Below are 57671 nucleotides of genomic sequence, written 5' to 3'. Positions count from 1 at the left end.
TCGATCACGGCTTCAGTCAGGAAGTACTGGCGTGCCAGCGCTTCCAGCGCTTCACCGGCAATGCCGGGGGAGTCGCCGCCGGGTAGCAGCTCGGCGTTGTTCATCGCGGCGCGCAGCAGGAATTGCTTCATCTCCTGATCGTCTTTCAGGTAGGTCTCGCTCTTGCCGTGCTTTACCTTGTAGAGCGGTGGCTGAGCGATATACACATAGCCGCGCTCGACGAGCTCCGGCATCTGGCGATAGAAGAAGGTGAGCAGCAGGGTACGGATGTGCGCGCCGTCCACGTCGGCATCAGTCATGATGATGATGCGGTGGTAGCGCAGCTTGTCGACGTTGAATTCGTCCTTGCCGATGCCGCAGCCCAGCGCGGTGATCAGCGTGGCGATCTGCTCAGACCCGATCAGCTTGTCGAAGCGCGCGCGTTCCACGTTCAACACCTTGCCGCGCAGCGGCAGGATGGCCTGGAACTTGCGATCGCGTCCTTGCTTGGCGGTACCGCCGGCGGAGTCACCTTCCACCAGGTAGAGTTCGGACTGCGCCGGGTCTTTTTCCTGGCAGTCCGCCAGCTTGCCGGGCAGGCCCAGGCCATCGAGCACGCCCTTGCGGCGGGTGATTTCGCGCGCCTTGCGCGCGGCTTCGCGCGCGCGCGCGGCCTCGACGATCTTGCCGCAGATGATCTTGGCGTCGTTGGGGTTTTCCAGCAGGAAGTCGGACAGCGTCTTGCTGATCACCTCGTTCACCACGGGGCCGATCTCGCTGGAAACGAGCTTGTCCTTGGTCTGGCTGCTGAACTTGGGGTCCGGCAGCTTGACCGACAGCACGCAGGTCAGGCCTTCGCGCATGTCGTCGCCGCTGGTTTCCACCTTGGCTTTCTTGGCCACTTCGGCCTGTTCGATGTACTGGTTCAGCGTACGCGTCATCACCTGGCGCAGGGCGGTAAGGTGGCTGCCGCCGTCGCGCTGCGGGATGTTGTTGGTGAAGCACTGCACCGATTCCTGGTAGGAGTCGTTCCATTGCATCGCCACTTCCACCGTCATGCCGTCTTTTTCGCCGATGGCATGGAAGATCTTGTTGTGCAGCACGCTCTTGCTGCGGTTCATGTATTCGACAAAGCCGGATACACCGCCGGTGTAGTTGAAGTTCTCTTCCTTGCCGCTGCGGCGATCGGTCAGCGTGATGTTCACGCCGTTGTTCAGGAATGAGAGCTCGCGGATGCGCTTGGCGAGGATTTCGAAGTGGAATTCGACCAGGCCAAAGGTTTCCTCGCTGGCGAGAAAGTGCACCTCGGTGCCGCGCTTGTCGCTATTGCCAATGGCCTTGAGCGGTTCCACCGCCACGCCTTGGCGGAACTCCATGCTGTGGACCTTGCCGTCGCGGCGGATGGTGAGGCGCAGCCAGTCTGAGAGCGCATTCACCACAGAAACGCCCACGCCGTGCAGGCCGCCCGATACCTTGTAGCTGTTCTGGTCGAACTTGCCGCCGGCGTGCAGCTCGGTCATGACGATTTCGGCGGCGGAGCGCTTGAACTCGTCGTCTTCCTTGATCGCGGTTGGAATACCGCGGCCGTTGTCCTCGACGCTGACCGAGTTGTCGGCGTGGATGATCACCTTGATGGTGTCGCAATGGCCGGCTAGCGATTCGTCGATCGCGTTGTCCAGCACCTCGAACACCATATGGTGCAGGCCAGTGCCGTCTTGCGTATCGCCGATATACATGCCCGGGCGTTTGCGTACCGCTTCCAGGCCTTTCAGGATGCGGATGCTGTCGGCACCGTATTCCTGCGGGTTGGGAGTTTGCGGGAGATCGTTGTTTTCGCTCATGACTGCCGTGTGGTGTGAGGAATCGGGGAGGCGTATAAAAAACATCGGGGTGAGGCGGGGTTGCCCCTCGCGCCTCACCCCTTACACCTCGCGCCTTTAGATGCGCATCGGCATCACGATGTATTTGAAATGCTCGTTGTCCGGAATGGTCACCAGCACCGAGGAGTTCACATCGCCGAAGGCGAAGTTGAGGTTCTCCACCTGGCTGTTGGTCAGCACATCGAGCAGGTACTGGATGTTGAAGCCGATATCGAGCGGCGCGCCGGTGTAGGCCACTTCCACCTCTTCCTGCGCTTCTTCCTGTTCGTTGTTGTTGCACAGGATCTTGATCACGCCATCGGTCAGCACCACGCGCACGCCGCGGAATTTCTCGTTGGAGAGGATGGCGGCGCGTTGCAGCGCGGCCAGCAGCAAGGTGCGCTCGATCGACAGCAGCTTGTCGTTGTTCTGCGGAATCACGCGGTTGTAGTCGGGGAACTTGCCGTCGACCACCTTGGAATGGATCACCACGTTGCCGAAGCTGAACTTCACCTGGTTGCTGGCGATGTCGATCGTCACCTCGTCATCGACATCCTGCAACAGCTTGTAGAGCTCGAGGATGGTCTTGCGGGGCAGGATCACTTCGTTCTTGTCGAAGCTCGTCGGCAGCTCGGTGCTGGCGAAACCTAGGCGGTGGCCGTCGGTGGCGACGAGTTTGAGCAGATTGCCCTCAGTGACGAGGAACAGGCCGTTCAGGTAGTAGCGGATGTCCTGGTGCGCCATGGCGTACTGCACGCGGCCCAAGAGCGCCTTGAGCTGGCCCTGCGCCATGCGCACGGTGGCCTTGAGGCTGGTGTCGACCGACAGCGTGGGGAAGTCGCCGGCTGGCAGTGTCTGCAGCGCGAAGCGGCTCTTGCCGGCCTTCACCGTGAGGCGCGATTCGTTTTCTTCCAGCGTCACCACCGATTTATCGGGGATGGCGCGCAGGATGTCGGAGAACTTCTTGGCGGAAACGGTGATGGCGAAATCGCTGCCGGAAAAGCCTTCGCTCTGGGTCGCGGCGATCTGGATTTCCAGATCGGTGCCGGTGCAGGTGAGCATGTCGCCCGATTTCTGGATCAGCACGTTGGACAGGATGGGCAGCGTGTGCCGACGCTCGACAATACCGGTGACGGTGGCGAGCGGTTTCAGCAGCGCATCGCGTTCGGCTTGCAGCAATTGCATGTCGATGAATCCGCAGGAAGTTGAACAGGGGGATGTTACCCGAATCGGGGGCCGATTTCGACCCGCGCGCACCACCGCGCGCACGCGACATGGTACTCGCGCTGAGGTTTGTGGGGTGAGTGCGCCAAAGGGGCGCGCAAGGCCGGTGGCGCTTTGCGGCGATCAGCTGCGTAGCATCTGCAGCAGCACGCCGTACTGGTGCGCGAGCTCGGTATCGCCCTGGCGCATTTCCTCGATGGTGCGGCAGGCGTGCAGCACCGTGGTGTGATCGCGCCCGCCAAAGGCGTCGCCGATGGCGGGCAGGCTCATCTGGGTGATTTCCTTGGTCAGCGCCATGGCGATCTGGCGCGGCCGGGCGATATCGCGCGTGCGCTTCTTGCTGTGCATGTCGGCAATCTTGATCTTGTAGAAATCGGCCACCGTCTTCTGGATGTTTTCCACCGAGATCTGCCGGTTGCCGGCGGCCAGGATGTCGCGCAGCGCCTCGCGCGCCGCTTCCAGCGTCAGCGGCTGGTTGGTGAAGCGCGCGTACGCCAGCACGCGCTTCAACGCGCCTTCGAGCTCGCGCACGTTGGAGCGGATGTTCTTGGCGATGAAGAAGGCCACGGTGGAATCGAGCTTGAAATTCTCGCGTTCGGCCTTCTTCAACAGGATGGCGACGCGCATTTCCAGCTCCGGCGGCTCGATGGCCACCGTCAGTCCCCAGGAGAAGCGGCTGGTCAGCCGCTCCTGCAGGCCGTCGATCTCCTTGGGGTAACGATCGGAGGTGATGATGATCTGCTTGTGCGCTTCGACGAGGGCGTTGAAGGCGTAGAAGAATTCTTCCTGCGTCTTGTCCTTGCCGACGAAGAACTGGATGTCGTCGATCAGCAAGAGATCGAGCGAGTGGTAGTAGCGCTTGAACTCGTCGAACGCCTTGTGCTGGTAGGCGCGGACCACGTCGGCCACGTATTTCTCGGCGTGGATGTAGCGGATCTTGGCGGTGGGGTTGCGCTGGTGCACCAGGTTGCCGATCGCCTGGATCAGGTGGGTCTTGCCCAGGCCCACGCCGCCGTACACGAACATCGGGTTGTAGCTGACGCCGGGGTTCTCGGCCACCTGCTGCGCCGCGGCGCGCGCCAGTTGGTTGGCCTTGCCGGTGACGAGGGTATCGAAGCTGAAATGCGGATTGAGTCGCGTGGTTTCATGTTGCGCGCCGCCCACCAGCATGGGCTTGGGCGCGACCGTTTCCGCGACGGCCGGGGCGGTGGCCTCGCCGGCTGCCGGTTGCGTCGCCGTGCGGGTGGGCGCGGGCTTCCTGGCGGCGGAGCCGACCTTCAGCGCAATGGGCGGCGCTTCGCCCCCCATGAACATGCCGGCGGCCTCCTCGATCAGGCCCAGGTAACGATCACGGATGAACTGCAGGAAAATCTGGTTGGGGACGATCAGGCTCAAGCCGTCCGCGTTGACTTCGGCCGCGAGCGGCTTGATCCAGATGCGGAACTGGTCTGCACCCAGGCGCTCTTCCAGCGAAGAGAGGCAATGCGACCAGCAGTGTTCCAGTGCGGACATGGTGAGCTTCAGAAGTACGGGGTAGATCGGTCCGGCAAGCAAAACCCCACCATTCCGGGCAGGGCGTGCTGCCGGAGACGGGCTGGGTGTTCAGGCTAGGATGTCGGGGATGAGGTGCAGATTCTAGTCGCTTGCGGCCCAGTTATCCACAAGCGCTTTGTGCGGCTCTTGCCAGCCGGTGGTTGACATTGACGATATTTGGCAGTGTAATTAACGGTTTACTTAGTCCGGCCAGGAATTTCACCATGAAGCGTACCTTCCAACCCTCCGTTATCCGTCGCAAGCGCACCCACGGTTTTCGCGCACGCATGAAGACCCGTGGTGGCCGTGGCGTGATCGCCGCTCGCCGCTCCAAGGGTCGCGCACGCCTGTCGGCCTAAGCCTGCAGCGCGCCGTGCAAGGCGCTATCCGCTATCGCTACACGCGGGCCATGCGCCTCCTCAAAACGGATGAGTTTTCATCCGTTTTTAATTTGCGCCTGTCGGTCGGCAACGATTTTTTCCAGGTGCTCGGACGGCCGAACGGTCTGCCGGTAGCGAGACTCGGTGTGGTGGTCGGCCGCCGGACCGACAAACGGGCCGTGGTGCGCAACTACATCAAGCGCACCGTGCGCGAGGGTTTTCGCCTCGCCGCCGCCGAGCTTTCCGGCATCGATCTGGTGGTGCGGCCACGCCGTGCTTTCGGCCGCGCCGATGGTGCCGCCGCGCGCGAGGCGCTGACGCAGCTGTTTCGTCGCATCCGCAGTCGTGTACCGGAGGCCTGAGATGTGCGACTGCAGTGATCGCAGCGTTGCATCACAAGGGCTGGCGGCTCGCGTCGGCATCATGCTGGTGAAACTCTACCAGTACACGATCAGCCCCTTGCTTGGCCCCCGTTGTCGCTACACCCCAAGTTGCTCGCACTATGCCGTCGAGGCGCTGGCGAAATATGGCGCCGCGCGCGGCGGGTGGCTTACAATTCGCCGTCTTCTACGCTGTCACCCCTGGGGTGGCAGTGGCTACGACCCCGTTCCCTGATTCTTGAGCCCACGATGGATACCAAGAGACTGATCCTCTTTATCGCGCTGTCCTTCGGCATTCTGTTTGCCTGGCAGAAATGGATGGACTATCGCTACCCGCAGACCGCCAAGGCGCCTGCCGCAGCGAGCGGCACTGCCGTTGCACCGGCCGGCAGCGAGGTGCCGCAGGTCAGCGGCCAGACCGCCGCCGCCGCGCCCGCCGTGGAATCGGGCCGGCTGCAGTCGGGCCAGCGCGTCCATGTGAAGACCGACCTGCTGGATGTGCAGATCGACACCATCGGCGCCGATCTGCGCCGCTTGGCGCTGCTCAAGCACGGCATGCCGGGCAAGCCGAACCAGCCCTTCCTGTTGCTCGACGATGGCAAGAGCCATGTGTACGTGGCCCAGACCGGCCTCTTGGGCGCCGGCTTGCCGACGCATCGCTCGGTGTTCAAGGCCGATCGGAACCAGTATGTGATGCCTGATGGCGAGCAAATGCTGTCGGTGCGCCTGACCGCCAACGGCGCCGACGGCGTGCAGATCGCCAAGGTCTACACCTTCAAGCGCGGCTCCTATGTCGTCGATGTGAAGTACGAGATCGTCAATGGTGGCAGCAAGCCGCTGGCGGCCTCGGCCTACTATCGTCTGCTGCGCGATGGCCAGACGGAGAACCCCGGCTTCTTTGGCGCGCACACCTTCACCGGTCCGGCGATGTACACCGCCGCTGGCAAGTTCCAGAAGCTGGATTTCGCCGCGCTGGACAAGGGCAACGCCGAGCATGTGAAGAATGCCAAGGACGGCTGGGTGGCCATGATCCAGCAGTACTTCACCAGCGCCTGGATCGCCGCGCCGCTGGGCCAGCCTTCGGTCTGCGGTGCCAAGCCGTGTGACTACGAGATCAAGCGCCTGTCGGACGGCCTGTATTCTGCCGGCATGATCGTGCATCTGCCGCAGATCGCCGCCGGTGGCAAGTTCGAGACCAGCGTGCCGCTGTTCGTCGGCCCGCAGGAAACCCGTGTGCTGGATGCGATCGCGCCTGAGCTCGATCGCGTCAAGGACTACGGCATGTTCCAGGTCTTCTCCAAGCCGCTGTTCTGGGTGCTCGACCAGATCCACAAGGTGGTTGGGAACTGGGGTTGGTCCATCGTTCTGCTGACGCTGTTGATCAAGCTGGCGTTCTACCCGCTGGCATCGGCGAGCTATCGCTCCATGGCCAAGATGCGCAAGCTGGCGCCGCGCATGCAGCAGATGAAGGAGCGTTACGGCGACGACAAGATGAAGTTCCAGCAAGCCGTGATGGAGATGTACAAGACGGAGAAGGTCAATCCGCTCGGTGGCTGCCTGCCGATGCTGGTGCAGATCCCTGTGTTCATCGCGCTGTACTGGGCATTGCTGGCCGCGGTCGAGCTGCGCCAGGCGCCCTGGATCTTCTGGATCACTGATCTGTCGGTGAAGGATCCGTACTACGTGCTGCCGGTGCTGATGACGGTCTCGATGTATATCCAGACCCTGCTGTCGCCGCCGCCGCCCGATCCGATGCAGGCCAAGATGATGAAGATCATGCCGCTGGCGTTCAGCGTATTCTTCTTCTTCTTCCCGGCCGGTCTCGTGATCTACTGGGTGGTGAACAACTGCCTGTCCATCCTGCAGCAGTGGTGGATCACCCGGCAGATCGACAAGGCCGACGCCAAGGCGGCCTGATCACCGGGTAGCGATACAAAGAGCCGCCTTCCGGGCGGCTTTTTGTTGCCCCGCGCATGTGCGGTTGCAGCATGTGATAGGCTTGCGACCCAACATTGCCGTGGCACTACCGAACTGCACCATGCTGTATACCCCTGAGCCCATCGCCGCCATTGCCACCGCACCCGGTCGCGGCGGCGTCGGCGTGATCCGTGTCTCCGGCCGGCGGCTGGAATCCATCGTGGCGGGCCTGATCGGCCGGCCGCTCACCGCACGCCATGCGCACTTCGCGCGTTTTCGCGCCGCCGACACCAGCGCCATCGACGAAGGCCTCGCGCTATTCTTCCCCGGCCCCAATTCCTTCACCGGCGAGGATGTGCTGGAAATCCAGGGCCATGGCGGCCCGGTGGTGATGAATATGCTGCTGGCGCGTTGCGTCGAGCTTGGCGCGCGTCATGCCGAGCCCGGCGAGTTTTCCAAGCGCGCCTTTCTCAACGGCAAGCTCGATCTGGCGCAGGCCGAGGCGGTGGCCGACCTGATCGATGCGCAGTCCGAGGCTGCGGCGCGCTCCGCGCTCAAATCGCTCGACGGCGCGTTTTCGCTGGAAGTGCGGGCCCTCGTCGACGCGCTGATTCACCTGCGCATGCTGGTCGAGGCGACGCTGGACTTCCCCGAGGAGGATATCGACTTCCTGGCCGCCGCCGACGCGCGCGGCCAGCTCGTCTCCATCCAGGGCCAGCTTGCCCGCGTGCTGATGACGGCAACGCAGGGCAAGTTGCTGCGCGAAGGCATGCACGTGGTGCTGATCGGCCAGCCCAATGTGGGCAAGTCCAGCCTGATGAACGCGCTGGCCGGCGAGGATGTGGCCATTGTCACCGACATCGCCGGCACCACGCGCGATACGGTGCGCGAGCAGATCCTGATCGACAGCGTTCCCGTACACGTGATCGACACCGCCGGGTTGCGCGAGACTGACGATCCGGTCGAGCGCATCGGCATCGAGCGTACCTGGGCCGCGGTCGAGAAGGCGGACCTTGCACTGTTGTTGATCGACAGCCGCGAGGGCGTCACCCGGCACGATTTGGACATCCTTTCGCGCCTGCCCAAGGCGCTGCCGGTGCTGCGCGTATTCAACAAGATCGATCTCACCGGTGACGTGCCCGGCGATGTCGCGCGCAATGTGGTCCACGTCTCGGCCAAGGGCGGCGAGGGGCTCGACGCGCTGCGCCTGCGCCTGCTGCACCACGTGGGCTGGCAAGGCTGCGAGGAGGGCGTGTTCATCGCCCGCGAGCGCCACCTCGACGCGATCCGCCGCGCCAGCGCCCATCTCGACACCGCCGTCGAGGCCTACCAGCAGATCGAGATCTTCGCCGAAGAACTGCGCCTGGCGCAGAACGCACTCAACGAGATCACCGGCGAATTCACCTCGGACGATCTTTTGGGCGTGATCTTCAGCAAGTTCTGTATTGGTAAGTGAGTGCCGGCCCGGCTAAAACCGGGCGCGCGTTCACCGCCGCCGCCAGTTCAACGCCATATAACCCGCCCCGCCCGCCACCAGCCCCCAGAATGCAGAGCCGATGCCAAACAGCGTCAGCCCGGAGGCGGTGACAAGGAAGGTGATCAGCGCGGGTTCGCGCTGCGCCTCGTCCTTGACTGCGGCCAAGAGGCCGTTGCCTATGGTGTTGATCAGCGCGAGCCCCGCGAGCGCCAGCACCAGCTCCTTGGGAAAGGCGGCGAACAGCGCCGCGACGGTGGCGCCGAACAGGCCGACGATCACGTAGAACACGCCGGCTGCGACGGCAGCCACGTAGCGCTTGTCCTTGTCCTCGTGTGCCTCGCGGCCCATGCAGATGGCGGCGGTGATCGCAGCGAGGTTGATGGCGAAGGCGCCGAATGGCGCCAGCAGCACCGTGGTCAGCCCCGTGCTGGCAATCACCGGTGACAGCGGAGGGTGGTAGTCGGAGGCCTTGAGCACCGCCACGCCGGGGATGTTCTGCGACGCCATGGTGACGAGGAACAGCGGCAGCGCCACCGACAGCAGTGCCTGCCACGATAGCGCCGGCATGGTGAACACCGGCGACGCCAATTGCCAGCGCACCTCACCCAGGTGCAACTGGCCCTGCAGTGCAGCGATGACGGTACCGACCAGCAATACCAGCGGGATCGCATAGCGCGGCTTGAAGCGGCGCATGGCGAGGTAGGTGGCGAGCATGGCCAGCACCAGCACGAACTGGCTCTGCAGGCTGGTGAACGCCGCCATACCAAAGCGCAGCAGCACCCCGGCCAGCATGGCCGAGGCGATGGCGACCGGCACGCGCGCCATGGCGCGCTCGAACCAGCCGCTGGCACCGGCCACGGTGATCAGCACCCCACACACGATGAAGGCGCCGATCGCTTCGGGCATCGAGATGCCGGCCACGCTGGTCACCAAGAGGGCCGCACCTGGCGTCGACCAGGCGGTGACCACCGGCACGCGATAGCGCAGCGACAGAACAATGCAGGTCAGCCCCATCGCCAAGCCCAGCGCCCACATCCACGAGGCGATCTCAGCAGGACCCGCGCCCAGCGCCTGCGCCGCCTGGAACACGATCACGGCCGAGCTGGTGAAACCGACCAGTACGGTGACGAAGCCCGCGACGATGGCGGACAGCGAGAAATCTTCGATCAGGCGCATGGGGCGCTCCGTGGGTGGTTTGCCGACATTGTCAGGGGTGACTCCACCCGCAAACAGTGACAGCTGGCCCGGATTCGGGGCTGCACACTGTCGTGGAGGCTGTCTCGCCTCAGGCGAACTTCGTGGCTTTGCTGGCTTCAAGGCCTATGTGTAGCGCTCGATGGTGTCGATCTGGCCGTCGGCGTGATTCGCACAGCGTGCGGTCGCAACGACAGGCGCGGCACTACGCCCAAGCCTGCTTCACCGATACGGATCGCTGACAGCGCGTACAACATGCCGTCGTTGTCCGATCGGTCGCAATGGCGCGTGGGGCGCGGTTCACTTCCGTTCGGTTTGACGTCTGAGTCGCGCGGCTGATAGCGTAGTGCTCATGTCGCATCGCAACATCACCTCTTTCGCCAAGAAACTAACCGCCTGGTGGCTGCAAAGCCCCCTGCGGTAGCGCATCTTTTTCGCCACCGTGGGTTCGCCGCGGTGGTGTCTGTGTCCTCCCTTCGCGGCTTGCCTACTTCTTCAGGAGCCGTCGATGTCCCTCTCCAGCCCAACCGAATCGCAAGTCCACACCGGTACCGTGCTCGCACTGGCCGCCGCCACCGGGTTCGCCGCCAAGGCCGTGTTCGTCAAGCTGGCGTACCGTCATGGTGTCGACGCGGTCACGCTGCTGACGCTGCGGCTCATCGGCGTGCTGGCGATCCTGGCGCTGGCGCGGTTGTGGCGGCGCCCGGTTGCCGAACCGGTGGCGCGGCGCGATTGGGGCTGGCTGCTGATGCTGGGGCTCTTTGGCTATTACCTGGCCAGCATCTTCGATTTCATCGGCTTGCAGACGGTGAGCGCCAGCATAGAAAGACTGGTGCTCTACCTGTACCCCACGCTCACCGTGCTGTTGTCGGCCTGGCTTTTCAGTCATGTGATCACGCGGCGCATGGTCGGGGCGTTGCTGCTCACCTATATGGGCATCGCGCTGGTGATCGGCGCCGACCTGTTGCATGCCCGCGCCGACCCGGTGGGCCTGGCGTGGATCGTGGCCAGCACCGTGGCGTATGCGTGCTATCTGAGCTCCAGCCCGCCGGTGATCGCACGCGTCGGTGCGCTGCGGTTCACCGAGCTGGCGCTGACGATTTCCGCCGCGGCGATGCTCGTGCATTTCGCGATGACCCGCCCGCTCACCGCGCTGATCCAGCCGTGGCCGGTCTATTTGTGGGCAGGCGTGATGGCGCTGGTATCGACGGTACTGCCGGTCTATTTGATGAATGTCGCGGTGCAGCGCCTTGGCGCCGGGCGTTCGGCGGTGATCGGCAGCATCGGTCCGGTGTTGACCATCGTGATGAGCATGGGCGTGCTGGATGAACACCTGAGCGCGTTGCAATGGCTGGGTGCGGCGGTGGTGATGGCGGGCGTGGCCCTGGTCGGTCGTAGTAAGTGAAGGCATAAGCAGAAACCGCAGTAGCTGTCGGGCGATGAGTTGTTTATTCTTATTTCGACTGTTGAATTTAACCAATAAAACCAGGGGTTATGAAATGAGACATCTGCTGATTGCCCTGACACTGCTGGCCAGCGGCACCCACGTGCTGGCTGCCGACCTGCTCGATACCGTGAAATCACGCGGCACGCTGAAGGTGGCGCTGGAGGGTACCTATCCGCCATTCAACTTCAAGGACAAGCAAGGTGAGCTGGTGGGGTTCGAGGTGGAGCTGGCCAAGGCCATCGCCGGCAAGCTCGGCGTGAAGCCGACCTTCGTCACCGGCGAGTGGAGTGGGCTGCTCGCTGGGTTGCAAGCCGGCAAGTTCGACGTGGTGATCAACCAGGTGGGCGACACCGCCAAGCGGCGCGAGGTGTTCGATTTCTCGGTGCCCTACACCTATTCCAGCGCCCAGCTGATCGTGCGCAAGGCCGAGACGCGCCAGTTCAAATCGCTGGACGATCTCAAGGGCAAGAAGCTGGGCCTGGGTCTGGGGACCAACTATGCCGATATGGCCAAGGCGGTGCCCGGAATCGACGTGAAGACCTACCCGGGCGCACCGGAATACCTGCAGGATCTGGCGCAGGGTCGGCTCGATGCGGCATTGAACGACAGCCTGATGATTCCGTTCGCGATCAAGGAATCCAAATTGCCAGTGAAGGCGGGCGCGCCGGTCGGCGACGTGGCCACTTCGGCCATTCCGTTCGCCAAGGGCAACCCCAAGTTCAAGGCTGCCATCGACAAGGCGCTGCAGGATCTGATCCGTGAAGGGCGCTTCAAGCAGATCTCCACGCAATGGCTGGGGAGCGACGTTTCCAAACCACCCAAATCCAATTAGTTGCCTGCGGGCCGCCACGTAAAACGGCCGAACAGACCCTAGAATGACAAAGCCCCCGGCAGCTCGGGGGCTTTGCCTTGGATGAACGCATGCAAACCTGGTTGGACCTGATCCCACTCGCTTGGCCGTTTCTGCTCAAGGGCGCGCTCTATACGTTGGGTTTTGCGCTCGCCGCCATGGTGCTGGGGTTGGCGCTGGGCTTTGTGGTGGCATTGCTGCGCATTGCACGGGTACCGGTGCTGGCGCAGCTGGCCACTATCTATGTGAGCGCGATGCGCGGCACGCCGCTGCTGGTGCAGATCTTCGTCATCTACTACGGCCTGCCCAGCGTGGGTGTCGAGTTCGAGCCGGTGACTGCCGGCGTGCTGGCACTCACTTTGAACGTGGCGGCGTATCTATCCGAATCGATGCGCGGCGCCATCACCGGCGTGACGATCGGCCAATGGCAGGCCGGGTATTCGCTGGGCCTCTCCTGGTGGCAGACCATGCGCCATGTGGTGGCGCCGCAGGCTCTGCGGCTGGCGGTGCCCAGCCTCTCCAACAGCCTGATCAGCCTGATCAAGGATACGTCGCTGGTGTCGGTGATCACCGTCACCGAGCTGATGCTGGCGACCAAGGAAGTGATCGCGCAGACTTTCCAGCCCTTGCCGCTGTATCTGGCCGCCGCCGCGCTGTACTGGCTGATGAGTGCCGCGTTCGAGCGGGTGCAGCGCTGGGTCGAATCGCGGCTGGAACTGGCACACCAGAGGTAACGATGACTTACGACTTCACCACATCGGCCGTGCATGCGGTGGCCGACAACATCAAGTGGAACAAATACGCCGGTCGCGATGTGCTGCCGCTGTGGGTGGCGGACATGGATTTCGCCACCGCGCCCGAGATCACCGCCGCGTTGCAGCAGCGGGTGGCGCGCGGTAGTTTCGGCTATAGCGAGCCGACGGCGGAACTGATCGCCGCGATTGTCGGCGCCGCGCAGCGCGACTACGGCTGGGCGCTGCATCCGGACTGGCTGGTGCCGCTGCCGGGCCTGGTTTCCGGGCTCAATATCGCCTGCCGCGCGACGGGAGGCGACGCCGACGCGGTGCTCACCGCCACGCCGATCTACCCGCCCTTCATGTCGGCGCCGGCATTCTCCGGCCGGCCGCTGACCAAGCTGCCGCTGCTCGAACCGACCGAGGGCGAGTCGTGGCGCTGGGACTGGGTGGCGCTGGAGCGCGAGGCGGCGAGCGCCCGCACGCTGCTGCTGTGCCATCCGCACAACCCGGTAGGTCGCGTCTGGACGGCCGACGAGCTTGCGCGCCTGGCGGCCATTGCCGAGAGGCACGACCTCACCGTGGTCAGCGACGAAATCCACTGCGATCTGCTGCTGGAACCCGGCACACGGCACGCGCCGCTCGCAACACTGTCGCCCGAGCTTGCCGCGCGCACCATCACGCTGATGGCGCCGTCCAAGACCTACAACATCGCTGGCCTGGGCTGCGCGCTCGCCATCATTCCAGATGCCACATTGCGCCACGCCTTTCAGCGCACCATGCGCGGCATCGTGCCGCATGTGAATCTGCTGGGTTACACCGCGGCGGCCGCGGCGTATCGCGACGGCGCGGCCTGGCGGGCCGAGTTGCTGGCGGTGCTGCGGCAGAACCGCGACGCGGTGATCGCCGCGCTCGATGGGGCGGCCGGTTTGCGGGTGACGCGCCCACAGGCAACTTACCTAGCCTGGATCGATTGTCGTGGCGCGGGCATCGCGCAGCCGCAGCATTATTTCGAGGCGGCCGGTGTCGGCCTCTCCGATGGCGCGGACTTCGGTCTGCCCGGCTTCGTGCGACTCAATTTTGGCTGCCCACAGGCGACGCTCACCGAGGCACTGGCGCGCATGCGACGCGCATTGGGCTGCGCCTGAGCCTGCACCCGGGGCGGGTGTGCAAGGCGGCGTGGCGTGCTCTAATTTGATGGGGCCACATCTGCTGGAGCTCGCCATGCCCTTTATCCATATCCAGTCGCTGCCGCTCGATTCCGCCTTTGAAGTGGGCCCAGTCATCGAACAGATCAGCGCCGATTTTGCCGAGGCAACGGGCATCAGCCTCGAGCACGTCACTATCACCTGGCGCTGGCTGGAGCCGGGCCATTACGCCGTGGCGGGTAAGGCCGTGGCGCGGCAACCCGCCGATAGCCATCCGCTGCTGATCGAGTTGCTTACCCCGGATTTCCACGCGCCAGCCGCGGTCGAGCAGATGCTGACGGCGCTCGCCGACAGCCTGGGTCGGCGCACGCCGGTGCCCTCGCGCAATGTGTTCATCCAGCATCGCCGCGCCAGGGCGGGCAGGGTGTTCGATGCGGGCGGGATCGTGCGCTGGTAGGTAGATCAGCGCGTTTTGGCCGGACTTGCCGAGCCGCCAACGGGTGCGGCACGGAACAGGAAGTTGTCGTAAGCTGGGCTTTTGCTGACACAGCCCGCCAAGACATGAACGACGACCTGCTCCGTTTCGGCTTCGACGACATCGGTACCCCGGAAAATCGCGAACACTTCGCCCGCGAAGTCGTCTTGCTGCAGCGTTATAACGATCCCGCCCTGGGCTGGGACGGCCGTCATGCGATGCTGCCCCAGCTCGTGGCGAGCTGCGGCGAGGAAACCAACGTGGCAGCGCCGTTCATGTTGGCGCGCGGGCGCGACGTGCACCTGGGCCGGCGCGTGTTCATCAATGCGGGCGTGACCATCGCCGCTGCCGCGCCGGTGCGCATCGGTGACTACACGCTGATCGCGCCGCATGTGCAGATCCATGCCGTGACCCATCCGGTCGATCCGATGGAGCGCCAGCGCTGGGCGTTCTGGTCGCGCCCGATCACCATAGGCGAGAACGTGTGGATCGGCGCCGGCGCCATCATCTGCGCCGGCGTCACCATCGGCGACCATAGCGTGATCGGCGCGGGCAGCGTGGTCACGCGCGATATCCCGCCTTGCGTGCTGGCCGCAGGCAACCCGTGCCGCGTGGTGCGCGAGCTCGATCCGCCCGATCCGGCCACGCTGTACGCCTTGCGAGACCGCCTGTAGCAGGCCCGGTCTATTGCGCGCCGCAGCCGCTGTCCGGGCCGGCGGCGAACATGACCTCGGCCCGTCGCTGCATTTCCTCCGCGCTCACGTCCTCGATGTGGGTGGAGACCATCCACTTGTGACCGAACGGATCGGTGAGCGAGCCGCCGCGATCGCCCCAGAACTGGTCAGCCACCGGCATCGTCACCTTGGCGCCGGCGCGTTCGGCCTGCGCGACTACCGCATCGGCGTCGTCGACGTAGAACACCACGGTGCTGCCTGAATCGCCAATGGTGCTGGGGCTGAGTGCTCCCCATTCGGGCGACTCCTCGCTCAGCATCAGGTGCACACCGCCGATCTTCAGTTCGGCGTGCATGATCTTGCCATCCGGGGTGGGCAGGCGCATCACTTCCACGGCGCCGAACGCCTGCTTGTAGAACGCGATGGCGCGCTCGGCCCCCTTGATCGTGAGATAGGGAATGCCGGCCTCATAGCCTTCGGGGATTGCTCTGGTGGTCATGGCCTGTGCTCCTGGTGTTGCGTCCTCGCGCGGACAAACACAGGTTTAGACCATAGGCTCCGGATGGGTTGCAGCGATTCTTCGCCTATCGTGTCAGTGAGACGAACGGATGCGAGCGCATGTCAGCGCAGGCCCATCCCGTCGATGAGGGGCATGGCAGCCCACGCCATCGCGGCAAACCATCGGCATCGGCAAAAAAAAACGCCAACCACAAGATTGGCGTTTCAAACAGAGGATGGAAATGAAACCAGGCAGCTAAGCCGGTCAACATTCATGAACCATTCTGCTTACAGGCCAAACATTAGTCAACAGTAATATACTGACGTACGTCGCCGACGGATGAGATGTGCAATCCGGGCAAATCGCGGCGTTGTCCACCCCATCGATCAGCAGGGTGACGACGTTGCATCCGGATTCGGTACAATTGCCCCTTTTTCCCGAGGGAAGACGCATCGTGCAAGTCGGCATCGTCATGGGCAGCAACAGTGACTGGGAAGTCATGCGTCATGCTGCTGAGCAGCTCAAGGCCTTCGGCGTTGCTTTCGAATGCCGCGTCGTTTCGGCACACCGTACGCCGGATCTGCTGTTCGAATACGCCGAAACAGCCCAGGCGCGTGGCCTGACCGCGATCATCGCCGGTGCCGGCGGTGCGGCCCACCTGCCGGGCATGCTGGCGGCAAAGACCACGGTGCCGGTGCTGGGCGTGCCGGTGCCGTCCAAGTATTTGCGCGGCGAGGATTCGCTGCTGTCCATCGTGCAGATGCCCAAGGGCATCCCCGTGGCAACCTTTGCCATCGGCGAAGCCGGTGCGGCCAATGCCGGGCTCTTTGCCGTCGCCATGCTGGCGGCGCAGCAGCCGGCGCTGGGTGAGGCGCTCGCGGCGTTCCGCAAGCGCCAGGAAGAAACCGTGCTGGCGATGACGCTGCCCGAGGTATGAACATTGCCGAGTCCCGCTGGCAGCGCATCCGCCGCGAAGGCTGGGTGCGCTGCGTGGTGTGGCGCGGGGCGATCATCTGGGGAACGAGTTTTGCGCTGGCATTCGCCGTGGTGGAGGTGATGACCGGCCGTGCCGTCGATTTCTGGCGCGCGGTGCCGGACAATCTGCCGCTGGGCCTCGTGGCCGGCGCATTCTATGGCTGGGGCCAGTGGGGCTACAGCCAGCTAAAGTCATTGAAAGAGAAACAGGAAGAGTAAATCGTGAAGGCTATCCTGCCACCGGCCATGCTGGGCATCCTCGGCGGCGGCCAGCTCGGGCGCATGTTCGCCGCGGCCGCCAAGACCATGGGTTATCGCGTCGCCGTGCTTGATCCCGATCCGCAGGCGCCGGCCGCCGATTTCGCCGACGTGCACCTGTGCAAGCCCTATACCGACGAGGCCGCGCTCGCCGAGCTCGCCGCCTCCTGTGCGGCGATCACCACTGAATTCGAGAACGTGAACGCCGATTCGATGAAGTGGCTGGCCGCCAAGGGCGTGCCGGTGTCGCCGGCCGGCGAGTGCGTGGCAATCGCGCAGGACCGCATCGCCGAGAAGACCTTCATCCGCAACGCGGGCCTTGCTACTGCGCCCTTCCTCGCGGTGCGTACCGCCAAGGATCTGGAAGGCGATCTCTCGCCGTACCTGCCGGGCATCCTCAAGACCGCGCGCCTGGGCTACGACGGCAAGGGCCAGATCCGGGTGAAGACGGCGGAGGAGGCGCGCTATGCGTTGTCCGAATTCAAGCATCAGGCGTGTGTGCTGGAGAAGATGTTGCCGCTGGCCGCCGAGGTATCGGTCATTGTGGCGCGCACCAGCCGCAACGAGGTGGTGAGCTTTCCGGTGGCGGAAAACGTCCACGAAGGCGGCATCCTCGATGTATCGATCGTGCCGGCGCGCATCGCGCCGGCGGTGACCGATCGCGCGCGGCGGATGGCGATGCAACTGGCGGAAGCGCTCGACTATGTTGGCGTACTGGCGGTCGAGTTCTTCGTGCTCGATGGTGACGAGCTCGTCATCAACGAGATGGCGCCGCGCCCGCACAACAGCGGCCACTACACGCTCGATGCCACGCTGACCAGCCAGTTCGAGCAGCAGGTGCGCACCATGTGCGGGCTCTATCCGGGCCGCACCGATCTGCTGTCGCCGGCGGTGATGGTCAACCTTTTGGGCGATGTGTGGGGCGAGAACGGCGCCGAGCCGAACTGGGAAGTGCTGCTGACCGCGCCCAACGCCAAGCTGCACCTTTACGGCAAGAGCGAGGCGCGGATCGGCCGCAAGATGGGCCACTACAATGTGCTCGCCGCCAGTGGCGATACCGCGCTGGAACAGGCCGAGGCCATTCGCGCCACGCTGGCCGGCGAGCGGACTCCGACCGGCGCCTGAGCAATGCTGACACCCGAGCGCTTCGTCGACACCATCGTCGAGGGCTTGCGGGTGGTCGGCAATGCCGGTGATGCGGCGGCGATGCGGCGCTATATGCGCGACCAGTTCGACTTTGCCGGCGTCAAGACGCCGCAGCGCCGGGCCTTGTCCCGGCCGCTGATCGCGGCGGCCCGGCGTGCTCTGTCTGAGGCCGAGCGGCTCGACACCGCCGCCCGCCTGTGGCGACAACCGTGGCGCGAATGCCAGATGGTCGCGTGCGACCTGCTGGCCGACCGGGCGCACACTTTGAGCGCCGCGGCGCTACCGCTGCTCGACACGCTGATCGGCAGCAAATCGTGGTGGGACAGCGTCGATGGCCTTGCCGCGCAGGTGCTTGGACCACTGCTGGCGCAGCATCCGGCGCTGTTGCCGAGCATGGATGCCTGGGCTGCCGGCGAGCGGTTGTGGCACAAGCGTGCCGCCATCCTGTTCCAGTTGAGCTATCGCGGCGAGACCGATGCGGAGCGTCTGTTCCGCTACTGTCATGACAACGCGGGCCATCCCGATTTCTTCATCCGCAAGGCCATAGGCTGGGCGTTGCGCCAGCATGCGCGCGTCGCGCCCGATGCCGTGAGCGCTTTCCTGATCGCCGAGGGCGCCCGGCTGTCGCCGCTGTCGCGACGCGAAGCGAGCAAGCATTTGAACTGAACGCTCGACACACGGCGCCGGGGCCTGGGCTGCGCTAAGCTGCAGGAAAACAGCCCGTTTGTACTGCCATGACCCAAAAACACGATGGCATTCTCGCAGCGCACGCCGCCGAACTCGACGTCATCCGCCAGCGCATCAACAACCACAAGGAAGATGCGATGGAGCGCTGCGAGCGGCTGATCCGCAGTGCCCGCGCCGCGCATGACACCGCCACGCAGCTCGCGGCGACCGAGCTCTACGGCCTCGTCAAGAACTACGAAGGTCGCAACCTGTTGTTCGAGGCTATGCAGCTGGCCGAATCCACGCACGCCTTCGCCGCGGAGGCGAGGCTGGTCGAACAGATTGCCCGCAGCTATTACACCACCGGCGAATATCGCCTGGCGACGCAGTTCTGGACGCGTTGCATCGAGCTGTCCGAGCAGCCCGGCGGCGAGGTCAAGAGCTGGATCTACGGCAAGGTGGGCCTCGGTCAGGTCTACGATGCGCTGGGCAATCATGAACAGGCGGTGGTTCACCATCGTGCAGCGTTGTCGCGCATGGGCGAGCAGAACGACCCCTATCTCGCGGCCAAGATACGCATCAATCTCGCGGCGAATCTGGTGCAACTGGGCGACCGTATCGAAGCGCGGGTGCTGCTGTCCGAAGCGCTGGTGGTCTGTCTCGAACACCGCTTGCTCGACTATGTGGCCGAGGCGCGCTTCCGCCTCGGTGAAATCAGTCTGTCCGACGGCGACCTGGCGCAGGCCTCGTCTGAACTGGCCGAGGCCCGGCAGCTGGCGCAGGCTATCCCGTATCACTGGGTCGAGGTGAGTGCGATCGCCTTGCAGGCGGAGGTGAATGCGCGCCTGGACAATCCGCAGCGCGCGCTGGCCATTGTCTGCGAGGGCATAGCTCTGGCCGAGGAAAGCGACTATCAGCACCTGCTGCAGCGGCTGCATGCGGCGGCGGCGCGCTATGCCGACGCCAGTGGCGATGTGGCGCTCGCCTACGCCCACCTGCAGCAGCATGTGCGTTACCAGGGCCAGCTGGGACGGGCGGCGCAGCCAGCCGGCCAGAGCGATGCGCTGCGGCCCAGTGCGTCGCGTCGCATGGCCGAGCTCGCCGCCAACCCGTTGCTCGATGCGGCCGAGCTCGATGTGGCGCGTACCCTGGTGCTGAACGAAGCGGTGCCCATACTGGGGGCATCGTGTACCAGCGCCTGGGTGCTGGAAGAGGACGGCGCCGCGCTGCGTTGCAAAGCCGCGTGTGGCCCGGCCGCACCGGAGGTGTTGCCGGTCTGGACCCGTGCCGCGTTCCCGGCCTTTTTTGACTGGCTGCAGCAGGCCAAGCCGCTGATCGCGCACGACGCGCTGCATCATCGCCACACTTGGGAGGTGGCCAATGCCCAGCTCAAGATGCGTGGCATCGCATCGTTGATGGCCTGGCCCATCCGCATCGCCGGGAGCAACCGCGGCATGCTCTTGATCGAGCACCGTGGCAACCAGCGCAACTGGACGCCGGATGACGTGATGCTGGGTGGCATGCTGGCCGATCTGATCGCCCGGATGCGCTCGCAACATGAGCGTCGTAGCCTGTCGCAGGCGTTCGGCGAACTGACGCAGGCATTGGCCGATGCCAGCAATGCGCTGCTGGCCGCGGGCTCGCCGGATGCCCCCGCCGTGGCGCTGCGACTGGCGGGGGGGCGCGAGCTGCTGGAAATCCGCCAGTACCTGATCGGCCTTGCCGGAAGTCTGGATGAGCCGCTGGCGTCGGCGCAGGGGCAAGCGCGCAGCCTCGATGTCGGGCTGCAGTCGCTCGGGGCGGCGTCAGATTTCACCAGCATCGTCGCCGGCTGCCAGGCCGACAGCCAGCGCGTGCTGGTGCGGCTGGACCAGATTGCCCGGGCGCTGGCCGAGTTCCGCGACCTTTTCCCGCAATCGCAGTCCTGATGCTCGCCGCTGTATGGCAAGCGGCAACACGGCCGCATCGCTGGCATAATTGCATTCTTTTGTTCGGGATAGCCTTGCCATGTCCGGCCTGACCACCACCAACCTCACCAGCCTGAAGAAAATCTACTCGGGCAAGGTGCGTGACCTCTACCAGATCGACGACACGCGCATGCTGATGATCGCGACCGATCGCCTGTCGGCCTTCGACGTGATCCTGGCCGAACCGATTCCGGACAAGGGCAAGATACTGACCGCGATCTCGAATTTCTGGTTCGACAAGTTCAAGGATCTGGTGCCCAGCCACTTTACCGGTGACCAACCGGAAGACGTCGTCAGCGCGGCCGATCGCCCACAGGTTGAAGGTCGTGCGGTGGTGTGCAAACGCCTCAAGCCCGTGCCAGTCGAGGCCGTGGTGCGCGGTTATCTTGCTGGTGGCGGCTGGAAGGACTACAAGGCCAGTGGCAAGGTCAGCGGCGTGGTGCTGCCGGCCGGGCTGCGCGAAGCAGACAAGCTGCCCGAGCCCATCTTCACGCCGTCGACCAAGGCCGCGGTGGGGGATCACGACGAGCCGATCTCGTTCGATGAGACCTGCGAGCTGATCGGCGCCGAGCTCGCCGCCAAGGTGCGCGATACCGCGATCATGCTGTACCAGGCCGCCGCCGAATTTGCCGCCACGCGCGGCATCATCATCGCCGACACCAAGTTCGAGTTCGGTCTGGACGAAGCAGGCACGCTGTGCCTGATGGATGAGGCGCTGACGCCCGATTCCAGCCGCTTCTGGCCGGCCGATCAGTACGCGCCGGGCAGCAATCCGCCGTCGTACGACAAGCAGTTCGTCCGTGACTGGCTGGAAACCACCGGCTGGGACAAGACGCCGCCGGCGCCCGCGCTGCCGCAGGAAGTGGCCGACAAGACCGCCGCCAAGTACCGCGAGGCGCTGGAAAAGCTGACGGGCTGAGTCGTCGTGCCATGAAAAAAGCCGGGATGCGTCCCGGCTTTTTTGCGCCTGGCCGCTTCAGCTGGCGAGCTTGTTGGCGATGCCCGCCACGTGTGCGCCCTGGAAGCGGGCAATGGCAAGCTCGTTCTCCGAGGGCTGGCGGCTGCCGTCGCCAGCGGCGATGGTCGTCGCGCCGTAGGGGCTGCCGCCGCTGATCTCGGAGAGCGTCATCTGCCTTGCCTCGGAATACGGCACGCCGACGATGACCATGCCTTGGTGCAGCAGCGTGGTGTGGAATGAGGTCAGCGTGGTTTCCTGGCCGCCGTGCTGAGTGGCCGTGCTGGTGAACACGCTGCCCACCTTGCCGATCAGGGCACCCTTGGCCCACAAACCGCCGGTCTGATCGAGGAAATTGCGCATCTGCGCACACATGTTGCCAAAGCGGGTCGGCGTGCCGAAGATGATAGCGTCGTAATCGGCCAGTTCGGCCGGCTGGGCGATCGGCGCGGCCTGATCGAGCTTGGCCCCGGCTTTCTTCGCCGCCTCCTCGGACATGATCTCGGCTACCCGTTTGAGCGTGACGTCGGTGCCGGCAACCGAGCGCGCGCCCTTGGCCACCGCGTGCGCCATCGTTTCGATATGGCCGTACATCGAGTAGTAAACCACCAGCACCTTGCTCATCGATCGCTCCTGGGTTGCACGCCGGATCGGCAATACGCTCACCATAGTCGCTGCCAGCGCAATCCGTGGACGGGCTCCGACGGGGCTTATTCACCAGACAGACCGGTTGTGAGACGCTAAGGTAGCGTCGTCGCCCGCCATGCCGCCGCCATGGCTGGGCTAGTTCTGGATAGCAATGGGTGGGGGAGTGCGATGTATCACGGCGAACGTTTCAATGGCTACAGCCATCTCGCAGGCGCGGTGCTGGCGCTGGCGGGGACCAGCTTCGCCATCGTAGAGGCTAGTCTGTACGACGACGCGTGGAAGATCGTCGGTGTCTCGATTTACGGCGCCACGCTGATCCTGCTCTACACCATCTCGACGCTGTACCACTCGCTCCAGGGCCGCGCCAAGCAGGTGTTCCAGCGGCTCGATCATTGCGCGATCTATCTGTTGATCGCCGGCAGCTATACACCGTTCACGCTGGTAACGCTGCGTGGCGGCTGGGGCTGGAGCATCTTCGGCATCAACTGGGGTCTCGCCATCCTCGGTATCGTGCAGGAACTGTGGATAGGCCGGCGCACCCGGGTGTTCTCGCTGCTGATCTACGTGCTGATGGGCTGGCTGATCTTGTTTGCGATGGGGCCGCTGCTCGCAGCGTTGTCGCCGGCGGGCCTGGCGTGGCTGGCGGCTGGCGGGCTGTTCTACACGGTAGGCATCGTGTTCTTCGTATTCGACGAGCGCATCCCGCACGGTCATGGCATCTGGCACCTGTTCGTGCTGGCCGGCAGTATCTGCCAGTACGTCAGTATCCTGGCCTACGTGCACTGAATACCCGCGCCCCTGGCCTTGTGCCGATCCTGGGCGGTGCTATAGCTTGCAGTACACCTAGCACCTTGAAGCGCTTATGTTCGACAAGCTCATCCAGCACTTTCGCAGGGCAAATCCGTTGGCGGCCGAGCCCAGCCCGGAGATCGGGCCGGTCATCGAGAGCGAGCCCGACTGGGAGGGCGGCATCCTGCGGCGGCGGCCCATCGTCGACGCCCAGCTCAAGCTGGTGGGGCACGAATACCACTTGCACCAGCCGCTGGCGCGCAGCGTGCGGCTGTTCGACGAGATCGTGTTGCGTGAGCTGGCCGAGCGGCTGGTGGGTGGCGGCGCGCGCAGGGCGCTGACGATGGTGACCTTGTCGCCGCTGAGTGCGGATCTACCGCTTTGGCATCCATTGGCCGATCCGGAGCAGGTCGTGCTGTTGTTCACGTCGGATGACGCCCTTGAGCTCGAGCAGCTGCACGCCTTGCGCGCGGCGGGTTATCGCCTCGGGTTCGAGGGGCTGCCGCGGCAAGCTGCGGCGATCGAGCTTGCCGACTACCTGCGCATTCCGATCCACGAACTCGACGTCGCCGAGCTCAGTCAGCGGGTGACCCGGCTGATGCAGCTCGCGCCGCATTGCAAGCGCATCGCGAGCCAAGTCGATCTGTTCGAGGAATACCAGGCCGTGAGCGAGATGCAGTTCGAGCTGATCCAGGGGGGCTTTTATGCGGCGCGTGGCGTCGACGGCCATGCCGAGCTTGATGCCGGCTACCTGCGCCTGATCGACGCGCTCAACCTGACCCGCTCCGGCGCCGGGTTTGAGCAGATCGCCGCGGCGATCCGGGTCGATCCACTGCTCAGCTTCAAGCTGCTGCGCTACGTGAATTCCGCCGCCAGCGGACTGGGGCGCAAGGTGGACAGCCTGCAGCAGGCGATCACTGTGCTCGGCCACCGTCCGCTCTATCGCTGGCTGTCGCTGCTGATGTTCAGCCTCAACGACGGCGATCCGCTGCAGGACACCTTGCTGGAGGCTGCGCTGACCCGGGCCCGCACGCTGGAGCTGCTTGGCGGCGAGCGGCTGGGCAAGCTCGAGGGCGAACAGCTGTTTTTGATCGGCATGTTCTCCTACCTGGAAGCGCTGCTGCGCCTGCCGATGGGGTCCATCGTTGCGCACATCGAGCTGCCGGACGACCTGCGCACCGCGCTGTTGACGCGCGAAGGCCGCTTCGGCTCATGGCTGCGCCTCGCCATCCTGGCCGAGGAAGGCGACGGCCCCGACGATGCGCTGCTCGCCGAATGCGGTGTCGGCTACGCCCAGCTCAATCGGGCCCGGCTGGAAGCACAGTTCTGGGCCGGCGAGGTGCTGGCGGCCTGAGCGCTCGCCTACTGCGCCTAGCGATCTAATCGCCTCAGCCCTGCAGTTTGAGCTGCGCCCGTGATGTCGTGCCTTCCTCGATGTCGTGCGCGCTGGCATCGACCTTGGGGCTGACCACGAACAGCCGCGCGTCGTCGACGCCGGCCGCCTTGAGCGCGTCCTTCGTCACCTGCGCGCGGGTCAGCGCCAGCTGACGCAACTCGTCCGGGCCGACCGCGGTATTGGCGAGAATCAGTTTTTCCATTTCATCGGCCGGCAAGGTCTTGGCCAGGCCTATGGCGTTACGCGGCTTGGGAAATCGCTCCTGCTTGTAGGCGCGCGCCAGCAAGGCCGGGTATTCCTCGGCGGTGATGGTGAGCGCCGCTTCGTCGACTGATGTGCCCTTGCTGGCGAGATCCTTCAGCTTGAGCTCGCGCAGCTTGTCCTCTAGCCGCGCGCGTTTCAGTCCTTCGGTGTCGCGCTCGGGGTCGGCCCAGCCGGCAATGTCGAGTTTGAGCGCGGGGCGGTCGGTGAGGATCTCGGCGAGTTTTTGCGTGGCGTCGCGTGCCGCCGGATCGAGCGTGGCGCGGCCGGGTTCGAACGCGATATGCGAGAGCGACGGGCCGCCACCGAAGGCGCTGGACAGCGCGTCGAACGGCGCAGTGACGATTTTTTCCATGAGGTTGCCGATGATCTGCCAGATCACCCGGCCAACGCGGAATTGCGGATCGTCGAGCGAGCCCTCGATCGGCAGGTTGAGCTTGATCTGGCCGCGCCGATCGGTGAGCAGCGCCAGCGCGAACTTCACCGGTAACTTGGTCGCCTCCGTGCTGCCGCTGGCCTCGCCCAAGGTGAGCTGGTCGAGGAACAGCTGGTTGCTCGCCTGGAGCTGGCCGTTCTCGACGTAGTAGGTCACCTCCATCGACAGCTTGCCCTTTTCGATGCCGTAGCCGGCGTATTTGGCGGCGTAGGTCGAGGCGGCGGTGAGATCGTAGCCCTTCACGTCGCCCTTGATGTCGATGAACAGCGGATCGGCCAGCGGGTTGAGGCTGCCGTTCACCGTGACCGGGGCGATGCGGTCCACGCTACCGCGCAGGTCCAGCGTCGCCCGGGTACCCCCCTGCGTCGATAGCCCGGCGATGCTGCCGGCCATGTCGGTGAGATTCGCGCCGTAGTTGGGCTGGATGAAGAGATCGGTGAAGTTGATGTTGCCGCCGGCCAAAGTGATCTTGCCGATCCGGATCGGTGGCAGTCCGTCGCTGTCCTCATCGGGCGGCTCGGCACTCGCCGGGGCCGATGCGGTCTGGGTGACCGAACGCGCCTGACCGTCGCGGACCACGATGTCCTGCAGATTGAGCCGACCCTGCGCTGACAGGATCAGCCGCGAATAGAAATTGCTGAGCGCAATGCCGGCAACGTCGAGCGAGAACGGCACGAAACGGGTACGCAAGCCGGAAAGTTCCAGCGCCTGCCACTTGAGGAAGTCCTCGCCGCTTTGCTTGTCGAGGGCATGGAGGCGGCTCACCCGCAGCGCGCCCTGGTAGCCGCCACTGAATTGCGGCGTTGTTTTCAGGTCGAGCTCGCCCCGTGCGGAGAGGAAGCCGCTGGCCAGCCTGATATTGAGGAAGCGGGTGAAGTAGGGCTGGGCATAGGTGGCATCGAGGTCGGTCAGGTCGAGTTTGAAGCGTCCGGCGAACGGTGTCGGTACGAATTCGCCGTCGACCCGATAGTTGCCGCCGGCCTTGCCGCGCGCCTGTAGTGCCAGCGTGGCGTTGCCACCCTGGTTGTCGACGTTCGCCAGCTGCAGCGCGATGGTCCGGTAGCCGGCTGGGGCCACGCCGGGTAGGCGGGCATCGCTGAGCTCGGCTCCCCAGTCAATGAGCGCGAGCCTGGGAAGGCTGATTTTCCACGGCGGCGCCGCGGGTTCGGTCGCGACGCCTGATTGGGCCGGAGGTAGCATCCTGAGCATCGTCGGCTGGCCTTGCTCGTCCAGCACCAGCCGCAGCTGGCCGCCGCTGCTCGTGACTTCACCGACCACCAGCGCGCGCGCCTGACTGTCGAGTGTGATCGACGACGCCACCAGCGTTGGAATCGACAGCAGTGGCGCGCGAGCGTGCGGCTCGGCGGCGGTCAGCTCGGCGAGCTCGATCCGGCCATTGCCGAGCCGTAGCGTGAACGGCGCGGTATCAAGCTCGAACGCTGCGCTGGCGGAGACCGTGCCGCCCAGTTCGGCGTCGAGCGCGGGGTGCCAGTAGCCGGCGAGCGTGGCCGGCGCCAGCTGCGAAACCGCCGCCGTGCCGCGTAATCGCCATGGCTGTGGCTGCAGTTGCAGATCGGCAGTGAGCGCTTCGCCGTCCGCACCGTTGGCCGAGGCTTGCAGCGGAATCGGCGTGCGTGCCGTCAGCGCGAAGCCACGACTGTCTACGGCGATGTCGTTCCATTGTTTGGCCACCGCCGGCTGGACCGTGTTGTCGCGCCAGCGCACGCTGCCGCCGACGACCTGCAGTGCGGCGATGCTGAGGTGGGTGGTCGATGCGGCCGGCTTGGCCGCTACGGCGCTTGCCGCGGCGGGATCGGGGGTGGTGGTCTGCCAGCGTTGCAGCAGCGCGCGATCGAGGTCGGCACTTGGCGCATCCAGCTTCACCTTGCCGAAGGCATAGCGCTCGCGCAGCGGCTCCACCGCGATCATCTCTACGCCCAGCCGTCGCCATCCGGCCAGGGCCTGGCCATCGTGCGTCAAGGCGAGGTCGTCGACATTGACCTGGCCGCGGAGCAGCAAGCGCGGTGCCGGTTGCTGTTCGAACACCAGCTGCAGCCGGCTGCTGACCGTGCCCTTGGGTAGCGCCAGGCCATCGGGCATCGGCAGATAAGCGAGCAATTGCGGTAGCGACAGGCGATCGAAGTCGACATTGAGCGTGGTCTGGCGGTGTGCGCCGAATGGGCGGCTGCGCCCGTTCAGCTTGAAGAAAGCGCCGTTGAGCCGGCCGGAAATGGCGGGCTCAACGTAGTCGTCGACCCGGTAGGACAGCGTCGAGATAAAGGGCAGCATGACGTCGAGCGCTTCGAGCCGCTGCCGGCTGCCAAGGTAACGGTCGTCGAGCGCGATACGACCCTGGCGCACGATGATGTTATTCAGCGAGAACGTCGGCAGTTCGTCCGACGACTCGTCGCTGCGCAGCCGCTCCGGCAGGTCGGAAAAATTGAAGCGATCACGGCTGAGTCGCACGATATGGAGCGCCGGCCGGTCGAGCTCGATCCGCTTGAATACTGGCCCGCCGACGAACAGCGACCACAGCTCGGCATTGGCCGAGAGCGACTTGAACGCCAGGAACGGCGCGCCATTGCGCTCGTTGATCGCCACGTCGCCCAGTGTGGCCGTCAGTGTGTAGGGATTGAAGGCGAGCTCACCGATGCGGACGGTGCGCGTGAGCTTTTCGGACAGGCGGTGCTCCAGCCACGGCCGCAACAATGGCGGCAGGGCGTAGCGTCCTAGCAGGCCGACGAGCAGAATCGCCACCAGGACCATGATGGCATGGCGGCGCAGCCGGGGGGCCCGAAGCAGGGAGGCGAGGCGGGCGGCGATCATCAATAGTTCCTGTTATTCATGCCCAGTTTAGCCAAGCCCATGCCTGCTGCAGGCTCCAGCAAGGCCGACAGCAATGTTCGCGACTAGGATGTTGCGAGCAAACGACTTACAATTACGGGAAACCGTCAACTTGAAGCGGCGCCGCCATCTGCGCGCCGGAGTCCACCGTGTTCTCCTTATTCCGCAAGAAAGACAACGAGCCTGAAAAGCCCGAGCTGCAGCAACCGGCCGCCAAGCCGGGGCAGCCTGCGCCGCAATCGGCCCCAGCCAAGGCCGAAGCGCCGAAGACGCCCGATAGCTCCGCCTACAACCTGAGCGAGCTCTCGATCGAGGTCGAGGACGTGGGCGCGCACCTGACGCCGGACGAAGAGCAGGCCGTGGTGCTGTATGCCAACAAGCAGGGCGAGGCTGCGGTGATGGCGCTGAAGGCCACGCTGCCGGGCGTGATCGGCATGCGGCGACATGAAACCTGGCTGCTGCTGTTCGAGCTCTACCAGCAACTGGGCGATCGCAAGGCGTTCGACGATCTGGCGCTGCAGTTCGTCGTCGAATTCGAGATCTCGCCGCCGGCCTGGCGCGAACTGCCCAAGAGCAGCATCGTGCCGGCCGGTACGCCGGGCAGCGCCTATGTCGCTTTCGGGCCCGCGCTGCGCTCGGACGGCGCCGATGCCGAGGCGGCCAAGTTGGTGAAGGCCTGTGCCGACGGCGGTGTGGTACGTGTCGATTTCAGCAAGGTGACGGAAATCGAGAGCCTGGCCGCTGCCGAGTTTCTGGCTGCCTGGGCGCGCGCGCGCAAGGCCAAGGCGAAAATGCAGATCCTTGGCGCGGAGCGCTTTATCGAGCTGCTCAAGAGCAAGATCGAGCCGGGCCGCAAGGTGCCAATGGAGGCGCCGTTCTGGCTGCTGTTGATGGAAGTGCTGCAGAGCACGGGCGACCAGGACGGGTTTGACAACCTGGCCATCGTCTACGCGGTGACGTTCGAAGTCTCGCCGCCGTCGTGGGATGATAAGCTCGCGCCCAGCCCGGAGCAGAAGGCCGCGGCCGCGGCGGCCCTGCCGGTGAGCCCGGCGCCAAGCCCGTCCTCGCCGGATCAGCTGGTGTTGTCCGGAGAGCTGCTCGGCGGCGCGTCGGCCGAGCTTGCTGCCATCCGCGAGTTCGCCAACCAGCATCCCAAGCCGGTGCTCGATCTGCGCGCGGTGCGCCGCGTCGATTTCGAGACGGCGGGCCAGTTGCTGAATCTGTGCATGGAACTGATCCAGCAGGGGCGCACGCTGGTGCTGCACGAGCCCAACGAACTTGTCGCCGGCCTGATGCATCTGCTGGGCATCAGCGAGCTGGTCGAGATTCGTCCGGCCTACCAGCGGCATTGATTGCCGGCACGGCGCCTTGAACCGCGCCGCTTCGCCCCCAACTGCCCGCTATCGTTCAACGAGGCAGTCCCATGCAGCAATTTGACGGCACCACCATCGTTTCGGTCCGCCGCGGCCGCCATGTCGCCGTGGGCGGCGACGGCCAGGTCACGCTGGGCAACGTGGTGATCAAGGGCACCGCGCGCAAGGTGCGCAAGCTCTACCACGACCAGGTCATCGTCGGCTTTGCCGGCGGCACCGCCGATGCGTTCACGCTGTTCGAGCGCTTCGAGGCCAAGCTGGAAAAACACCAGGGCCATCTGACCAAATCCGCCGTCGAGCTCGCCAAGGATTGGCGCACCGACCGCATGCTGCGCCGGCTGGAGGCGATGCTTATTGTCGCCGACGAGACCGCCACGCTGGTGATCACCGGCAACGGCGACGTGCTCGAGCCCGAACACGGCATCGCCGCCATCGGCTCCGGCGGCGCTTATGCGCAGGCGGCCGCCAAGGCGCTGCTCGACAACACCACGCTCGCCCCCGAAGCGGTGGTGAAAAAGGCGCTGGAGATCGCCGGCGACATCTGCATTTACACCAACCAGAACCATGTAATCGAAACCACGGGCGCGGACGAAGCCGCCAGCGACTAGCCTATGCGCGCGTGAGCGTGGCGTGCATGACGACTACACGGCGGTCGCTGCGCGCCATTCATGCCGGCGTGCGCTATCCGGGCTAAAATCGCGGCCATCATGTCCGTGCATACCTTGGCCTGTCTGCGGCGCCTCAGCGTCGACCATTCCACTTCCGGCGAGCAGATCGCCGAACAACTCGCGCTGTCCCGCGCCTCGGTGTCCACTGCGCTGGCCGAAGCCGAGCAGTACGGCGTCGCGATCGAGCGCAGGCACGGTGTCGGCTATCGTCTGTGCGAGCCGCTCGAATGGCTGGACGAGCAGGTGGTGCGCGCCGCCTTGCCTGCTGCGAGTGTGCTTGCCGTCGAAATCCACCAGCGTACCGATTCCACCAACCGCCGCTTGCTGACCGAGCCCCGACATGGCCGGGTGATGGCTGCCGAATGGCAGGACGGTGGCCGGGGCCGCCTGGGCCGGCGCTGGCAGGGCCAGCTGGGTGGCTCGCTGATGTTTTCGCTGTGCTGGCAGTTCCCAGGGGGCGCGGCCACGCTGGCGGGCCTGCCGCTGGCGGTGGGGGTGATCGTCGCCGAGACGGTGGCCGAGGCCGGTGTTGCCGATGTCGCGCTCAAATGGCCCAACGACCTGCTGTTGCCGGACGCTGCCGGCCATGCCAAGGCGGGCGGCATCCTGATCGAAATCGCGGGTGATGCCATGGGGCCGGTGTGTGCGGTGATCGGCATCGGCCTCAACCTGCGCGCGCCCACGGTCGAGGGGCAACGCGTGGGCGGCATGGCCGAGCATGGCCTCAATGTTGATCGCAATATCTTGCTGGCGCGGCTGCTGGCGGCGCTCGAGCAAGGGTTGGACGGTTTTTCCTCACATGGCTTTGCCGATTTTCGCGGACGCTGGGAGGCCCGCCATGCGTGGCAAGGGCAGGCGGTGCGGCTGATCGCTGCCGATGGCCAGGCGCGCGAAGGGCGTGCCATGGGCGTGACCGACGACGGCGCGCTGCGCTTTCGTGCCGGGGAGCGCGACGAGATCATCCACAGCGGCGATCTCAGCCTGAGGGTGTCGGCATGAGCGTGCTGTTGATCGATCTGGGCAATACCCGGCTGAAATGGGCGCTGGCGGATTCGGCGGATGCATGGTCGGCACAGGGCAGCGCCGATCCGGCAGGCTTGCCCGCCTTGTTTGCCGAGTGGCGCGCGCTGGCCGTGCCGCGGCAGGTGCAGGCTTGCAGCGTCGGGGCCGAAGTGACAATGCGCGAACTCGAAGCCTTCTGCCACGCAAGCTGGGGCGTGAGGATAGATTGGCTGCGCGTCGGGCGTGAAGCGCTGGGCGTGAGCAACCGCTACCGGAAGCTGGAACAGCAAGGCCCCGATCGCTGGGCAGCGGTGTTGGGTGCGCGCCGGGCCCATCCCGACCAGGCGCTGGTCATCGCCAGTGCCGGCACCGCGCTCACCGTCGATGCCTTGACCGCGGATGGCTGCTTTCTGGGCGGCATGATCCTGCCGGGGTACCGGATGATGAAGTCGGCACTCGCCGTCGGCACCGCGCGCCTGCCCGATACCAGTGGCCGTTTCCATGATTTTCCCACCTCGACCGAGGATGCGATCGAGACCGGCGTGCTCACGGCGCTGGCCGGCAGTATCACGGCGATGTTCGACCGGCTGCAGGCACGCGGCGAGGAGCCTTTGGTGCTAATCTCCGGCGGCGATGCGGCACTGCTTGTGCCCCACCTGGGGGCGCCGTGTCGTCTGATCGATCATCTGGCGCTGCGCGGACTGGCGGCGCTGGCTTTCAATGGAGATGTCCGGCCATGAAATGGCTGCTCGTGCTGCTTGTACTCGCCAACGCGGGTTTTTATGCCTACAGCCAGTGGGTGCCGGAGCAAGGCAGTACGCAGGAGCTACCGGCCGAAGTAAATGCCGATCGCCTGCGCGTCGTCGATGCGTCCACGATCACACCGGCACCAACCGTGGCGCCGAGCCCGGGCACGGCAAGCGATGTGGCCCAAGCCGCTACGGCCTCAGCCGTCGCGGCGATCACGCCGACGGGCATGCCGCAGGCGGCGGTCTGTTTGCGTTGGACCGTGCCGTCGCCCGAGCAGGCGGTGATCGCTGCCGCGCGGATGGCTGCGCTGCATATCGCCTCGCGCACCTTGCAAAGCGCCGAGCAGGCCAAGGTCTGGGTCTATGTTCCGCCGCTGGCCGACGAGGAAACCGCGCGGCGCAAGGCGGAGGAGCTGCAGGGGCTGGGCATCGACGATTATTTCGTCGTCAATAATGGCGGGCGCTGGCAGAACGCCGTATCGCTGGGCGTGTATTCGACGCGCGAAGCGGCGGAGCGGCGCCTGGCCATGTTGAAGGACAAGGGCGTGCGCTCGGCTGTGCTGCGCGAGCGCGACGACACGTTGCGCCCGGCCAGCTTCCTGCTGAGCGACGTGACCGAGGCGCAACGCGCTCAACTCGAGCGCAGCAACCGCCAGTTGCGCGGTGCCCAGCTCATTGAGGCCGCCTGCCGCTAGCGCATGGCGTGATCAGCGTCGTGCTGTCACGGCGCTGCCGCACTCAGCGTGTGTTGTCGCGACAGGTGAATCGCCTGCGCCTGGATTCGCGCAAATGGGCAATCGCGAGTGCGCCGGCCAGCGCGAACAAGGCCACTGCGCCGATCAGCATGCCGTTGCTGGCTTCTGCGTGAAAGGGAGGCCGGTTCATCCCGATCAGGATGAACCCGACACTGACCATCATGACTACCGTGCTTATCAGCGAATAGCATCGCTGCCGCCATGCGCACTGGCCGCAGTAGAGGAAACGATTGCCTTTGGAATGATGGACCTTGACCGCCGGGTGGCAGGCCTCGCCACAGCGGTAGCAGTTCCCCTCCCAGTTGCGGCGTTTGCCGTGCAGGTCACGAATGATCTGCCACACGGTCAGTGTGAGGACCGGTGAGGAGACGATCAGCATCAGGATCAGGAAGTTCATCTATTGAAGGTCGGGCAGATGACGGGCCGGTCTTGCCGACCGCCAAGCGTTGAAGTGGCGATCATAGCGAAAAAAAGCCCCTGCCTTGCGGCAGGGGCGAGTGTTTGCGCGGAGAGTGTGGATGCGCAAATCTTTCCAAGAGGTCTGTTACTGGCGAACCTTGGCCATCTCGGTGGCAAGTTCACCATTTGCGGTATCGCCATCGAGCGACCAGCTGAACACGCCGCCCAGGCTGTTAGCCTTGACGTAGTTCACCTTGAGCGCGATGTCGGCCGGGGTGTCATACGACCACCAGTTGCTGCCGTCGTATTTCCACGACTGCTTGGTCACCGGGTGATAGCGGACGGTGCCAGCTGCGTTCTTCAGCACCTTGTAGTCCTCGATACCGGTTTCGTACGTGCCCTTGGCACCACCGGTTGCGGACTGGTAGAGGCCATCACCGTTCGGGCCGGCAGCAACGCCGGTCCAGCCACGGCCGTAGAACGGCAGACCAACCAGTAGCTTCTTGCCCGGTACGCCAGCAGCCAGCAGCTGCTTGATCGAGTCGTCGGTGTTGTAGTACGACACCAGGCTACGGTTGCCGGTCTTCGAATCGATGTACTGCGGGTTGCTCGGATCGACATACAGGTGGGCCTGGAAGTCGGTCGGGCCTTGAGCCGCCCACGCGCCGTTGTAGTCGTAGTTCATCACGTTGATCCAGTTGAGGTACTTGCTGTACTCACCTGGAACGGTCATGTCGATCTTGTCCTTGCCGGCGCCAATGGCGACGGTCAGACCATAGTTGGCGCTGTTGGTGGCGCCGATCGCGTCGAGTTGCTCACGGAATTCTTTGAGCAACAGCGTGAAGTTCTGCTTGTCTTCCGGTGCAACGGTGTTGTACGGCTGGCCGATCACGCCCGGGAATTCCCAGTCGATGTCGATGCCATCGAACACGCCGGCTGCAGTGCCCGGGCCACCGGCGTTGGAGCCAGCGTCGAACGGCACGTTGCCCTTGATGTACACGTCGATGCAAGAACGGACCAATTGCTTGCGCAGCGCGTCGGTCTTGGCGGCAGCGGAGAACCACTTGGACCAGGTCCAGCCGCCCAGCGAGATGTAGACCTTCACGTTCGGGTACTTGGCCTTCAGCTTCTTCAGCTGGTTGAAGTTACCCTTGAGCGGACCGGACACGCCGTTGCGTGGGTCGTCCCATTGCGGCCAGCCCCACAGGTCAGCCACGCCGTCCACCGAGTCGGCAGCGCTCAGGCCACGCTGGTAGTCGGCCCACGAATCACCGCCGGTGCCGGCTTGCGGATCGTTCGCATTGGTGGCGCCCGGCTCGAGCTTGTTCACTAGGCCGCACTCGTAACCGCCGTTCTTCTGGTAGAGGTTGCCGAAGGCGTAGTTGATGAAGGTCAGCTTGGCGGCGGTGCCGCTGGTGTCGATGTGCTTGACCTGATAGCCGCGGCCGTACACGCCCCACTGGGCGAAGTAGGCACCGACTTGCGCGCCGGCGATCGGCGGCGGGGTCGGGCCGCCGGTGGTCGGGGTCGGCGTCACGGTCGGGGTAACGGTCACGATCGGAGTCGGGGTCACTGTCGGGGTCACGACAGCGGTCGGAGTGACGGTCGGCGTCGGAGTAAGCGTCGGGGTCACGACACCAGTCGGGGTGACCGTCGGTGTGGTGCTGGTGGGCGTAACGGTCGGCGTCGGTGTCGGGCCGGACACGGCCACCTTCTTCCACACGCCCCATTCGCCGGACTGGCCAGGATTGTCACCCTGGGTCCACCACTTGGCTTCGTATACGGCGTTTTCGAAGATCACGCGCTGGCCGCCGGTGTAGGCGGTGCTGGCGTTCCAGGCCGGGTATTGACCAACGGGTGCCGGCGTGGCGGTCGGCTGGTTCGGGGTCGGCGTGGCAACCGGCCCCGGAGTCGGGGTAGCGACCGGAGCCGGGGTCGGCGTGCCGGTCGATGCGCCAGCCAGCTTCCACAGCGTGGGCGTCGAAGCCGGGTTCCAGTTGGCACCAACATAGGCGGTGTGGGTCACCAGGGCCTGATATTCATTGCCGTTGTAGCTGACGGTAGTGCCGGCAGCGTAGGTGTTGCCTTCCTGCCATGCCGGCGATGCGGCAAAAGCGTGGACGGCCAGCAGCGCGGCGGGCAGCGCAGCCAGCACGAAACGATTACGTTGTGACATAAACAAGGTCTCCATCCTGTTTCGGTTCGGTGCATGTGGCGAACCGCCATTTTTATATGCTGCAGCTAATACCAGTTAGGGTATCTGAACACGGCATTTGGCGGCGCGATGGCAAGCATCGCGAACGCCTTTGCATGCAAGACGGATGTTCTGTCATGTGGGTGTATAGTGTCAATACCTTACGATCTTGAAATATAATTAATAAAATCAAATAGTTAAATTGTTTGTTTATGTAATTCAGTGACGCCGTTTGGCTGTCGACGAACGGTGATAGGCTGGACGAGCGCTTGCAAGTGACTGGTATTTGTTGCGATGACAATATGTATCCAGCCTGTTGAAAGGGGTTGCATGGCCGCTACCTTGGGCCACCCAGGCCCTGGTGCGGCGCATGCTGTGCCGGCGTTGCCGCGCGCCTCGCGACGGCTTGTGATTGCGGGCTTCCTGCGACAAGATATCCGGCTGTCCTTGCATGAAACCTACAAGGTGGCATGTCGGGGTTTTCCCACAAGGAGCGCACGTGTTTGGATGGTTCGAAAAGCGGGTACAACCGTATCCCGAGGCAACACCGGTTGCGCCGCCGCGCGACTTCTTCGCCTTCGTCTGGGCCGGCACCGCCGGCATGCGCGCTCTGATCCTGGCGGTGATGCTGCTCACTGCAGCCATCGGCGCCTTTGAGGCGCTGCTGTTCGCGATGCTGGGCTCGGTGGTCGACTGGCTGGCTTCGGTACCGCGCGCCGAGTTGTTTGCTCGCGAAGGCGGCAAGCTCATCTGGCTGGGGCTCGCCCTGATCGGCAGCACGCTCTTAGTGGCGGTGCAGGCGCTGTGCAAATACCAAGCGCTGGCGGGCAACTTCCCGATGCGGCTGCGCTGGAATTTCCACCGTTACCTGCTCGATCAGAGCATGAGCTTCTACCAGGACGAGTTCGCCGGCCGAGTCGCCACCAAGGTGATGCAGACCGCGCTGGCGGTGCGCGAGACGGTGATGATCATCGTCGACATCCTGGTTTTCGTCAGCATCTACTTTCTGACCATGCTGGCCGTGGTCGGCCAGTTCGACGGCTGGCTGGTCTGGCCCTTCGTGGTCTGGCTGCTGCTGTATGCGCTGGCGGTGTGGTATTTCGTGCCGCGCCTGGGCAAGGCTTCGTCGGCGCAGGCCGACGCGCGCAGCCTGATGACGGGCCGGGTGACCGATGCCTACGCCAATATCGCCACCGTGAAGCTGTTCAGCCATGCGCAGCGCGAGGCTGGCTACGTGAAGAGCGCGATGCGCGAGTTCCTGCAGACCGTGCATCGCCAGATGCGGCTCGTCAGCGGCTTCGAGATCGTCAACCATTTCCTCAACATGCTGCTGATCGTCGCGACCACGGGCGCCACGCTGTGGCTGTGGAGCCTGGGCACGGTCGGCATTGGCGCGGTGGCCGCAGCGACCGCCATGGCGTTGCGCCTCAACGGCATTTCGCACTGGATCATGTGGGAAATGGCCAATTTGTTCGAGCAGATCGGCACGGTGCAGGACGGCATCACCACGCTGACGCGGCCGGTGGCCGTGATCGACCGCGCCGATGCGCCGCCGCTCGAGGTGTCACGTGGCGAGATCCGTTTCGACGAGGTGACCTTCGGCTACGGCAAGCCGCAGCCGGTGATCGATCGCCTCTCGCTCACCATCCGCGCGGGCGAGAAGGTGGGCCTCGTAGGGCGCTCCGGTGCTGGCAAGAGTACGCTCGTCAACCTGCTGCTGCGTTTCTATGATCTCGACTCCGGGCGCATCCTGATCGACGACCAGGACATCGCCGGCGTGACGCAGGACAGCCTGCGCGCCGCTGTCGGCATGGTCACGCAGGACACCAGCCTCCTGCACCGCTCGGTGCGCGACAACCTGCTCTATGGCCGACCCCAGGCCGACGACGCGGCGATGATTGCCGCCGCCCTTCGCGCGGAGGCACACGAGTTCATCCAGGGCTTGAGCGATCCCAAGGGGCGCAGTGGCTACGACGCCCACGTCGGCGAGCGCGGTGTGAAGCTCTCCGGCGGCCAGCGCCAACGGGTGGCGATCGCCCGGGTGATGCTGAAGGATGCGCCCATCCTGCTGCTCGACGAGGCAACCAGCGCGCTCGATTCCGAGGTCGAGGCCGCCATCCAGGGCAGCCTGTATCGCTTGATGGAGGGCAAGACGGTGGTGGCGATCGCGCACCGGCTCTCGACCATCGCCGCGATGGACCGGCTGGTCGTGCTTGATCGCGGCGTGATCGTCGAGGAGGGCACGCACGCCGAGCTGTTGGCGCAAGGCGGGCTGTACGCACGGCTGTGGGCACACCAGAGCGGCGGTTTCCTCGGCGAGGAGGCCGACGAGGCGGATTACGCAACCAGCCTGCGTTAGGCTGGGCCATTCGTGCAATGGCGCTGGCAAGGCGCGTGACCTGCAGACAGGTCCACGCCGCGCTTCGCGCATCCTTCCAGCCCCGGAGCCAGCGTCCCACGTTTGAATCTCGATCCAGCTTATCCGATTGCCCCGGTATGGCCCTGTCATTGGTGAATGGCAGGGCCATTTTCATTTGCGAAAAAACCGATCCGGATCAGTGGCTTGGTTCACGGCCTGGCTGCAACTGGTGAATCGCCGGGTCCGGCGTGCTTCATCGGGCCGCATCGCCAACTAGATTGGAGCGGCCTGGTCATGCCACTGGCATCGGTCGGGCCAGCCTCTCGATAGGCTGTCCAACAAAACGAATGGAGTGCAGACATGAAGCAGAAGTGGGTTTTGATTTCATTGATCGGCCTGAGCGCGTGGCTGGGCGCGCAGGCGCAGGCGGCTGATTGCAACAATGTCGCTGGCTGGCAGTCGGGTACGGGGTACAACGCCGGCGGCAAGGTGGTGCAGGCCAACCAGTTGTACGAAGCCAAGTGGTACACGGTGGGCGAGCAACCGGCGGCAAACAGCTGGTCCGCCTGGAACCCGCTCGGTGCTTGTGCCGCAGCCGGTGGCGTGAAGCTGATCTTGCGCCAGCATGACCGCACACTCAGCCTAGCGCCTGGCCAGGAGGATTTCGTTGCCTCTGCTTGCGAGCAGGGCGAGGTGCCGATCAGCGGTGGACCGTCGGGCATCTCAGTTGGCCCCAGCATCGTCTACAGCACGATGAGCTGGGACGGCAACCGCGGCGGCTGGCTGGTGCAATACCGAAACAATACCAATGCCCCGATCACCAGCTGGCAGCGGGTGGGGGTGACGTGCGCCGCGGGCAGCATAACCATCGCGCCGTAAGTGGTAGCCGGCCGGCCTACGGGTCGGTCGGTATTCAGCAGGCGGGCAGGCGTAGTTCGGCGCAGACGCCGCCGGTGGCCGCGTTGACCACATCGACCGTGCCACCATGCAGCTCGGCGATCGTCCGGGTCAGCGCCAACCCGAGCCCGGTTCCCTTGGCCACGCCAGCCGGCCGCTCGGAATAAAAGCGCTCGAACAATCGCGGTAGCGCGTAGTCGGGTATGGCCGGGCCGTTATTGTGGATACGGATAGACCAGTGCGTGTCGTCGCGCGTGACAGTGATGGCGATGACGCCTTGCTCCGGCGTGAAATCAGCGGCGTTCTGCAGCAGGTTGCGTAACGCCTGCTCGATCAGGAAGCGCTCACCGCGCACGGCGGCGTCATCCGGCACCGTCAGTTCCACGGCAACGCGCTTGCTATCGAGCTGCGGGGCGAGGGCGGCCAGCACGGTATCGAGCGCCGCGTAGAGGGGCGCCGGTTCAGCATGGGCTAACGTACGCCGCGCCTCCAGCCGTGCCAGCTCCAGCAGCGTATCGACGATGGCCTGCAGCCGTTCGGTCTCGCGCCGGATATGGCCGGCGAAGCGCTGGCGATCGGCGTCGGGCAACGCGTCGTCCAGCAATTCTGCCGCGCCGCGGATGCCGGCCAGCGGGCTTTTCAGCTCGTGGGTGAGGCCGTGCACATATTCCTCGACATATGCCTTGCCCTCCAGCCGCTCGCGCATCTCGCCCAGCGCCTGCGCCAGCACCGCCAGTTCGCGATTGCCGGGCAAGGCCGGCACGGCGGCGGGCTGGCCGGCGCTGACGGCGTGGGCAAAATCGGTGAGCCGGCCGATGCCGCGCGACAGCCACCACGAAAATACCGCGCCGAACGCCAGGCCCAGCACGACCAATAGCAGACCGGCCCGCAGCAGCTTGCCGTGGGCACGCTCGATATAGGGCTGCATCGCCTGGTTGGGCTTGGCGACAGTGAGCACGCCGACGATGCGCCCGGCCTCGACGATGGGGGCGGCGACGTACATCACCGTGGTCGTTTCCTTGGTGTATTCGATGCTTGAAGTGCGCGCGCCGTACTGGCCGCGCAGCGTCAGGTAGACATCACGCCATTGCGAGTAATCCTGGCCGACGGCGCTGCCGGTGGAATCGAAGCGCACGATGCCATGCGCGTCGGTGATGTAGACGCGCATATCGACGGCGCCCTTGGCCACGCCCCAGATCCGCGCGTTGGGCGAGCGCGCTACGTAGCGCGCGATGGCCTGTTCCACCTCGCCGTGGGCGAGCTTGCCGTCGCGAAACGCTGGCTGCACCAGTTCGGCCAGGAGGTTGGCGGTGTCGATCATGATTTCTTCGGCCGACTGGCGCATCGCCGGCTTGATCTCGTCGCGGATCAGGTCGACCACGTACCAGCCAAGCAACGCGACGATAAGGAAGTAGCCGACGAAGATGCGCTGCGAAAAGCGCATCAGCCGCCCGCCCGCAGCGCGTAGCCGAAGCCGCGGTGCGTCTCGATCGGATCGGTATCGGCGTCGACATCGCGCAGCTTGGCGCGCATGCTCTTCACATGGCTGTCTATGGTGCGCTCGAAGCTGTCCTCGGCCGCTTCGCCGAGCGCGTCGAGCAACTGGGCGCGGCTGAACACCCGTCCTGGTGCCGAGATCAGTTGCGCCAGCACGCGGTACTCGGACGGCGTCAGCGTGAGCCAGTGGCCGCGATAGCGGATGCGCCGTCCGGCCACGTCGTGTTCGAAACCCGATATCGCCTCAGTTCGCTCAGCGCTGCGCGGCTGCAGCCGCTTGAGGATGGCGCGCACCCGTGCCACCACTTCGCGCGGGCTGAACGGCTTGACCACGTAATCGTCGGCGCCCAGCTCCAGCCCGACGATGCGATCGATCTCGTCGGCGCGCGCGGTCAGCATCAGCACGGGGATGTCGCCATCGCGGCGGATGCGCTTGAGCACTTCGAAGCCGCTGTCGTCGGGCAGTCCGACATCGAGGATGACGAGCTGCGCGCCTGCGAGCGCCGCCTCGCCATCGCGCGCCAGCCGCTGCCAGTCGACGGCATAGCCTTCGCGCTGCAGCGCGAACGACAGCGTATCGGCAATGGCGGTTTCGTCTTCGATCAGCAGGATGCGGGCGGTCATGGCGGCCATTCTAGGCTGCGGTGGCCCTCCGTCGCTATTCCGGCGCAGGCAGCGGTGGCGCCAGTGAGATCACCAGCGCCGCGATCAGGATGGTTGCGCCGCCCAGCCATTGCAGAGCGGTCAGCGGCACGGCCAGCAGCCAGGCGGCGAGCAGCACGCTGACGACGGGTTCCAGCGTCGACAAGGTCGACGCTTCGGCGGCAGACAGGCGATCGAGCCCGGCGAGGAAGGCAAAGATGGCGATCACGGTCGAGACAATGGCAATCGCCAGCGTGGCCGCCCAGCCTGTCGCGTTCGCGGGCCAGTGCGGCGTGGCGAAGGCGGTCGACCCCCACATCACCACCGCGGCCGACAACATCACCACGGTGGCGGCCGGCAAGGCGCCGGCGCGCGGGGTGAGCCGGCTGCCAGCCAGGATGTAGCACGAGTAGATCAGCGCCGCCGCGATGCCGAAGGCGATGCCCAGCGCCTTGCCTTGCAAGGCCGTGCCTATGGTCAGCGCGAGGCCGAGCGAGGCCAGAGCCAGGGCAGCCCACACCCGGCGGCGCAGCCGTTCGCGCAGCAGCCAGGCCGACAGCACGGTGACGATGGCGGGATAGAGGTAGAGCAGCAATGCGGCAAGCGCTGCATTGGCGTACTGCAGCGCGGTGAAATAACTGAACGCCTGCCCGGCGTAGCCAATGCCGCCCATGGCTGCGAGGCCCAGCAAGACCTTGCCGCGCGGCCAGCGCGCGCCGCGCCAGACCATGATGACGATCATTACCGCGGCGGCGATGCTGAAACGGATGATCAGCAACCCCTGCGTATCAACGCCGGCAGCATAGGACCAGCTGCCGAAAATGGGCATCAGGCCGAAGGCCAGGGCGGACAGCAGAATGAGCAGGATTCCGGCGCGGCGGGGGGAGTGCGGCATAGGGCGGTTCGAAACAGGATGCCCGGACAGTGTGCCAAGTGCGATGCATCATTGTCGCTGCGGCTATCCCCTATGCGAGTGATCGACGATCACTGATGTATTTATGCAATATGCAAACCGGGTTGCATGCCAATGTCTTGCTTGCGGCGAACGCCGGGATAACACTGGCCGGACAACAAAATAGGGGTGGAGTCGACATGGGAACTTTACGTGGTCTATTCGCCGGCCTGGTCGCGGCGACGTTGCTGGTGATGCTGGCGCTGGGCGCGACTGCCTATCTTGCAATCGAAAAGGTGCTGGTCAATGGCCCGACCTACCTCGATATCGTCGAGACCAAGGATCTGGTCGCCGATATCCTGCCGCCACCCGCCTACATCATCGAAGCCAATCTGTTGGTGTCGCAGCTGATCGACAGCCGCGACCCCGCCGAACAGCAGGCGCTGCAGGCGCGCATCGCGCGCGCCGAGCAGGATTTCAACACGCGCATCGCCTACTGGCGCCAGCAAAGCCGCTTGCCGGTGAGCCAGAGCAGCGCGCTGACGGAGGATGCGGCGGCGCCGGCGGGGCGCTTCTTTGCCACCTATCGCAATGCCCTGCTGCCGGCACTGGCTGCCGCGGACGCCGCAGCCATCGACGCCGCGCGCGCCACGCTGTCCCAGGCCTACGAGGCGCACCGCGCTGCGATCGACCGTCAGGTGAGCCAGGCCGTGGCATTGCAGAAAAAGCTGGAAGCTCAGGCGGCGCAGGACACCGGCCGCACGCTGGCCTTGCTGATCGTGTTCTTGCTGCTGGCGGTGGCAGCGTTGTGCCTGGCCAGCTGGCGCGTCTATGCGCGCATCGTGCACGAGCTCGGCGGCGAGCCGGCGTATGCGCGCCAGGTGGTTTCCGCCATCGCCGAGGGCCGGCTCGATACCCTCGTCGATACGCGCCATCCGGACAGCGTTCTTGCGAGCGTGCGCAGCATGCAACAGCAGCTCGCCAGCCTCGTCGGCCAGATCCAGCTTGGCACCCAGGGCGTACGCGAACGTTTCGGTCGCTTGTCCGTTGAGCTTACCCAGCTGCGCAACGAGGTGGACCAGCACAATCGTGGGACCCAGACCATGGCCAGCGCCATCGAGCAGCTGGCAGCCGGTATCGAGCAGATCGCGACCAGTGCCGAGAACACACACACGCTGTCGCAGCGCGCCGATGGCCAGGTGCGCGAAGCCGATGCCGCCGCCGATTCGGTGCGCAGCACCTTCGGTGCCATTACCCAGTTCGTCGCTACCACCGAAGCCGCCATTGCCAAGCTGGCCGAACATGCCCAGCACATTGCGCGCGTGTCCGACGCCATTCGCGATGTGGCCGACCAGACCAATCTGCTGGCGCTGAATGCGGCGATCGAGGCGGCCCGTGCCGGTGAGGCGGGGCACGGCTTCGCAGTCGTCGCCCACGAGGTGCGCAAGCTGGCCGAGCGTACCGCAGCCGCCACACGGGAAATCGATACCACGGTGGGCGCTACCGGCAATGCGCTGCATGCGGTCGTGGCCCAGATCAGTGGTGGCCGCACGCTGGTGGACGAGAGCCAGGTCGTCACCGAAACCTCGCGCGCTGCCATGGGCGGCGCCAGTGACCACATGGAAGAGATCTTGCGCGCCAGTCGCCAGATCAACGAGGCGCTGGCCGAGCAGACCCACGCCAGCGGCCTGCTCGAACACCAGGTTGCCCGCTTTGCCGCAACCGCCGAGCGCCACAGGCACGCGATAGGTGTGATCGAGGGCGTGGCGCGGGATGTCGAGGCCATCTATGGCCAGCTCGAGCACACGGTGGCGCGTTTCCGCTTGCGCCCGGCCTGATACGGCACTGCGATCCAGGACGAGGGGCGTCGCTTCGGTCTTTTTTGGGTTTTAGCGCCCGAGGCGGCCCCGGAAAGGTTAGCCGCGCTCAGGCCGTCATGGCCTCGATCTCGGCAATCCAGCGCTCTTGCTCGGGGCGGCTCAGCCAGCTGCCGCGAAAACCGTTGATCGCCAGTTGCGTCAGCTCGGCGCGGCTCAGCGCCAGCGCTTCGGTACAGGCGCGCCAGTTCTCGCCGACGTAGCCGCCGAAATAGGCCGGATCGTCCGAATTGATGGTGGCGACGAGGCCCGCCTCAAGCAGCGCGCGCAGGTTATGGTCGGCGAGGCGTTCGAACACCTTGAGTTTCACGTTGGAGAGCGGGCAGACGGTGAGCGGAATCTGCCGCCTGATCAGCTCCGCGACGAGCGCCGGGTCTTCCAGCGCGCGCACGCCATGGTCGATGCGACATACGTCGAGCAGGTCGAGCGCCTGCCAGACATACTCGGGCGGGCCTTCCTCGCCGGCATGCGCCACCCGCGGCAGGCCCAGCGCCTTGCAGCGCGCAAACAGCCGGAAGAATTTCTCCGGCGGGTGGCCGACTTCGCTGGAATCGAGCCCGACGCCGTCGATCAGGTCGAGATAGGGCTCGGCCTCACGCAAGGTGGCGAAACCATCCTGTTCGGACAGGTGGCGCAGGAAACACAGGATCAGCTTCGAGCTGATGCCAAATTGCGCCTGCGCATCGGCCAGTGCGCGGCGTATGCCGGACAGCACCGTGGCGTAGGGCACGCCGCGCGCCGTATGTGTTTGCGGATCGAAAAAGATCTCGGTGTGTACCACGCGGTCGGCGCGGCAGCGCAACAGGTAGGCGGCGGTAAGATCGTAGAAATCCTGCTCGGTCAGCAGCACGCTGGCGCCGGCGTAGTAGAGATCGAGAAAGGACTGCAGGGCAGAAAAATCGTAGGCGGCGCGTGCCGCCTCGACCGATGGATACGGCAGCGCCACGCCATTGCGCCGTGCCAGCGCGAACATCAGTTCCGGCTCCAGCGTGCCTTCGATATGCAGGTGCAGCTCGGTCTTGGGCAGGCGGGCGAGCCAGTCGGGGGTCACTTGCATGGGGGCTCCAGGCCATGGGGATGAACTGGAGCTTAGAGCCTGTTTACGATCTTTACCCGAGCGTGTTCGGTGCGACACTGGTGTGCGGCAGGACGCAAGATGCTGCAGCGAAAAATCGTCAACAGTGCCTGGCGCTTGCGTACCAGCGCTTACCGCGGGTGTTCAGTGCATCGGGTGGTAGACGACGCGGCCAAAACGCGCGCCCTGGTGTTGCGGCGTGATGGCGATGAGCTTGTCGAGTCGTATATCGAGTACACCGTCACGCGTGGACAAGCGCAGGAATTCGCGACCGCGCGCGTCGAACACATCGATCGCCACGCCTTCGCAGTCGGGGGCGTCACGACGCTCCACCAGCAAGGGGTAGCGGTAGGTGCAGGCGATTTCGAGATAGTCCTGCAGCTCGCGCGAGTTGGGGGTGTAGTCTTGCATTGCAACCGGTTCCTTGAGCTTGTCTACACGGACATTGGAACTCGCAGCATAGACAGCGATTGCTGCAAGTTCTTGACACGTATCGCACTAGCCAGCCACCCACCCAAGGGCTGGCAATGAACGTCTGTCTGCAGCTTGCCCCAAAAAGTTCGGCCTGATCCAGCCATTCATCGCGCCATTGTCGTGCCGAGCTGACCGCCGGGCTGCGGCGGTGCAGTAGAATGATGGCCCACCGCATGGGCCACCCGGCGGCCCTGCTGCACGTCGCTCGACGGTGGCGCGGCGTTGAAGCGCCTTCGTTTCACGGCACGCGATGCGCCTGGGCGCTTGAGATCCTAGTCAGGCAGAAAAACCCAGCGTTGCGTCGTGAAGTCGTAGTGATACTTGTCAAAGCCGGTGAGTGTCGAGTGGTAAAACAGCAAGGGTTGCCCGTCGTTTTTTAGCCAATAGCGCACGCCTCGTTCCCTGGCGACGCGCAACGGGGCCAAGCCCTGCTCCGGATCGGGATACTGGCCATGCTGCTGCCGGTAGCGCGTAACGAACTGCACCACCTCGTCCGCTTGCTGGCGGGCGACTTTCTGGTGATACCACTGCGCGCCGCTGATCGCAGCCAGGCTGGTGAGCCACATTGCAGCGCCAATCAGCGTGGATTTGCGCAGTGCGGGCCGCAAGCACAGGCGCCAGAGCGCGACCGGCATCGCCAGCAGCAGAAGCAGCCCGAGCAGGAAGACGAAAAAGCCGAAGTTGCGTTGGCTGCCTATGGAAGTGACGAGGACACAGCCTATCCACGTCGGCAGGTACGTACGCAGGCTCAACGCGCCACCAGATAAACCGGAATCGCCTTGCTCGCCGGCGTCTGCGCATCGATGGCGTGGTGCGCCAGTGGCACCAGTGGGTTGGTCTCGGGGAAGTAGGCGGCAAGGCTGCCGGGCGGGATGTCGTAGGGCTGCAGGCGGAAATCGCTGACACTGCGCTCGCCGTCGAACCACACCGACACGAGATCGATCCGCTGCCCGGCCTGCCAGCCGCGCGTGGCGAGGTCGTCCGGGTGGATGAACACCACGCGGCGCTCGCCCTTGATGTCGCGATAGCGGTCATTTAGATCGTAAACGGTGGTGTTGTACTGGTCGTGGCTGCGCACCGTCATCAGCGTGTAGAGCGGCTCGTCGGTCAGCGCGGCGAGTCGGGTCAGCAGCGGGGCGCTGAGCGGATGCACCACGAAGCGGGCCTTGCCGCTTTGCGTGCGCCAGTCGAGTTCACGCGCGCTGTTGCCTAGATAAAAGCCGCCGGGCTCACGTACGCGCTGGTTGAAATCGGTGAAGCCCGGCACCACGGCGGCGATCAGATCGCGGATGCGGTCGTAGTCGCGGGTCAATGCGATGAAATCGACGGGGCTACGCTCGACTAGCGTCGCCGCGGCCATGCGCGCGACGATCACCGGCTCGGCCAGCATTTGCTCGGACGCGGGCGGTTTCACCCCGCGCGTCAGGTGCACCATGCTCATCGAATCCTCGACGGTGATCTGCTGCGGCACGCCGTCCTGCAGATCGATCTCGGTGCGGCCAAGGCAAGGCAGGATCAGCGCGTCCTGCCCCACGATCAGGTGCGAGCGATTGAGCTTGGTCGAGATCTGCACGGTGAGCGCCTGGCGGCGCAGAGCCGTTTGCGTCGCCACCGTGTCCGGCGTGGCGGCGGCGAAGTTGCCGCCCAGTGCAATGAAAACCTTGGCGCGATCCCGTGCCATCGCGGTGATGGCTTCGACCACGCTGTGGCCGTGCGCCTGCGGCGGCGTGAAACCGCAGGCCTCACCCAACTTCGCGAGAAAGGCCGCGCTCGGGCGTTCGTTGATGCCCATGGTGCGATCGCCCTGCACATTGGAATGCCCGCGCACCGGACAGGCTCCTGCCCCGGGCTTGCCGATGTTGCCGCGTACCAGGAGCGCGTTGCACAGCATCTGGATGGTGGCGACCGAATCGGCGTGCTGGGTGATGCCCATGCCCCAGGTAAACATCGTGGCGTGGCTGGCGGCGTAGAGCGCGCCGGCCTCCTGCAATTCGGCGACGCTCAGGCCGCTGTGTTCGGCGAGCTCATCCCAGCCGGTGGCGGTGATGTCGGCGGCGAGCTCGGCAAAGCCGTCGGTGTGGCGGGCGATGAACTCGGCATCGTCGCTGCCGGTTTCCAGCACGTGCTTGATCAGCGCCTTGGCAATGGCGAGGTCGCCGCCGATGCGTGGCTGGAAATAGCGGGTGGCGATGGCGGTGGCGCCACCCGCCAGCATCTCGGCGGGGCTCTTGGGATCCTGGAACGAGATCAGCCCGCGCTCGCGCAGAGGGTTGAACACGACGATGCGACAGCCGCGCCTTGCCGCCTCACGCAATTCGCCCAGCATGCGCGGGTGATTGGTGCCGGGGTTCTGGCCGAAGATGAAGATCGCCTCGGCAGCCTCGAAATCGGCCAGTGTCACCGTGCCCTTGCCGGTGCCGATGCTGGCGGTCAGCGCCCGGCCGCTCGGCTCGTGGCACATGTTCGAGCAGTCGGGCAGGTTGTTGGTGCCGTAGGCGCGCACGAACAGCTGGTAAAGGAAGGCTGTTTCGTTGCCGGTGCGCCCGGAGGTATAGAACAGCGCCTCGTCGGGGGTGATGGCATTGAGGTGCCGTGCGATCAGCGCGAAGGCGTCGTCCCAGGAGATAGGCAGATAGCGATCACTTGCTGCGTCAAAGCGCATCGGCTCTGTCAGCCGACCCTGCTGTTCCAGCGCGTAATCGTCCCAGGTATTGAGTTCGCTTACCGTGTGCGTGGCGAAGAACTCGCGGGTCACGCGATTCGCGGTGATCTCGTGCGTGATCGCCTTGGCGCCGTTCTCGCAGAACTGGATGGCGGCGCTGGGTTTATCCGGCCAGGCACAGCCGGGGCAATCGAAGCCTTCGGGCTGGTTGGCACGGATCAGCGCTTTCAACGTGATCCGGGCGTTGCCCGGCTCGATCCGCTGCAGCGTGGTCTTCAGCGCGCCCCAGCCGCCGGCGGGGGGAGAGGTTGGTTTACTCATCTGGCATCGCTCGCACAATCGTTTGATGGTGCGATGCATGCCCGGCTTTGGCAAGCCCGCACGGCAGGCCCGGCAGCGTCTGCCTGCCTTTGGGCGGTGATGCGCGGCGGGATGCTACAGCAGGCTTGCCGTTCACGCCGTGAAAGCGTCTGGCCGTCGTCGGCGCGTTGCGCGCACGGGCCGGCAATTGCAAGCTGCGCCCCAGAGGTCAAATCATGACCCGGCCCGCTCGCTTACGGGATGCTTGGAGTCGAGACACGAGTGCAGTCATTCACTGCATGCAGTCTTGAGGAGAAATACGCATGAACCATCCCGTGCACCGGCTGGCGCGTCGCTCGCGCTTGGCCTTCGCGTTGGCGAGCCTGGGTCTGTCCGCCATCGCGCTCGGCGCGTCGCCCGCCTGCTTCTATGAGCATATCAATTACGCCGGCGCGAGCTTCTGCGTGGGCGAGGGCGCGGCCAACGTCGACCTGCGCAGCTGGAATGACCGCATCTCGTCGGTGAAGCTGGAGCCTGGCTACCAGCTACAGGTTTTCGAGCACATCAACCAGGCGGGCCGCACGCTGGCGCTGAGCGCGAGCGAGACCAACTTCGTCAACCGCCGCTTCAACGACACGGCGTCGTCGTACCGCGTGGTACGCGTCGCGGGCCCCACGCCGCGCCCGACCGTCGCCCCCACGCCTCGGCCGACTCCCACGCTGGCGCCGACACCCCGGCCGACCCCGTTGCCGACGGCCACGCCGACGCCGCGCCCAACACCGGTGCCGACGCTCGCCCCGACCCCGACGCCGCGACCCACACCGCTTCCCACACCGACACCGCGCCCCACTGCCGTGCCGACGCCGGTACCGGGTGGCCTCGTTGCCGCCTTGCCGAACAGCGCCCAGTTCGACCCGGCGTGCAATCCGACCGTGGTGATCGATCTGCAGGATCCGGTGGGCTTTGCCGCCTTCACCAGCAAGGCCACGCTCGACCAGTTGCGTCTGGCCATCGCCCAGCTGGCGCGCAACGATTGCTCGGTGCTGTTCAAGTCGCCCACCGAGGTGGAGAACCAGCCGGCCACGCTGCGCGTGGTGATCAAGGCCATGGATGGCGTCGCCTACGCTGGCGGCAACGAGATCACGCTGTCGAGCAGCTATATCGCCGGCCATCCGGATCCGCTGAAGGAGACGCTGGGCGTGTTCGCCCACGAAGTCACCCACATCTACCAGAACAACGATGGCGATGCCGCCGATGCCGAAGGCCGCGGCGCCATCATCGAGGGCATCGCCGATTTCGTCCGCTATCGCAACGGCTACAAGACGCTGGCCAATCGCCGCCCCGGCGGTAGCTGGAAGGATGCCTACGACACCACCGCCTTCTTCCTTGACTGGCTGGACCAGCGCTATCCCGGCTTCGTCTACCGGCTGAACCAGGCGCTGAGCTCGCGTGATCGCAAGCAGTGGACTTCCGCCTTCTTTGCAAGCGACACCGGCAAGTCGGTCGAGACGCTGTGGGCCGAATACCAGCAGGCGCTGAACCCGGCTCTGCCGACCACCGGCGCGGTGTGCTTCTACGAGCACATCAACTACGAGGGCAAGGTGTTTTGCAGCAACGAAGGCGCGACCGAGGTGCTGAGTGGTGGCTGGGACAACGGCGCCTCGTCGGTGAAGGTGCAGGCCGGTTACCAGGTCGAACTGTTCGACGGCACCAGCTACACCGGCACCCGGCTGGCGCTAACTGCCAACGAGCCCAACCTGGTCGGGCGCGGCTTCAATGATGCGATGTCGTCGTTCCGCGTTGCCAAGACGGCCAGCGGTGGCGTCACGCCGACGCCTACCCCGCTGCCCGGTGGCGTACTGACCGCCAATACCCCGGCGGCGCAGGGCCTCTTGGCCGCGCACAACACGGTGCGTGCCGGGGAAAACGCCGGCCTGCCCCCGATGCGCTGGGACGACGCGCTTGCCGCCAGCGCCCAGGGCTGGGCCGACGAGCTCGCCGCCACCAACAACTGCGATCTCAAGCACAGCGGCCACAGCTTCCAGGGCCAGTGGATGGGCGAAAACCTGTTCGGCGGCTGGGGCTCCAACCCCACTCCGGACTATCGCTGGAGCCCGGCCCAGGTGGTCGATTCCTGGGCGGGTGAGAAGCCCAACTACAGCTTCGCCACCAAGAGCTGCGCCGCCGGCAAGGTATGCGGCCACTACACCCAGGTGGTATGGAAGAACTCGACCCAGCTCGGTTGCGGCCGCGCCCGTTGCGGCGGCAACACCAAGGAAGTGTGGGTATGCAGCTACTTCCCTGGCGGCAACTACGTCGGCCAGAACCCGTACTGAATCCCACGCCTAGCCCTGCCTTCCCGTGCCTGCCTACCCGGCAGGCGGGGAGCATCACGCCAGCAAGACTGGTCGCAACGAGAGTGAGTCAACACATGCAGCGAACAAGACACTACGCGCTATGGGCGGCCATCCCGCTGGCGCTGTTGCTGGTCGGCGCCGAGGCCAAAACCTTGCGCTGGGCGGGCTACGACTGGAACGTACGCGCTGGTGGCGGTGGCCCCGGTCCCAACAACTGGGACGAGAACAACGCCTGGGTCGACGCTAACGGCTATCTGCACCTGAAGATCGCCAACCGCAACGGACGCTGGAGCTCGGCCGAGGTGCAGCTGGCCAACCCCAGTCGCGTTCATTTCGGCAGTTATCAATTCCAGATGCTGGGCCGGCCAGATCTGCTCGATCGCAACACGGTGTTCGGCTTCTTCACCTATCCCAGCAGCGACGTCGGAGCCGATGCAACGCACGAGATCGATATCGAATTCGCGCGCTGGGGCAATGCCAGCTACCCCTGGGGCAACTACACCGTTTATCCCAACCAGGCCGGTCTGCCATCGAGCTGGGGCGGCTTCAACGATGTGCTCAAATCGGAACAGAGCACGCACCGCTTCACCTGGCTGCCAGGTGGCATCAGCTATCAATCGCTGAGCGGCCATGTTGCGCTCGGCGAAAACGCTGGCGAATTCGCGCGCTGGGATTTTCCGAAGGCCGAGGATCCGGCCAATTGGTTGCGACGCAACAGCTGCCCGAACAATGACGCCAGCCGCTGCGTATCGCAGCAAGCGCAGCAGTTCCTGATCAATTTCTGGCAGTTCGAAGGCAAGGCGCCGGCCAACGGCCAGGAAGCGGAAGTGGTGCTCACGGGCTTCAGCTACCAGCCCTACGGTAGCGGGCCGACTCCGACTCCGCTGCCAACGCCCAGACCAACCTCCTTGCCCACGCCCAAGCCCACAATGGTGCCCACGGCTGTCCCGACCAGGGCGCCGACGCCACGACCAACGATCACGCCACGACCCACGGCCACGCCGACGCCGCGCCCCACGCCCGTAGAGCCGGCGTTGACTTCAGCGGTCTGCTTCTACGAGCACGTCAACTACGCCGGAAAATCGTTCTGCACCGGCGAAGCGAGCGCCAACGTCGAGCTGGCGAAGTGGAACGATCAGATCTCGTCGCTGAAGCTGGCAGCCGGCTACCAGGTGCAGCTGTACGAACATATCAATCAAGGCGGACGGGTGCTGGCGCTGGGCGCGAGCGAGCCCAATCTGGTGAATCGCGGGTTCAACGACCGGGCTTCGTCGTACCGGGTGGTGCGCCCGGGCACGACCCCGGTACCGACAGCCATCCCCACGGCCATCCCCACTTTGCAGCCGACGCCGCGGCCTACGCCCCAGGCGACGCCGATCCCCACTCCGCGCCCGACCCCTTTGCCGACCATGGTGCCGACGAGCGTGCCGACTCCGGCCGTCACGCCGCAGCCATCGACCGGTGGCAAGGTGCCTGCCGGCTATAGCCTCGTCTGGTACGACGAATTTGCCGTTGACGGCCTCCCGGACAGCCGTCTGTGGGTCTACGACACCGAAGCCAATGCCAGCGGCTGGTACAACAACGAGCTGCAGTACTACGCCGTGGCGCGCAAGGAAAACTCAAGGATCGAGAACGGCAAGCTGATCATCACCGCGCGCAAGGAGCGGCTGACTTCCGCTGCCGATTATGGCGGCCAGAACTACAGTTCGGCGCGGCTGATCACCGAGGGCAAGTCCACCTGGACCTACGGCTACTTCGAGATCCGCGCCAAGATGCCGTGCGGCAAGGGCACCTGGCCGGCGATCTGGATGCTGGGCTCCAACGCCCAGTGGCCGGCAGGGGGCGAGATTGACATCATGGAGCACGTCGGCAAGAACCCGACCGAGATCTCCGGCACGCTGCACACCACCGCAACAGCCGGAACCTGGGGCAACGGCGCCAGCACCACGGTGGCCGATGCCTGCAGCGCGTTCCACAACTACCAGCTGCACTGGACCGCCGACGAGATCGTGATCGCCGTCGACGACAAGCCCTACTTCAGCTTCAAGAACCCCAGAACCGGCAGCGCCGCCTGGCCCTTCGACAAGCCGCAATACCTGCTGCTCAATCTTGCCGTCGGCGGCGACATGGCTGGCGCGGTAGATGACAGCATTTTCCCGCGGCAGTTCGAGATCGATTACGTGCGCGTCTACCAGAAGCGCTGAATTTTTGGCCCTGGCGGGGGCCAAAGGCAATGTCTCCATCTCCGCTAACTTGCACACCGGCCTCGTGCCGGTGTTTTTTTCTTGTAGCGGAGGAAGGCGGCTGCGTCGGCGACTGCCTTCCTTAGCCGCGCTAACCGCGGCTGGCGCCGATCAGGCCTTGTGGTAGACCTGCGCACCCTGTTTCACGAACTCGATCGACTTTACTTCCATGCCCTTGGCCAGCGCTTCGGCCTCGGCGATGCCCTGCTTTTCGGCGAAGTCACGTACGTCCTGGGTGATCTTCATTGAGCAGAAATGTGGGCCGCACATTGAGCAGAAGTGCGCCACCTTGGCACCCTGCTGTGGCAGCGTCTCGTCATGGAATTCGCGGGCACGGTCTGGATCGAGGCCGAGGTTGAACTGGTCTTCCCAGCGGAATTCGAAGCGGGCCTTCGAGAGCGCGTTGTCGCGGATCTGCGCGCCGGGGTGACCCTTGGCCAGATCGGCAGCGTGCGCGGCGAGCTTGTAGGTGATGATGCCTTCCTTCACGTCATCCTTGTTCGGCAGCCCCAGGTGTTCCTTGGGCGTGACGTAGCAGAGCATGGCGGTGCCATACCAGCCGATCTGTGCCGCGCCGATGGCAGAGGTGATGTGATCGTAGCCGGGGGCGATGTCGGTGGTCAGCGGGCCGAGGGTGTAGAACGGGGCTTCGTCGCACCATTCCAGCTGCAGATCCATGTTTTCCTTGATCAGCTGCATCGGCACATGGCCGGGACCTTCGATCATGGTCTGCACATCGTGCTTCCAGGCGATCTGCGTGAGTTCGCCCAGGGTTTTGAGTTCGCCCAGCTGGGCGTCGTCGTTGGCGTCCCACACCGAGCCGGGGCGCAGGCCGTCGCCGAGGCTGAACGACACGTCGTAGGCCTTCATGATTTCGCAGATTTCCTCGAAATGCGTGTAGAGGAAGTTCTCCTGGTGATGCGCGAGGCACCACTTGGCCATGATCGAGCCACCACGCGAGACGATGCCGGTCATGCGGTTGGCCGTCATCGGCACATATCTGAGCAGCACGCCGGCGTGGATGGTGAAGTAGTCGACGCCTTGTTCAGCCTGCTCGATCAGCGTGTCGCGGAACAGCTCCCAGGTCAGATCCTCCGCCTTGCCGTCAACCTTCTCCAGCGCCTGGTAGATCGGCACGGTGCCGATGGGGACTGGCGAATTGCGCAAGATCCACTCGCGCGTTTCGTGGATGTTCTTGCCGGTGCTCAAATCCATGATGGTGTCGGCGCCCCAGCGGATACCCCAGGTCATTTTGTCGACTTCCTCGTTGATCGACGAGGTAACGGCGCTGTTGCCGATATTGCCGTTGATCTTCACCAGGAAGTTGCGGCCGATGATCATCGGCTCCAGCTCGGGGTGGTTGATGTTGGCGGGAATGATGGCGCGACCGCGCGCGACCTCGTCGCGCACGAACTCGGGCGTGATCACCGGCGGGATCGCCGCGCCGAACGACTGCCCCGGATGCTGGCGCAGCATCATCGCCGCCATCTTCTCGCCCTTGGCGCCCAGCGCCTTTAGGTTGTCGATGTACTGCTCGCGCTGCAGGTTCTCGCGGATGGCGATGTATTCCATCTCCGGCGTGACGATGCCGCGGCGGGCGTAGTGCATCTGGCTGACATTCGCGCCGGGTTTGGCGCGGCGCGGCTTGCGGGTCAGCTCGAAGCGTAGTGGGTCGAGCGAGGCATCCGCCTCGCGCATGCGGCCATAGTCGCTGGTCAGGCCGGCGAGCTCTTCGGTATCGCCGCGCTCCCCGATCCAGCCGGCGCGGATTGGCGCGAGGCCACGGCGCACATCGATACGCGCCTGCGGATCGGTGTAGGGGCCGGAACAGTCGTAAACATAGATGGGTGGGTTCTGCTCGCCGCCGAAGCTGGTGGGGGTGTCGGTCTGGGCGATCTCGCGCATCGGCACGCGGATGTCGGCGCGCGAGCCTTCGACGTAGATCTTGCGCGAATTGGGCAAGGGCGCGATCGCGGCCTCGTCGACATGGGCGTCGCTGGCGCGAAATTCAACGGATTTGTTCATGGATGCCTCCTGCGAAGAATGAAGAGGCGCAGGAGAACGGACGCACGCCAGGCGCGATCGCTCCTGGCGAATTCGCTTCCCTACGCCGGTATGAACCGGATCAGGTGCTGAGGGACTCTCTCATCCGCACGCCTTGCAGCCGGGGCTGCAAGGGGCGAAACCCCTAGCGAAAACACAGTGCTGTCACCGTATAGAAGCTGTGGGATAATCGCAAGTTATTTCATCGACGCATCACGCCGGCTTCGGCTCGCCTTGAGGTTAAGCAAAATGGATTGGGAACTCGCGCGCTATCTTCTCGTTGAACAGCAAATCCGCCCGTGGGATGTGCTCGACAAGCGGGTACTGCAGCGCTTCCTCGACGTGAAGCGCGAGGACTTCGTTCCCGCGGACAAGAAGAACCTGGCCTTCGTCGATACCGAACTGCCGCTGGGCAACGGCGCCTATATGCTCGCCCCCAAGGTTGAAGGCCGTCTGTTGCAGGAAGTGGCGCTCAAGCCGACCGACCGCGTGCTGGTCGTCGGTGCCGGCACCGGGTACCTGATGGCGTTGGCGGCGGGTTTGTGTGCTGAAGTGCAAGGCGTGGAGATCGAGCCGGCGCTGAAAGCGCAGGCTGAACAGAACCTGGTGCGAGCCGGTATCAAGAACGCCCGTGTGGAGCTCGCCGACGGTAGCCAGGGCTACACCGCCAAGGCGCCGTACGATGTCATCATCGTCACCGGCTCGTTCGGCGCTGTGCCGCAAGCGTTGAAGGACCAACTGGCCATCGGCGGCCGCCTGATCGCCGTGGTTGGCGAGCTGCCCATCATGAGCGCAGTGCTGGAAACCCGCGTGGAAGAAGGAGCGTGGCGCAGCGAGAAGCGGTTTGAGTACAACTTGCCGCGGTTGGCTCAGGAAAAATCGGCTCCAGCATTTTCGTTCTGATCGTACCGGGCAAACACACTAACAGGCGCGCTTTCCGCGCCTGTTTTGTATTGATGGAAGCTTGAGCATGAATCGACGCGTTACCGTCGGAATCGTGGTTTACAAGACCCCCGTCAGCGAGTTGGCTGCGCTGTTCGATCTGTTGCAGTGCACACCTGAAGTGGTGCAAGTGATGGTATTCGACAATGGCGTCGATACCGTTTTGCATGCCGAGGTTGCTCGCCGCGGCTGGGTTTATCGCACAGAAGGGCGCAATCTCGGCTTTGGCAGCGGGCACAACCGCCTGATCGCCTTGCTGGGCGAGTATCCGCAAGCGGATCTGCATTTGCTGTGCAATCCGGACATAGCCTGGAAAGACAACCCGCTACCGGCCTTGATCAGCTATCTCGACGCAAACCGCCAGGTGAGTGCAGTGATGCCGGACGTGTTCGGCCTTGATGGATGCCGGCAGTACCTCGCCAAGGATAGGCCCACGCCGCTGATCCTGTTCGGTCGACGTTTCCTGCCCAGGCGCTGGTTAGCTAGGCGCATCGATAGATATGAGCTGCGCAATCTGGCGTTCGATCGGCCTGCAGTCGTACCCATCATTTCGGGATGTTTCATGTTGCTGAAGACCACCGCGCTGCGGGCCGTGGGCGGCTTTGATGAGCGCTACTTCCTGTATCTGGAAGACTATGATCTCTGTCGGCGGCTGCAGTTGGCAGGGGGCGAGGTTGCCATCGAGCCACGTGCCCAGGTGATGCATGGGCACGCGCGTTCTTCCTATTCCTGGGGATGGCCGTTGTGGTGGCATATGCGTTCAGCATTCCGCTACTTCTTTTGCAATCCTCAAAGAAGTTAAAGTTCGTAAATCCTTACGGCAAACACCGGAAGAGTGTGACAAAATGCACGCGTACAAGTTACGCGGGCCTCGCACGTGTCCTTGCTCTACCTGTTCGTCGCTCTGCTGGCCAGTTTTGCCGTATGCCTGCTGTTGGTGCGGTTTGCCCACAAACACAGCCATTTAACCGGCGACAACAAACTCTCTGAGGCGCAGAAGTTCCACGATAGCCCCGTGCCCAGGGTGGGAGGGCTGGCGCTGGTCGTAGCCTTGCTGGTGGTTCAGCCTTTAATGCTGCTGCTGGAAGGTGAAGCGCTGGCCAAAGTTTCAGCACTGCTCTTTCTCGCATGCCTGCCGGTGTTTCTGGGCGGCTTGCTGGAAGACGTCCTGAAGATAGGCCTGGTAAAGACGCGCCTGATCGCGATGACGTGTGGTGTCTTGCTGCTGATATACCTCTTGGACTGGCGCATCGTGCGGGTGGACCTCCCGCTGTTCTCCACCTGGCTTGCGTTCACGCCGGTGTCTGTTGTGCTCACCTTGATTGCCATCGTCGGCATGATCAACGCCATGAACCTGATCGACGGCTACAACGGGCTGGCCTGTGCCGTGGGCATGATCATCCTGGCATCACTTGCCTATATCGGTTTGCAGGTGGGGGATCGCCAAATCACGGTGATGGCAGTTGCGCTATTGGGCGCTTGCGGCGGCTTCATGTTCTGGAACTGGCCCCGGGGTTTGATTTTCCTGGGCGACGGCGGCGCTTATGTCATCGGGTTTGGTATCGCGAGCCTGGCGGTGGGCTTGGTGATGCGTAACCCCTCGGTTTCTGCGTGGTATGCCGTCGTTTTGTTGCTCTATCCCATAGTCGAAACCATTTTCACGATCAACCGGCGCCTGCGTCGACAGGAGCACCCTGGGCTGCCCGATGCCGCGCATCTGCACCAGCTCGTCTATAAACGCATGATGCGCTGGGCCGTGGGTAGCTGCAAAAGTGCGGATCGCCGAATGCGCAACTCCATGACTTCGCCCTATTTGTGGCTGTATTCATCACTTTCCATTATTCCCGCTAGCATTTGGTGGAGCAACGAACTTGCATTGCAAGCCATTGCGGTTATATTTGTGCTGGGTTATCTGTGGCTATACCGGAGCATAGCCAAATTTAAAACGCCGAAATGGCTGATTTATCGCAACCAGCGTCGTGCAGATGAGAAGGATAGGAAGTAAATGATTCTAGTAACCGGCGGGGCCGGCTTCATAGGTGGTAACTTCGTGCTCGATTGGCTGAAGCTTAATGCCGAGCCAGTCGTCAATCTGGATAAACTCACGTATGCGGGCAATCTCGATACCTTGAAATCGCTTGAAAGCGATACGCGGCATAA

Annotated in this window: 50 protein-coding genes and 1 riboswitch (2 of these 51 running past the window's edge); of the genes, 33 read left to right on the top strand and 17 right to left on the bottom strand. The window is 64.6% G+C overall.

All coding sequences use genetic code 11. The features are described 5' to 3' along the window. The 3 genes from gyrB to dnaA form a co-directional block, all read right to left on the bottom strand. Window positions 1-1820, bottom strand: the 5' portion of a protein-coding gene (gene gyrB, locus NLI84_RS05920; RefSeq protein ID WP_255988855.1) for a DNA topoisomerase (ATP-hydrolyzing) subunit B. Its footprint begins 607 nt before the window's first position; the window shows 1820 of its 2427 coding nt (coding positions 1-1820); its start codon is at window positions 1818-1820; its stop codon lies beyond the left edge, outside the window. Between the two features lie 96 nt (window positions 1821-1916). Further along, complete coding sequence (gene dnaN / locus NLI84_RS05915; protein WP_255988854.1) at window positions 1917-3023, bottom strand: DNA polymerase III subunit beta; 1107 nt, start codon at window positions 3021-3023, stop codon at window positions 1917-1919. Between the two features lie 162 nt (window positions 3024-3185). Then, on the bottom strand, window positions 3186-4574 hold the full coding sequence (dnaA, locus tag NLI84_RS05910; RefSeq protein ID WP_255988853.1) for a chromosomal replication initiator protein DnaA: 1389 nt from the start codon (window positions 4572-4574) through the stop codon (window positions 3186-3188). 245 nt (window positions 4575-4819) lie between these two features. Between dnaA and rpmH the strand changes: the two genes are divergently transcribed. From rpmH to mnmE, 5 genes are all read left to right on the top strand, one after another. Continuing rightward, window positions 4820-4954 carry a 50S ribosomal protein L34 gene (gene rpmH / locus NLI84_RS05905; RefSeq protein ID WP_148717393.1) on the top strand — a complete coding sequence of 45 codons (135 nt, stop codon included), beginning with the start codon at window positions 4820-4822 and terminating at the stop codon, window positions 4952-4954. Between the two features lie 50 nt (window positions 4955-5004). Continuing rightward, window positions 5005-5337 carry a ribonuclease P protein component gene (gene rnpA / locus NLI84_RS05900; protein ID WP_255988849.1) on the top strand — a complete coding sequence of 111 codons (333 nt, stop codon included), beginning with the start codon at window positions 5005-5007 and terminating at the stop codon, window positions 5335-5337. Between the two features lie 61 nt (window positions 5338-5398). Next, window positions 5399-5590, top strand: coding sequence for a membrane protein insertion efficiency factor YidD (gene yidD / locus NLI84_RS05895; RefSeq protein ID WP_373316899.1), 192 nt, complete (start codon window positions 5399-5401; stop codon window positions 5588-5590). A gap of 14 nt (window positions 5591-5604) precedes the next feature. Continuing rightward, a complete protein-coding gene (gene yidC, locus NLI84_RS05890; protein WP_255988846.1) occupies window positions 5605-7272 on the top strand; it encodes a membrane protein insertase YidC in 1668 nt (555 codons plus the stop codon). A 121-nt stretch (window positions 7273-7393) separates the two neighbouring features. After that, window positions 7394-8728: a tRNA uridine-5-carboxymethylaminomethyl(34) synthesis GTPase MnmE gene (gene mnmE, locus NLI84_RS05885; protein ID WP_255988845.1), complete on the top strand. Its 1335-nt coding sequence runs from the start codon at window positions 7394-7396 to the stop codon at window positions 8726-8728. A 30-nt stretch (window positions 8729-8758) separates the two neighbouring features. Here mnmE and NLI84_RS05880 read toward each other — a convergent pair whose 3' ends face one another. After that, window positions 8759-9925, bottom strand: a complete 1167-nt coding sequence (locus NLI84_RS05880) for a benzoate/H(+) symporter BenE family transporter (protein WP_255988844.1) — start codon at window positions 9923-9925, stop codon at window positions 8759-8761. A gap of 526 nt (window positions 9926-10451) precedes the next feature. Here NLI84_RS05880 and NLI84_RS05875 point away from each other — a divergent pair. The 6 genes from NLI84_RS05875 to NLI84_RS18950 all read left to right on the top strand — a co-directional run bounded on the left by NLI84_RS05875 (window position 10452) and on the right by NLI84_RS18950 (window position 15271). Beyond that, complete coding sequence (locus tag NLI84_RS05875) at window positions 10452-11348, top strand: DMT family transporter (protein WP_255988843.1); 897 nt, start codon at window positions 10452-10454, stop codon at window positions 11346-11348. Between the two features lie 94 nt (window positions 11349-11442). After that, the gene (locus NLI84_RS05870; RefSeq protein WP_255988841.1) at window positions 11443-12222 is read left to right on the top strand and encodes a transporter substrate-binding domain-containing protein; all 780 of its coding nucleotides are present in this window, start codon (window positions 11443-11445) and stop codon (window positions 12220-12222) included. 89 nt (window positions 12223-12311) lie between these two features. Beyond that, on the top strand, window positions 12312-12974 hold the full coding sequence (locus tag NLI84_RS05865) for an amino acid ABC transporter permease (protein WP_255988840.1): 663 nt from the start codon (window positions 12312-12314) through the stop codon (window positions 12972-12974). Between the two features lie 2 nt (window positions 12975-12976). Continuing rightward, entirely contained in the window at window positions 12977-14122 is a 1146-nt protein-coding gene (locus NLI84_RS05860) for a MalY/PatB family protein (protein ID WP_255988839.1), read from the top strand. Between the two features lie 76 nt (window positions 14123-14198). Then, entirely contained in the window at window positions 14199-14579 is a 381-nt protein-coding gene (locus tag NLI84_RS05855) for a tautomerase family protein (RefSeq protein ID WP_255988837.1), read from the top strand. Window positions 14580-14683: 104 nt separating this feature from the next. Further along, window positions 14684-15271, top strand: a complete 588-nt coding sequence (locus NLI84_RS18950) for a sugar O-acetyltransferase (RefSeq protein WP_284699819.1) — start codon at window positions 14684-14686, stop codon at window positions 15269-15271. 10 nt (window positions 15272-15281) lie between these two features. Here NLI84_RS18950 and NLI84_RS05845 read toward each other — a convergent pair whose 3' ends face one another. After that, entirely contained in the window at window positions 15282-15770 is a 489-nt protein-coding gene (locus NLI84_RS05845) for a VOC family protein (RefSeq protein WP_255988835.1), read from the bottom strand. Window positions 15771-16221: 451 nt separating this feature from the next. Between NLI84_RS05845 and purE the strand changes: the two genes are divergently transcribed. From purE to NLI84_RS05815, 6 genes are all read left to right on the top strand, one after another. Further along, window positions 16222-16707 (top strand): 5-(carboxyamino)imidazole ribonucleotide mutase, encoded by a 486-nt coding sequence (purE, locus tag NLI84_RS05840; protein ID WP_255988875.1) that lies wholly within the window; start codon window positions 16222-16224, stop codon window positions 16705-16707. Further along, on the top strand, window positions 16704-16964 hold the full coding sequence (locus NLI84_RS05835; protein ID WP_255988834.1) for a hypothetical protein: 261 nt from the start codon (window positions 16704-16706) through the stop codon (window positions 16962-16964). The genes purE and NLI84_RS05835 overlap by 4 nt, the downstream gene beginning before the upstream one ends. A gap of 3 nt (window positions 16965-16967) precedes the next feature. After that, window positions 16968-18128: a 5-(carboxyamino)imidazole ribonucleotide synthase gene (locus NLI84_RS05830; RefSeq protein WP_255988832.1), complete on the top strand. Its 1161-nt coding sequence runs from the start codon at window positions 16968-16970 to the stop codon at window positions 18126-18128. Between the two features lie 3 nt (window positions 18129-18131). Continuing rightward, window positions 18132-18815 (top strand): DNA alkylation repair protein, encoded by a 684-nt coding sequence (locus NLI84_RS05825; protein WP_255988831.1) that lies wholly within the window; start codon window positions 18132-18134, stop codon window positions 18813-18815. 68 nt (window positions 18816-18883) lie between these two features. Then, window positions 18884-20743: a GAF domain-containing protein gene (locus NLI84_RS05820; protein ID WP_255988830.1), complete on the top strand. Its 1860-nt coding sequence runs from the start codon at window positions 18884-18886 to the stop codon at window positions 20741-20743. Between the two features lie 79 nt (window positions 20744-20822). Continuing rightward, window positions 20823-21701 (top strand): phosphoribosylaminoimidazolesuccinocarboxamide synthase, encoded by an 879-nt coding sequence (locus tag NLI84_RS05815; RefSeq protein WP_255988829.1) that lies wholly within the window; start codon window positions 20823-20825, stop codon window positions 21699-21701. 57 nt (window positions 21702-21758) lie between these two features. On the opposite strand, the gene wrbA is transcribed toward NLI84_RS05815, so the two are convergent. Further along, window positions 21759-22361: an NAD(P)H:quinone oxidoreductase gene (gene wrbA / locus NLI84_RS05810; protein ID WP_255988827.1), complete on the bottom strand. Its 603-nt coding sequence runs from the start codon at window positions 22359-22361 to the stop codon at window positions 21759-21761. Between the two features lie 192 nt (window positions 22362-22553). Here wrbA and trhA point away from each other — a divergent pair, with 192 nt between their 5' ends. Together trhA and NLI84_RS05800 are read left to right on the top strand one after the other, a co-directional pair. Then, complete coding sequence (gene trhA / locus NLI84_RS05805; protein ID WP_255988874.1) at window positions 22554-23171, top strand: PAQR family membrane homeostasis protein TrhA; 618 nt, start codon at window positions 22554-22556, stop codon at window positions 23169-23171. A gap of 76 nt (window positions 23172-23247) precedes the next feature. Then, a complete protein-coding gene (locus tag NLI84_RS05800; protein WP_255988823.1) occupies window positions 23248-24528 on the top strand; it encodes an EAL and HDOD domain-containing protein in 1281 nt (426 codons plus the stop codon). A 34-nt stretch (window positions 24529-24562) separates the two neighbouring features. Here NLI84_RS05800 and NLI84_RS05795 read toward each other — a convergent pair whose 3' ends face one another. After that, window positions 24563-28093 carry a DUF748 domain-containing protein gene (locus NLI84_RS05795; RefSeq protein ID WP_255988822.1) on the bottom strand — a complete coding sequence of 1177 codons (3531 nt, stop codon included), beginning with the start codon at window positions 28091-28093 and terminating at the stop codon, window positions 24563-24565. A 167-nt stretch (window positions 28094-28260) separates the two neighbouring features. On the opposite strand from NLI84_RS05795, the gene NLI84_RS19130 reads away from it, so the two are divergent. From NLI84_RS19130 to NLI84_RS05770, 5 genes are all read left to right on the top strand, one after another. Next, window positions 28261-29463, top strand: a complete 1203-nt coding sequence (locus NLI84_RS19130; protein WP_255988821.1) for an STAS domain-containing protein — start codon at window positions 28261-28263, stop codon at window positions 29461-29463. Between the two features lie 71 nt (window positions 29464-29534). Beyond that, entirely contained in the window at window positions 29535-30092 is a 558-nt protein-coding gene (hslV, locus tag NLI84_RS05785) for an ATP-dependent protease subunit HslV (RefSeq protein WP_255988819.1), read from the top strand. A 99-nt stretch (window positions 30093-30191) separates the two neighbouring features. Next, on the top strand, window positions 30192-31151 hold the full coding sequence (locus NLI84_RS05780) for a biotin--[acetyl-CoA-carboxylase] ligase (protein ID WP_255988818.1): 960 nt from the start codon (window positions 30192-30194) through the stop codon (window positions 31149-31151). Next, window positions 31148-31894, top strand: a complete 747-nt coding sequence (locus NLI84_RS05775) for a type III pantothenate kinase (RefSeq protein WP_255988816.1) — start codon at window positions 31148-31150, stop codon at window positions 31892-31894. The genes NLI84_RS05780 and NLI84_RS05775 overlap by 4 nt, the downstream gene beginning before the upstream one ends. Beyond that, the gene (locus NLI84_RS05770; RefSeq protein WP_255988815.1) at window positions 31891-32598 is read left to right on the top strand and encodes an SPOR domain-containing protein; all 708 of its coding nucleotides are present in this window, start codon (window positions 31891-31893) and stop codon (window positions 32596-32598) included. Before NLI84_RS05775 ends, NLI84_RS05770 begins: the two co-directional genes overlap by 4 nt. 43 nt (window positions 32599-32641) lie before the next feature. Here the strand turns inward: NLI84_RS05770 and NLI84_RS05765 are convergent, their stop codons facing one another. Both NLI84_RS05765 and NLI84_RS05760 read right to left on the bottom strand, forming a co-directional pair. After that, complete coding sequence (locus NLI84_RS05765) at window positions 32642-33055, bottom strand: hypothetical protein (RefSeq protein WP_255988814.1); 414 nt, start codon at window positions 33053-33055, stop codon at window positions 32642-32644. Between the two features lie 147 nt (window positions 33056-33202). Further along, window positions 33203-35233 (bottom strand): glycosyl hydrolase family 18 protein, encoded by a 2031-nt coding sequence (locus tag NLI84_RS05760; RefSeq protein ID WP_255988813.1) that lies wholly within the window; start codon window positions 35231-35233, stop codon window positions 33203-33205. Between the two features lie 517 nt (window positions 35234-35750). Here NLI84_RS05760 and NLI84_RS05755 point away from each other — a divergent pair. Both NLI84_RS05755 and NLI84_RS05750 read left to right on the top strand, forming a co-directional pair. Beyond that, window positions 35751-37610, top strand: coding sequence for an ABC transporter ATP-binding protein (locus tag NLI84_RS05755; protein ID WP_255988811.1), 1860 nt, complete (start codon window positions 35751-35753; stop codon window positions 37608-37610). Window positions 37611-37970: 360 nt separating this feature from the next. Next, window positions 37971-38489: a hypothetical protein gene (locus NLI84_RS05750; protein ID WP_255988810.1), complete on the top strand. Its 519-nt coding sequence runs from the start codon at window positions 37971-37973 to the stop codon at window positions 38487-38489. Between the two features lie 34 nt (window positions 38490-38523). Here NLI84_RS05750 and creC read toward each other — a convergent pair whose 3' ends face one another. From creC to NLI84_RS05735, 3 genes are read right to left on the bottom strand one after another with little or no spacing between them, the layout of a single operon-like run. Beyond that, window positions 38524-39951 (bottom strand): two-component system sensor histidine kinase CreC, encoded by a 1428-nt coding sequence (creC, locus tag NLI84_RS05745; RefSeq protein ID WP_255988808.1) that lies wholly within the window; start codon window positions 39949-39951, stop codon window positions 38524-38526. After that, entirely contained in the window at window positions 39951-40628 is a 678-nt protein-coding gene (creB, locus tag NLI84_RS05740; RefSeq protein WP_255988807.1) for a two-component system response regulator CreB, read from the bottom strand. Before creB ends, creC begins: the two co-directional genes overlap by 1 nt. Window positions 40629-40662: 34 nt before the next feature. Beyond that, window positions 40663-41541 carry a DMT family transporter gene (locus NLI84_RS05735; RefSeq protein ID WP_255988806.1) on the bottom strand — a complete coding sequence of 293 codons (879 nt, stop codon included), beginning with the start codon at window positions 41539-41541 and terminating at the stop codon, window positions 40663-40665. A gap of 197 nt (window positions 41542-41738) precedes the next feature. Here NLI84_RS05735 and NLI84_RS05730 point away from each other — a divergent pair, with 197 nt between their 5' ends. After that, the gene (locus NLI84_RS05730) at window positions 41739-43376 is read left to right on the top strand and encodes a methyl-accepting chemotaxis protein (RefSeq protein WP_255988805.1); all 1638 of its coding nucleotides are present in this window, start codon (window positions 41739-41741) and stop codon (window positions 43374-43376) included. Window positions 43377-43464: 88 nt separating this feature from the next. On the opposite strand, the gene NLI84_RS05725 is transcribed toward NLI84_RS05730, so the two are convergent. The 4 genes from NLI84_RS05725 to NLI84_RS05710 all read right to left on the bottom strand — a co-directional run bounded on the left by NLI84_RS05725 (window position 43465) and on the right by NLI84_RS05710 (window position 47947). Beyond that, window positions 43465-44472 (bottom strand): adenosine deaminase, encoded by a 1008-nt coding sequence (locus NLI84_RS05725; protein WP_255988804.1) that lies wholly within the window; start codon window positions 44470-44472, stop codon window positions 43465-43467. 162 nt (window positions 44473-44634) lie between these two features. Continuing rightward, window positions 44635-44901: a Rho-binding antiterminator gene (locus NLI84_RS05720; protein ID WP_255988803.1), complete on the bottom strand. Its 267-nt coding sequence runs from the start codon at window positions 44899-44901 to the stop codon at window positions 44635-44637. Window positions 44902-45236: 335 nt separating this feature from the next. After that, the gene (locus NLI84_RS05715) at window positions 45237-45716 is read right to left on the bottom strand and encodes a hypothetical protein (RefSeq protein ID WP_255988801.1); all 480 of its coding nucleotides are present in this window, start codon (window positions 45714-45716) and stop codon (window positions 45237-45239) included. Continuing rightward, window positions 45713-47947: an FdhF/YdeP family oxidoreductase gene (locus NLI84_RS05710; RefSeq protein WP_255988800.1), complete on the bottom strand. Its 2235-nt coding sequence runs from the start codon at window positions 47945-47947 to the stop codon at window positions 45713-45715. Before NLI84_RS05710 ends, NLI84_RS05715 begins: the two co-directional genes overlap by 4 nt. 302 nt (window positions 47948-48249) lie before the next feature. On the opposite strand from NLI84_RS05710, the gene NLI84_RS05705 reads away from it, so the two are divergent. Next, window positions 48250-50262 (top strand): basic secretory protein-like protein, encoded by a 2013-nt coding sequence (locus tag NLI84_RS05705; RefSeq protein WP_255988799.1) that lies wholly within the window; start codon window positions 48250-48252, stop codon window positions 50260-50262. Between the two features lie 95 nt (window positions 50263-50357). Then, window positions 50358-52487 (top strand): family 16 glycosylhydrolase, encoded by a 2130-nt coding sequence (locus tag NLI84_RS18940; protein WP_284699817.1) that lies wholly within the window; start codon window positions 50358-50360, stop codon window positions 52485-52487. A gap of 150 nt (window positions 52488-52637) precedes the next feature. Here the strand turns inward: NLI84_RS18940 and thiC are convergent, their stop codons facing one another. After that, entirely contained in the window at window positions 52638-54551 is a 1914-nt protein-coding gene (gene thiC / locus NLI84_RS05690; protein WP_255988796.1) for a phosphomethylpyrimidine synthase ThiC, read from the bottom strand. Window positions 54552-54611: 60 nt separating this feature from the next. Next, window positions 54612-54726: riboswitch (TPP riboswitch) on the bottom strand. Between the two features lie 92 nt (window positions 54727-54818). Here thiC and NLI84_RS05685 point away from each other — a divergent pair. The 4 genes from NLI84_RS05685 to rfbB form a co-directional block, all read left to right on the top strand. Next, window positions 54819-55472: a protein-L-isoaspartate O-methyltransferase family protein gene (locus NLI84_RS05685; protein WP_255988794.1), complete on the top strand. Its 654-nt coding sequence runs from the start codon at window positions 54819-54821 to the stop codon at window positions 55470-55472. A gap of 121 nt (window positions 55473-55593) precedes the next feature. Then, window positions 55594-56313 (top strand): glycosyltransferase, encoded by a 720-nt coding sequence (locus NLI84_RS05680; RefSeq protein ID WP_373316896.1) that lies wholly within the window; start codon window positions 55594-55596, stop codon window positions 56311-56313. Window positions 56314-56388: 75 nt separating this feature from the next. After that, on the top strand, window positions 56389-57516 hold the full coding sequence (locus NLI84_RS05675) for a glycosyltransferase family 4 protein (protein ID WP_255988792.1): 1128 nt from the start codon (window positions 56389-56391) through the stop codon (window positions 57514-57516). Further along, window positions 57517-57671 carry the 5' end (the start) of a dTDP-glucose 4,6-dehydratase gene (gene rfbB, locus NLI84_RS05670; RefSeq protein ID WP_255988791.1) on the top strand. It continues 904 nt past the right edge of the window, so 155 of the gene's 1059 nt are visible here — the first part of the coding sequence; its start codon is at window positions 57517-57519; its stop codon lies beyond the right edge, outside the window.

The organism is Chitinolyticbacter albus (assembly GCF_024437655.1).
In the GTDB taxonomy this organism is placed as follows: Bacteria; Pseudomonadota; Gammaproteobacteria; order Burkholderiales; family Chitinibacteraceae; genus Chitinolyticbacter; species Chitinolyticbacter albus.
Note: the sequence above shows the minus strand (reverse complement) of the source record. Positions and strands in the feature narration are given on the sequence as shown.

Coding starts and splice junctions, on each gene's coding strand:
- NLI84_RS05730 (WP_255988805.1), top strand. CDS start 41,739: ATGGGAACTTTACGTGGTCTATTCGCCGGCCTGGTCGCGGCGACGTTG.
- NLI84_RS05795 (WP_255988822.1), bottom strand. CDS start 28,093: ATGATCGCCGCCCGCCTCGCCTCCCTGCTTCGGGCCCCCCGGCTGCGC.
- NLI84_RS05860 (WP_255988839.1), top strand. CDS start 12,977: ATGACTTACGACTTCACCACATCGGCCGTGCATGCGGTGGCCGACAAC.
- NLI84_RS05875 (WP_255988843.1), top strand. CDS start 10,452: ATGTCCCTCTCCAGCCCAACCGAATCGCAAGTCCACACCGGTACCGTG.
- mnmE (WP_255988845.1), top strand. CDS start 7,394: ATGCTGTATACCCCTGAGCCCATCGCCGCCATTGCCACCGCACCCGGT.
- NLI84_RS05815 (WP_255988829.1), top strand. CDS start 20,823: ATGTCCGGCCTGACCACCACCAACCTCACCAGCCTGAAGAAAATCTAC.
- NLI84_RS05845 (WP_255988835.1), bottom strand. CDS start 15,770: ATGACCACCAGAGCAATCCCCGAAGGCTATGAGGCCGGCATTCCCTAT.
- NLI84_RS05720 (WP_255988803.1), bottom strand. CDS start 44,901: ATGCAAGACTACACCCCCAACTCGCGCGAGCTGCAGGACTATCTCGAA.
- NLI84_RS18940 (WP_284699817.1), top strand. CDS start 50,358: ATGCAGCGAACAAGACACTACGCGCTATGGGCGGCCATCCCGCTGGCG.
- NLI84_RS05765 (WP_255988814.1), bottom strand. CDS start 33,055: ATGAACTTCCTGATCCTGATGCTGATCGTCTCCTCACCGGTCCTCACA.
- yidD (WP_373316899.1), top strand. CDS start 5,399: ATGCTGGTGAAACTCTACCAGTACACGATCAGCCCCTTGCTTGGCCCC.
- NLI84_RS05855 (WP_255988837.1), top strand. CDS start 14,199: ATGCCCTTTATCCATATCCAGTCGCTGCCGCTCGATTCCGCCTTTGAA.
- thiC (WP_255988796.1), bottom strand. CDS start 54,551: ATGAACAAATCCGTTGAATTTCGCGCCAGCGACGCCCATGTCGACGAG.
- NLI84_RS05780 (WP_255988818.1), top strand. CDS start 30,192: ATGTCCGTGCATACCTTGGCCTGTCTGCGGCGCCTCAGCGTCGACCAT.
- NLI84_RS05880 (WP_255988844.1), bottom strand. CDS start 9,925: ATGCGCCTGATCGAAGATTTCTCGCTGTCCGCCATCGTCGCGGGCTTC.
- hslV (WP_255988819.1), top strand. CDS start 29,535: ATGCAGCAATTTGACGGCACCACCATCGTTTCGGTCCGCCGCGGCCGC.
- NLI84_RS05800 (WP_255988823.1), top strand. CDS start 23,248: ATGTTCGACAAGCTCATCCAGCACTTTCGCAGGGCAAATCCGTTGGCG.
- wrbA (WP_255988827.1), bottom strand. CDS start 22,361: ATGAGCAAGGTGCTGGTGGTTTACTACTCGATGTACGGCCATATCGAA.
- NLI84_RS05835 (WP_255988834.1), top strand. CDS start 16,704: ATGAACATTGCCGAGTCCCGCTGGCAGCGCATCCGCCGCGAAGGCTGG.
- NLI84_RS18950 (WP_284699819.1), top strand. CDS start 14,684: ATGAACGACGACCTGCTCCGTTTCGGCTTCGACGACATCGGTACCCCG.
- rpmH (WP_148717393.1), top strand. CDS start 4,820: ATGAAGCGTACCTTCCAACCCTCCGTTATCCGTCGCAAGCGCACCCAC.
- creC (WP_255988808.1), bottom strand. CDS start 39,951: ATGCGCTTTTCGCAGCGCATCTTCGTCGGCTACTTCCTTATCGTCGCG.
- dnaA (WP_255988853.1), bottom strand. CDS start 4,574: ATGTCCGCACTGGAACACTGCTGGTCGCATTGCCTCTCTTCGCTGGAA.
- NLI84_RS05825 (WP_255988831.1), top strand. CDS start 18,132: ATGCTGACACCCGAGCGCTTCGTCGACACCATCGTCGAGGGCTTGCGG.
- NLI84_RS05775 (WP_255988816.1), top strand. CDS start 31,148: ATGAGCGTGCTGTTGATCGATCTGGGCAATACCCGGCTGAAATGGGCG.
- NLI84_RS05870 (WP_255988841.1), top strand. CDS start 11,443: ATGAGACATCTGCTGATTGCCCTGACACTGCTGGCCAGCGGCACCCAC.
- NLI84_RS05770 (WP_255988815.1), top strand. CDS start 31,891: ATGAAATGGCTGCTCGTGCTGCTTGTACTCGCCAACGCGGGTTTTTAT.
- trhA (WP_255988874.1), top strand. CDS start 22,554: ATGTATCACGGCGAACGTTTCAATGGCTACAGCCATCTCGCAGGCGCG.
- NLI84_RS05750 (WP_255988810.1), top strand. CDS start 37,971: ATGAAGCAGAAGTGGGTTTTGATTTCATTGATCGGCCTGAGCGCGTGG.
- yidC (WP_255988846.1), top strand. CDS start 5,605: ATGGATACCAAGAGACTGATCCTCTTTATCGCGCTGTCCTTCGGCATT.
- creB (WP_255988807.1), bottom strand. CDS start 40,628: ATGACCGCCCGCATCCTGCTGATCGAAGACGAAACCGCCATTGCCGAT.
- NLI84_RS05735 (WP_255988806.1), bottom strand. CDS start 41,541: ATGCCGCACTCCCCCCGCCGCGCCGGAATCCTGCTCATTCTGCTGTCC.
- NLI84_RS05820 (WP_255988830.1), top strand. CDS start 18,884: ATGACCCAAAAACACGATGGCATTCTCGCAGCGCACGCCGCCGAACTC.
- rnpA (WP_255988849.1), top strand. CDS start 5,005: ATGCGCCTCCTCAAAACGGATGAGTTTTCATCCGTTTTTAATTTGCGC.
- dnaN (WP_255988854.1), bottom strand. CDS start 3,023: ATGCAATTGCTGCAAGCCGAACGCGATGCGCTGCTGAAACCGCTCGCC.
- NLI84_RS05725 (WP_255988804.1), bottom strand. CDS start 44,472: ATGCAAGTGACCCCCGACTGGCTCGCCCGCCTGCCCAAGACCGAGCTG.
- NLI84_RS05705 (WP_255988799.1), top strand. CDS start 48,250: ATGAACCATCCCGTGCACCGGCTGGCGCGTCGCTCGCGCTTGGCCTTC.
- NLI84_RS05865 (WP_255988840.1), top strand. CDS start 12,312: ATGCAAACCTGGTTGGACCTGATCCCACTCGCTTGGCCGTTTCTGCTC.
- NLI84_RS05710 (WP_255988800.1), bottom strand. CDS start 47,947: ATGAGTAAACCAACCTCTCCCCCCGCCGGCGGCTGGGGCGCGCTGAAG.
- NLI84_RS05685 (WP_255988794.1), top strand. CDS start 54,819: ATGGATTGGGAACTCGCGCGCTATCTTCTCGTTGAACAGCAAATCCGC.
- NLI84_RS05760 (WP_255988813.1), bottom strand. CDS start 35,233: ATGTCACAACGTAATCGTTTCGTGCTGGCTGCGCTGCCCGCCGCGCTG.